This is a genomic window from Burkholderia sp. MSMB1498, assembly GCF_001526245.1.
GTDB classification, from domain to species: Bacteria; Pseudomonadota; Gammaproteobacteria; order Burkholderiales; family Burkholderiaceae; genus Burkholderia; species Burkholderia savannae.
Window position 1 is genome coordinate 229,691 of sequence record NZ_LOYJ01000119.1, and the last position, 57,671, is coordinate 287,361.

Sequence of the window (57,671 nt, forward strand, 5' to 3'; positions counted from 1 at the left end):
GAGCGCGTGCCATTGCGCGATCAGCGCGCGCATGTGATCGGCGTTGTCGCGGAACGCGGCGCTTGTCGTATCGAGACGGGAATCGAAGATCGGCATGTCAGCGCTTGAAGAGTTCGGGCGCGATCGCGCGATGGAAGCCGTCGAACGGCGCGTTCGCGTCGACGGGCTGCATCGCGAAATGGCGGCGCGCGTTCGGCGCGCCGCCGTCTACGCGCAGGCACGCGCCGCTGATGAACGACGCGGCGTCCGACAGCAGGAACGCGATCGCCGCCGACACTTCGGCTTCGTTGCCGATGCGCCCGAGCGGCACCATCTTCGGCAGGCCGCGCAGCATCGGCTTGATCGCGTCGGGATACGTGTCCATTCCGCTCGACGCGATCCAGCCGGGCGCGACGGCGTTCACGCGCACGGGCGCCCATTCGGCGGCGGCCGTCTCGGTGAAGTTCAGCATGCCGGCGCGCGCGGCGCCGCTGTGGCCCATGCCCGTCATGCCGTGCCACATGTCGGCGATGATGTTGACGATCGCGCCCGTCTTGCGCGGCTTCATCGATTGCACGTAGCACTCGCGCGCGACGAGAAAGCCGCCGAGCAGGTTCGTGTTGAGCACGGCCTGCCAGCCTTTCGCGCTGATCTGATCGAGCGGCGCGGGGAACTGGCCGCCCGCGTTGTTGACCAGCAGATCGACGCGGCCGTGCCGCTCGACGATCTGCGCGATCGCGTGCCGCACGCCGTCCTCGTCGCGAATGTCGCATGCGATCGCGTCCGCACGGCCGCCGTCTTCGTGGATTTCGGCCGACACGTTCGCGAGCTTGTCCGCGTTGCGGCCGAGCAGCACGACGAGCGCGCCGAGCGACGCGAGCTCGTGCGCGCAGCAGCGGCCGATGCCGCTGCCGCCGCCCGTGACGAGCGCGACCTTGCCGTCGAAGCTGCCCGCGCGAAGTTGTGAGCGATATGCCATGTGAGGTTTTTCGTCCGTCAGTCGAGAAACAGATCGTTCGGAAACGACGTGGTGCCGGGCACGACCGCGTAGCGCGAGAGATCGGCGACACCCGCGCCGGCGAGCACCTGCTCGTCGATGAAGAAGCGGCCCGTGTGCGTGCGCGCGTCGAGCGACAGCACGTGCGCGGCGGCGTCGGCGACGATCTCCGGCGTGCGGCAGACCTCGGGCGCAATGCCGGGAATCATTTGCAGCGCCGCCGTGCGGATCACCGTGCGCGGCCACAGTGCGTTGACCGCGATGCCGTGCGGACGGAATTCCTCCGCGTGCCCGAGCACGCACAGGCTCATGCCGTATTTCGCGATCGTGTACGCGACGTGCGGCGCGAACCATTTCGGATCGAGATTCGGCGGCGGCGACAGCGTCAGCACGTGCGGGTTGCCGCCGCGCTTCGCGGATTCCCTCAGATACGGCAGCGCCGCCTGCGTGCACGCGAACGTGCCGCGGACGTTGACGTCGAACATCAGGTCGAAGCGTTTCATCGGCGTGTTCGGCGTGTCGGTCAGGCTGATCGCGCTCGCGTTGTTGACGAGCGCGTCCACGCCGCCGAAACGCTCGGCCGCGCGCGCGAGCGCGGCGGCGATCTGCGTTTCGTCGCGTATGTCCACTTGAAGCGGCAGGCATGCGCCGCCCGCCGCTTCGATCTCGGCCGCCGCGCTGTAAATCGTGCCGGGCAGCTTCGGATTCACGTCGGCGGTTTTCGCGGCGACGACGACGTTCGCGCCGAGGCTCGCGGCCTTCTTGCCGATCGCAAGCCCGATGCCGCGCGAAGCGCCGGTGATGAAGACGGTCTTCCCTTGCAGCGTGCTCATCGGGCGCCCCGGATGTCGTCGTGTGCGATGTGCGCATCGTAGCGCCGTGAATCTAATAAATCAACCGGTTGATTTATTTTTGCCGCGTTCCTAGAATCGGCACGAAAGCGGCCGACTCCCGGCGCACCGAAAGGAGGCATCGATGCATCGCGCGATCCCGAACCCGGCCTATTACCGGCCGGAGCACGTCCAATTGCAGGACACGTTGCGCCGATTCGTCGCGAACGAGATCTCGCCGTACGTGAACGATTGGGACGAGGCGGGCGAGTTTCCGCGCGAGCTGTACGAGAAGGCGGCGCGCGTCGGGCTTCTCGGCATCGGCTTTCCCGACGCCTACGGCGGCGTCGAGGACGTCGACATGTTTCATCGGCTGATCTGCTCGATCGAGCTCGCGCGCTGCGGCGCGGGGGGCGTCGTCAGCTCGCTGATGTCGCATACGATCGGCGCGCCGCCGATCGCGCACGCGGGCAGCGACGAACTGAAGGCGCGCGTGCTGCCCGGCATTCTCGCGGGCCGCAAGATCTCGGCGCTCGCGATCACGGAGCCGGGCGGCGGCTCGGACGTCGCCGCGCTGCGCACGAGTGCGGTGCGCGACGGCAGCCGCTACGTCGTGAACGGCGAGAAGGTGTTCATCACTTCGGGCATGCGGGCCGACTACTACACGGTGGCCGTGCGCACCGATGCGCACGCGCAGGGCGCGAAGGGGCTGTCGCTGCTACTCGTCGAAGGCGACGCGCCGGGCTTGTCGAAGACGCCGCTGAAGAAAATGGGCTGGTGGGCGTCGGACACCGCGCATCTGCGCTTCGACGATTGCCCCGTGCCGGCCGCGAACCTGATCGGCCCGGAAGGCGGCGGCTTTGCGCTCGTGATGCAGAATTTCAACCTCGAGCGCTTCAGCCTCGCCGCGTCGGCGCTCGGCTTCGCGCAAGTCTGCTACGAGGACGCGCTCGACTGGGCGCGGCAGCGGCGCACGTTCGGCCGGCGCGTCGCGGATCATCAGGTGATCCGGCACAAGCTCGTCGACATGGCGATGCGCATCGACGCGACGCGCGCATGGCTCGAGCAATGCGCGTGGCAGATCGATCATCTCGACAGGGGCGCGCCGACGCTCGTCGCGACGATCTGCATGCTGAAGAATTTCGCGACGCAGACGATGCAGTTCTGCGCGGACGCCGCCGTGCAGATACTCGGCGGCATGGGCTACATGCGCGGCACGCGGCCCGAGCGCATCTATCGCGAAGTGAAGGTCAACATGATCGGCGGCGGCGCGGAGGAAATCATGAAGGATCTGGCGGCGCGCCAGCTCGAGTATTAGCGCGCGGCGCTCGGGATCGGGCGGCGCGCGCGGGCGGATCGGCTTTCCAAGCGTTTAAAACTCGCCGATAATCGCTCGAATGACGGGCTTCGCCGCAGCAGCGCGGTTGCGCGGCGGCGAGCGCCGGTTCGAAACATCGCATTGTGATTCTATGAGCGCCATACCTCAGGCCACGCGCAAGCGCGGGCGTCCCGTGAAGGGCGAGAGCGCGACGCTGCGCGACGAGCTGATCCTCAAGTCCGCGAAGCTGTTCCGCACGCAGGGATACGAACGAACGACGGTCCGCGACATCGCCGCTGCGGCGGGCGTGCAGGCGGGAAGCTGGTTCTACTATTTCAAGACGAAGCAGGACATTCTCGTCGCGGTGATGGAGCAGGGCATGTCGAACGCGCTCGCGCGGATCGAGGCGCTGGACGTCGAGAACCTGCCCGCGCGCGACGCGTTCCGCGCGCTCGTGCACACGCACTTGAAAACGCTGGTGTCGCCCGATCACGACTTCATTCCGGTGCTGCTGTACGAATGGAAGTCGCTCGATGAAGCGATGCAGGCGAAGGTGCTGAAGCTGAAGGACCGCTACGAGGCGGTGTGGGACGGCGTGATCGAGCGGCTGCAGGCGGCGGGCGAGTGGCCCGCGCCGACGCCGATCGACCGGCTGCTGATGTTCGGCGCGCTGAACTGGGTCGCGCAATGGTACAAGCCGAACGGGCCGCTCGGCCTCGATGCGCTCGCCGATCATGCGGTGCAGTTCCTGTTGCGCACGCAGCCCGGCTGCACGTTCGCCCCCGAGCCCGCGCGCGCGGCGAAGAAGAAATCCGTCAGGAAAACGGGCTGACGCGGTCGAGCCGATTCATTCGTCATCCGGAACGATCCGGCGCGGAGCGACGCGCGGTTCATGTGCGGCGATGCGTTGCGCCGGAAGCGCCGGGTGTGCAGGAGGCAGCGGACGAAGCAGTCGCGGCGGAAACCGCGACGCTTGTCATGCTGCCCGATGCGGCGTCGAGCGGCGTGGCAAGCGTTGCTGGAACGATCAGTACTGCGTGCCGTACGTCGCCGCCATGGCCGCAGTTGCCGTCGCGCGACGAGCGTGTCTCGATGCGCCCGGCGGCCGACAGCGCCGCGATGATGTCCGCGGGATCGCGGGATCGCCGGCGTCGCGAGACGCCGCTCACCGCGTGATGCGAGTGCCGCAAGCGCAGCACGAGCCGGCTCCCCGCGTGCCGCGGGTCGGCATGCGCGAACGCGAGCCGCGCGCTTTCCCCTTCGGAGAATTTCGGCAGGGCCGCTAGCCGATCGGCACGCACTTGCGGCAGCAACGGCAGCAACGGACGCAACGCTGCGCCCGCAGGCGATGCGTGCGGCGTTTGCCAACCCGCCTGCTGCAGGGCGGCGCGCGATCTGCGCGCGGTGCGCCGGCCATTGCGGCGGCAGCGGCTCTTCCTGATCGGCGCCGGCGACCATCGCGTCGCGCGGCGAACCGCCTTTCTTACGCGTCGCCGGATGCCGCGCCGCGCCGCCGTGTCGTCCTCCCGCAAAGGCCGCGATTCGTTCGCCGGCCTGTTCGCCGAACCGTCCTCTTTTTTCATTTGAAGAAAACGCAAGCCGCCTGCATTGACAACCACGCGTCATTGATCAATTGAATATTCATAAGGTGAATTCAACAATTGAAATGAATATTCGATTAAACAGAGCATGGCCGTCGCCATCGTTCTGCAAGCGCGCCGTAAATTCTGCTTGGGCTGCATCGCGTGCGGCGCGGCTTCGCCGTCGGCTCGTTCGCTGCCCATCCGGCGCGCCCCGCCCGCTCGCCGTCACCGGCATGCCTGAGGCACGCCGCACAGAACCATTTCAATTCACTAACCAAAGCCTAACTCGATTAACGCGACCATAACGATAAATTAATTTATTGGTAAATTTCTTGTAAAGATAGATTTGACCTCCTAGCATGGCTTTGCAGTTCACCGTACCTCTCTTGTTTAGTGCTTGCAGTTAATACGTTTCCAATAACCACGCATTCATTATCTGGAGGATTACATGAAGAAACTTTCCTTCCTGCTGTCCGTCACCGCGATTTCGCTCGCCAGTCTCAGCGCGTTTGCGCAAGCCGGCGACCAGCCGGCCGCGGTCGACCGGGCGCTGCAATTGATCCAGCAGAACCCGGCCGCCTTCAACCTGGCCGCCGGCAGCGCCGCGCGCACGCTGAAGTTCGCGGCCGCGCAGCCGGGCGCGCCGGCGGAGGGCGACCAGTTCCAGGTGCGCGACGTGATCGTCGACCCGGACGGCACTGAGCACGTGCGTTTCGACCGCTTCTATGCGGGGCTGCCCGTGATCGGCGGCGACGTCGTCGTGCACTCGAATCAAGGGCAACTGAAGCAGGCGAGCCTGACCCAGCCCGTGCCGATCGATCTTGCCGGCAAGATCGGCAAGGTCGGCGAGCGCTTCGTGGTGCGCAACGCGCCCGATGTGGGTGCGGCCGCGGCCCGGCGCGCCGCGGCCAAGCACTTCGGCGCGGACGTGCGCCGTGTCGACGGCCCGGATCTCGTCGTGTTCGCGCGCGACGCCGCGCCGACGCTCGCCCACGCGGTGCGCGTGTACGGCAAGGCGACCGACGCGCACGGCGAGGCCGTGCTCTACTACGTCGACGCGCGCACGGGCAACGTGCTCGACGCGCAGGATCTGATCAAGACCGCCGCCGCAACCGGCACCGGCCGTTCGCTGTACTACGGAAACCTGTCGCTGACGACCGACCAGACCGGCACGAACGCGTACCGGATGCTCGATCCGACGCGCGGCAGCGGCTCGGTGTACGACGGCCGCGGCCTGACCTCGGACGAAGTCGAGCTGGCGACCGATCTGCCGATCTTCACGAGCAGCACGAACGTGTGGGGCGACAACACGACGAGCAACCGGCAGACTGTCGCGGCCGACATCGACTACGGTCTCGCGCTGACCTGGGATTACTACAAGACCACGCACAACCGCAACGGCATCTTCAACGATGGTCGCGGCGTGAGGAGCTACGCGCACGTGGTGTTCGACACCGGCGGCGGCACGACCGGCGCGAACGCGGCATGGCTGTCGTCGCGCGTGATGGTGTACGGCGACGGCGAGCCGGGCAGCCGCCTGCCGAAGCCCGTCGTATCGGTCGACGTGGCCGGGCACGAGATGAGCCACGGCGTGACCGAAGCCACCGCGAACCTGAACTATTCGGGCGATGCGGGCGGCCTCAATGAGTCGACTTCCGATATCTTCGGCACGCTCGTCAAGTACTACGCGAACAACCCGAACGATCCGGGCAACTACGTGATCGGCGCGCGCATCACGAGCGGCGGCCTGCGCAAGATGTACAAGCAGGATCTCGACGGCCGGTCGTACAGCTGCTATCCGTCCAGTGGCTTCACGTGGACGAATCCGCATTACTCGTCGGGCGTCGGCAACCGCTTCTTCTATCTGCTCGCGGAAGGCCCGGTGGTGCCGGCGACCGACACCGGGCTGTCGAAGAGCCAACTGGTCTGCAACGGCGACACCAGCTTCAGCGGCCTCGGCCGCGACAAGGCGGGCAAGATCTGGTATCGGACGTTGACTGTGTACTTGACCTCCAACTCCAGCTACTCGAGCGCGCGGCGCGCGTCGATCCAGGCGGCGAACGACCTGTACGGCGCGAATTCGGCTGAGAGCGCAACGGTTGCGCGCGCGTGGAGCGCGTCCGGCGTGAACTGACGACGCGGCGTATCGGCGGCGGCGTGCCCGCCGGCCGGGAAGCCCGTTCCTGCGGGCTTCCCGGCGATTCTCGATGCGCATGATTGGATCAAGCCGCTTCACGGCGGCGCATCCGTTTTCCATGGCGACGCTATGTCGTCGTGCGGAGAAGCGAACGAGGCGCACGAAGCGAAGACGCGAACGAAGCGAAACCAGCGCGCATGTCGGTCATCGATGCGGACGTTGGACCATTCAAGCCCATCGTTTCACGCCGTGCCCTCCAGCGACGAAACGCCGAAGGTCAAGCATTTCATCGTACCGCTCGCGCGCCACGCGCAGGGGCCGTCACGATGCCGTCGATGAATGCATGATGCGGCAGAGCATCCGGCGCAACCGGCGCGGCGATACGAATTGACGGAATCACTTCACTGCAGGCGGACGTTGCCATCACGCCTTGCGTGATGGCCGCAGGCGAGAAACGACCGAGAAAGTCGATCGCGGATGCATTGCGGATCGCTGCTTTCCTGTTGCGCGTTCGCCAAATCGATCCGCTCGGCATCGACATCAACCGGTTCGTTCACCTACCCATCGCGATTGAGCGCGGCACGTCGAACATTGCGTCATGTGCGGGCCCGGCGTGCATCGAGCGCCGCGATGTCGCTCGCGTCGTTCGCCTGCGGTTCGCCGATGTGAAAATGCTCGAACCGGCTGCACGCGGCGGCGACGCGCGATATCGCCGAATCCTTCCGTGACGCGATCCGTCGACTATGCTTCAGACGTGTACCGCAACGTCCCGATGAAAGGAGGCGCGATGACGGAGCCTGGCCCCTGCGTGTTGGCGATCGATCTCGGAACGAGCGGCCCGAAGGCCGCCGTCGTCTCGCTCGACGGGCGGGTCGTCGCGGCGGCGCGCGAGGCGGTCGCGACGCTGTCCGTGCCGGGCGGCGGCGTCGAGCAGGACCCGCTCGACATCTGGCGCGCGGTCAAGCATGCGTGCGTCGTCGCGCTGCACGCATCGGGCGTCGCGTCGCGCGACGTGCGCGCGATCGCATGCAGCAGCCAGTATTCGTCGATCGTGCCCGTCGGCGCGGACGGCGCGCCCGTCGCGAACATGATTCTCTGGCTCGACCGGCGCGGCGCGCCGCGCGCGATGCGCGACGTCGCACATTACCCGAAGCGGGCCGATTCGCTGCTGCGGCAGTGGCAATGGCTGCGCGTGCATGGATTGCCGCCCGTCGAAGGCGGGATCTCGCTCACGCACATGCGCTATCTGAAGTATGCGAAGCCCGACGTCTACGCGCGCACCGCGACGTTTCTCGAACCGATGGACTATTTGAATCTGCGCTTCACGGGGCGCGCGTGCGCGAATCAATGCACGGCGTTCATGTCGCTTGCGATCGACAACCGCCGCCTGAACGCGACGCGCTACGATTCGCGGCTCGTACGTTACTCGTGCATCGATGCCGACAAGCTGCCCGAGCTGCTGCCGATCGACGCGATCGTCGGCCGCGTGTTGCCCGACGTCGCCGACGAACTCGGCTTGCCGCGCGATACGCCGGTGGTTGCGGGCCTGAACGACACGCAGGCGGGCGGCATGGGCGCGTGCGCGTTCGCGGGCAAGCACGCGGCGCTGTCGATCGGCAGCTCGAGCGTGATGATCGCGCACGTGCGGTTCAAGCGAACGGATATCCGGCACGCGATTCTCAGCATGCCGAGCCCGGTGCCGGACACGTATTTCGTGATGGCGGAAAACGGCGTCGGCGGCGCGGCGCTCAAGCACTTCATCGAGCAGCAGGTCTATGCGGACGATCCGTTCGGCGCGCTGCCGCGCGACGATTGCTTCGCGCGCCTGCAAACGGCGATCGACGCGACGCCGCCAGGCAGCGGCGGCGTGCTGTTCCTGCCGTGGCTCGCGGGATCGCTCGCGCCGTGCGCGGACGCATCGATGCGCGGCGGCTTCGTCAATCTCGGGCTCGACGCGACGCGCAGCCATCTCGCGCGCGCGGTGCTCGAGGGCGTCGCGATGAATCTGCGCTGGCTGCGCGGCCCTGTCGAAGCGTTCGCGAAGCGGCGCTTCTCGCACTTCGTGCTCTACGGCGGCGGCGCGGAATCCGACGCATGGTCGCAGATCGTCGCGGATGTGCTGAACGCGCCCGTGCATCGCGTCGAGCAGCCGCAATACACGACGTGCGTCGGGGTGGCGCTGCTTGCGTTCCAGCGGCTGGGCTTGCTCGATCTCGACGATTTCGGCGCACGCGTGCGGATTCGCGGTGTCCACGAGCCGAACCGCGCGAACGCGGACGTCTATGCCGAAATGTCCGCGCGATTCGTCGACGCATTCAAGCGTAATCGGCCCGTTTTTCGCGCGATGCAGCGTGTTTAGGCACACGAACGAATCGCTCGTCGGCGCGCTGCGTCGTCAGCCTCGGTTCATACCCGGTGCGTGCGCGCGCGTCGGCGGCCGCGCGCGAGCCGACGCGCAAACCGGGAGCCGCTCAGCCCGGCGCGTAACACGAGAGCCAGTCCTTGACGTAAAAGCACTTCCAGCTCGAGTTGATCGGCAGGTTGAGCGAAGGAGCGGGCGGCGTGGCCGGCGACGGCTTCGGATCGTTCGGCCCGCTCGCGCGGCTCGACTGATCGACGGACACCGGATAGGGGACGTTCGCGAGAATGCCGCCGTACTGCTTGCCGAGCACGAAGCCGACGGGCGTCACCAGCATGTAGGCGCCCGGATTGCCCGATGTCGCAGTCGACCACACGGGCTGCCCCTTGTTGTAGACGACGAGATTGCCGTCGGGCTGCATCGCGACGCTGTCCGACGCGAAGCTCTTGTTCCACAGGTAATAGGTGACGTTGTTGAAGATCTGCAGCGATTGGCGTCCGTTGAGCACCGGGAAGTTCAGCCCGAACGGATAGCCGACGACCGTCGTGAGCGCGCCGCTATTCGGCGTGATCGATGCGAACGGCCAGGTGAACGAAGGATAGCCGCCCTGCGGCGGATAGATCGCGACGACGCCGAAATCCTCGACGACCGCGTACGAGCCCGGAATGGGCGCGGGGCCGTAATACCAGTTGCTCCAGACGACGTCGTTCCCCGAATAGAATGCGAGCCGGCCGTCGGTCTGCATGACGAGCCGATCGCCTTTGCCCACGTAGAGCGCGCCCTCGGGCTTCGTTCCGAAGAATTGCGACATCGAGCTCGCGCCCCATGCCTGCGTCGGGAATTTATAGTGGAAATACAGCTTGCCGCTCGCGGCGTCGATGCCGAATGCGAAATTGCCGTTGTTCGACATCGCGTATTGCCCCGCGACCAATGTGCCGCCCGATGGAATGATCGCCCCCGCCGTTGCCGACATCGATGAGCACAGCATCAACAAGAAAGCCAATGCGTATCTCTTCATGACGTGTTCCGATTTTTATTAGGATGTCATGCTAAGCATAGCGTGAACGAAAGGAACGTACAGGGAATTTTTAATGTGTTAATTAGGCAGCCTTAATGTGAACGGCGAGGTGGAATCATCGGCAGTGCCGTCGGCATCGACGCACGTCCGAAAGCCGATGCCGGTTCCGATCAGGAGGGCGTGATGGATCTCGAAGAAGGCGTCAAGCGGCTTTATCCGTATGCGGCCGAATTCGGCGCGATGCACGGCTTTCCCGAGCGCGGCATGCCGCGCGAGCGCTTGCTCGAAGAGCTGCGATCGATGGCCGCGCGCGAAGACTTCAAATGGGAACACGGCCGCTGCTCGGGCACGATGTACTGCGGCGATCACGAACATTATGCGTTCCTCAACGAAGCGTACGGGCTCTTCAGTCACGTCAACGCGTTGCAGCGCGACCTGTGCCCGAGCATGAACCGGATGGAAAGCGAGATCGTCGCGATGACGGTCGCACTGCTGCACGGCGAGGCCGTGACCGGGCATGACGGCGCGCATCGCGCATGCGGCGCGCTGAGCCTCGGCGGCACGGAGAGCATCCTGAACGCGACGCTCGCGTATCGCGACAAAGCGCGCGCCGAACGCGCAATCGTGCGGCCGCGGATGATCTGGCCCGCGTCGGCGCATCCCGCGTTTCGCAAGGCCGCGCATCTGTTCGGCATCGACGTGATCGTCGCGCCGGTCGATCCGCAAACGATGCGGGTCGACGTCGATTTCGTGCGCGATGCGATCGACGCCGATACCGTGATGATCGTCGGCTCGGCATGCAATTATCCGTACGGGACGATCGATCCGATCGAGGCGCTGTCCGACGTCGCGATCGACAAGCACGTGTGGCTGCATGTCGACGCTTGTCTCGGCGGCTGGATTCTGCCGTGGGGGGAAACGCTCGGCTATCCCGACATTCCGGTTTTCGATTTCCGCTTGCCCGGCGTCACGTCGATCTCGGCCGATACGCACAAATACGGCTACGGACCGAAAGGCGGCTCGGTGCTCGCGTGGCGCGACGCGAGCTTTCGCCGGCACCAGTACTTTTTGATGACCGACTGGGCGGGCGGCGTATACGGGTCGCCCGGTTTGGCCGGCAGCCGTTCGGGCGGCCTGATCGCCGCGACGTGGGCGGCGCTGCGCGGCCTCGGGCGCGAAGGATACCTGGCGCGCGCGAAGGCGATATTCGATACGGCGTTCGACATGCAGGCCGCCGTGCGCGCGATTCCGGAACTGCGCGTGCTCGGCAGGCCGACGTTCTGTTTCGCGTTCGCGTCGGACGCGTTCGACATCTATCACGTGAACGACTGCATGCGTCGGCACGGCTGGCGCTTCAACGGGCTTCAGCGTCCGGACGCGCTGCACATGTGCGTGACGGGGCCGCAGACGCAGCCGGGCGTCGTCGAGCGATTCAGGCGGGATCTCGGCGAGGCGGTCGACTATGCGCGACGCCACGCGGATGCGCGCCCGCAGTCGAGCGGCGTCTATGGCGGCGATTCGGCCGGGCTCGACTTGCGCGACGATGCGCAGGCGAGAGCGTTCTTCACGCAGGTGCTCGATCTGTTTACCGACTGTCCGCTTTAGGCCGCGATGCATGGAGCCGTGCGCGCCGATCGAGCGCGATGGTCGAGCGTCACGAGTTGCCGGTCGGTCCGTCCCAGCCGTCGAGATATTTCGGCAGTTCGTCGCGCACGTCGACGATTCGCTGCCGATAGAACAGATGCATCGTCGGCCGCAGCGCGTCGGGCAGCTCGCCGCCCGTGGCGCGCGCGACGATCGCGTTCGGCACGACGCGCATGCCGAGCCGGTTCGTGCCGAACACGGTTTCGCCGCAGGCTGCGCAGAACGTGCGGGACAGGTGCTTCGCCGGATGCGTGAACGTCGCGGCGTCGCCTTCGGCGACGGCGACTTGCTCGGCCGGCCAAGCGGTTGCCGACAGCATCGGCGCGCCGTAGAAATCGCGGCATGACGCGCAGTGGCAGTTGGCTCGCGCGGCCGGCTCGCCCGTCAGCTTCACGCCGACGGCGCGGCATAGACATCGAATGGAACGCGTTGCGGTCATCTCGTCTCCAGCGGTGAGCCGGCGAGTATATGACAAGCGCCGCGCGCTTCGGCGTGAACAAGATGCGTTGCGCGCGGCCGGCTCGTCGGCGAATCGGATCGTGCCGCGCGCGGGTTCGTCGAGCGACGGACGCTCGCTGGCGCGGGCGTGTCGCCGCGCCGCCGGCATCGATCGCGCCGACGCCCCCCTCAATCGAAATCGAACATGTCGAACAGCGATTTCTTTTTCCGATACCCGCCGTGTTGCGGCCGGTAATGACCGTCGTGCTCGTACCCGTCATGCCGGCGCCGATCGTCGTGCGCGTTGCGCGCGGGCGGCGCTTCGCGGGCGGTATCGCGCGCGGCGTCGCGTCGACGCTCGCCTGCATCGTCGTCGGCACGGGCAATGAGCTTGTCGAGCTCGCCGCGGTCGAGCCATACGCCGCGGCACGCCGGGCAGTAGTCGATCTCGATCGATTGCCGTTCTGTCATCAGCAGCTCGGGCGTCACGCAAACAGGGCATTTCATCGTGCAACGCCTTTCGAGGGCGCGCGGACGCGCCGCGCTTCGTTTCCCGCCGCGCGTCCGGCACGGCCGGGCGGCGCGACGTTTCGCAGCGCACGGCCCGATCGAGCCGGGCCGTGCAAGCAGTTCGCACTGCACTGCACTGCATCGCGTCACGTCACGTCACGTCACGTCACGTCACGTCGCGCGGCGGCGCGTCACTGCGCGGCGATCCGCTTCGCGTGCTTTTCCTTCGCGCGCCGCGCGAGTATGTTCATTCCTTCGACGAAGGCGGAGAACGCCATCGCCGCGTAGATGTAGCCCTTCGGCACGTGCGAGCCGAAGCCTTCCGCGATCAGCGTCATGCCGATCACCATCAGGAAGCTGAGCGCGAGCATCACGATGGTCGGGTTGCGGTCGATGAAGCGCGCGAGCGGGCCGGCTGCGAACAGCATCGCCGTGACGGCGGCGATCACCGCGACGAACATGATCGGGACGTGCGTCGTCATGCCGACCGCGGTGACGATGCTGTCGATCGAGAACACGATGTCGAGCATCAGGATCTGGCTGACCGCAGCCCAAGTCGTCAGGCCGGCGGCGTTCGTCGGGCCGGCTTCGTTCGAGCCGTCGTGCGACACGTGGTGATGCATCTCCTTCGTCGCCTTCCAGACGAGGAACAGGCCGCCCGAGATCAGGATCAGGTCGCGCCACGAGAACGCGTGATCGAACAGCGTGAATACCGGCTCGGTGAGCCGCGCGATCCATGCGACCGTGCCGAGCAGCGCGAGTCGAAAGATCAGCGCGAGCCCGATGCCGAGGCGCCGCGTGCGTTCGCGCTGCGCTTCAGGCAGCTTGTTGCTCAGGATCGAGATGAAGATCAGGTTGTCGATGCCGAGCACGATCTCCATCGCGACGAGCGTCACGAGCGCGGCCCAGACGGCGGGATCGGCGGCGAGGGTCAGCAGGTAGTCCATGTGCGGTGTCGGACGGGGTGTCCGTCGAATGTCGAAGTCGTGATGATCGGCGCTTTCATGTTTCGAAAAAATCAGTTGAAATCTGATCTATCATTCGGTTTTTACGAAGTATCGATGACGATGGGGGCGAGGGCGCGATGCTGAATTTTCGCCATCTGTACTACTTCTGGGTCGTCGTGAAGGAGGGCGGCTTCGCGCGCGCGGCCGGGCGGCTCGACATGGCCGTGCAGACGATCAGCGCGCAGGTGCGCGAGCTGGAAAGATCGATCGGGCATCAGCTGTTGAAGCCGTCGGGGCGGGGCGTGGCGATGACGGACGCGGGGCAGGCCGCGTTCGCGCGCGCCGAGGAGATCTTCCGGATCGGGCAACTGATCGAGGACGAGGTGCGCGAAGCGGCGCGCGGGGAGGGCGCGCGGCTCGCGGTCGGGCTGACGGACGGCATTTCGAAGCTCACCGCGCACGCGGCGCTCGAGCCCGCGCTCGCGGCGCCGTCGCTGCGGCTGCTTTGCCATGACGGCGAATACGAGGAACTGCTCGCCGAGCTCGCATTGCACCGGCTCGATCTGGTGCTCGCGGGCGAGCCCGCGCCGCGCCGCGCGAACCTGCGGCTCGCGAGCGAGCGGATCGTCGCGTCGCCCGTCGACTGGTACGGGCCGACCGGGATGGCATCGGCGGCGCGCGGCCGCTTTCCGCAGTGCCTGGCCGACCTGCCGGTGCTGTTGCCGACCGGGCACGCGGTGCTGCGCATGCGGCTCGATCGCTGGTTCGACGCGCACGGCATCCGGCCGCGGATCGTCGGCGAATTCGAGGACAGCGCGCTGATGGCCGTGTTCGCCGCGCGCGGTCTGGGCGTGTTTCCGCTGAGCGAGCCGGGCGCGGGCGACGTCGCGCTGCTGCGCGGGTTGAGGCGGCTCGGGCGCGCTGACGGCGTGACCGAGGAGATCTACGCGATCCGCTCGCAACGCGGGCAGCATCATCCGCTCGTCGCGCAGGTGCTGGCCGCGGCGGCGCGAGGGTGAGCCGCATGATCGTGCGCGGCCGGCCGTGTGCCGACGCGCACGTCGCGGTCGTTCGCGAGTGTCCCGAGCGCCGTGCTCGCCGTGCTTGCTGTTGCCGCGCTCGCCGGCCTCGACCGGCCTCGCCCGGCCGACGCGAACCGCGTGCATCGGCGACGATGCGCGCTCGGGCGACCGTTGTTGCAGCCTGGTTGAGAAGTTGCCGTTCGATGTCGTCGCGTCTTGTTCCGCGGCGCGTCCTGGCCGACGCGGAAGGCGAACGGCGAACGGGACGCCGGCTTTCGCCGACCGTCGCCCTCGGTTGGCTGAGACGCATTGGCTTGCGAAGCCTTCGTGTGCATTCGTGCAATACGTCCCGCTTGCTGTCGATCGTGAACGTGCGGCCTCTTTCTTCGACCGCCGCGCTTGCCGATCCTTTGCTTGCGATTGCGTTTCCGCCTGCAATGGCGGGCGCTGCGAATCCGTCCATTGCCTGCGACGAAGCTCATCGCCGAGACATCGGCGCGTTCGGATATGTCGCCCAACGCGCCGCATTTGCACGGGTCGTCAAGCGTTCACCCCTGCGGAAGTCCGGCGATGCGGCGCACGCGGGGCGGCGGCAGCTTGCACTTCATCGCGCCCGTCGCCGCCGCCGCTTCCGCCGTTGCATCCGGCACCGATCGGCTCGGACGGGCGGCCCATCGACGCAGTCGATCCGAGAATTTTCCAAAAAGGGCTTGTGCGCGCGTGCGAGGCTCTCTATAATTCGCGCCTCACACAGGCTCGTAGCTCAGTTGGTTAGAGCACCACCTTGACATGGTGGGGGTCGTTGGTTCGAATCCAATCGAGCCTACCAACGCACATCGGACGCGGATGAACAGCGCAGCAAAGCCCTCTTGGGCGAGCGCTTTCATCCGCGTTCTTCTTCATGCAGCGCTCGGCGCTCGTCCTTCGCATCGACGGGGCGGTCCGCGCGGTTTCTCGCATTCTTCAATTTTCAGCATGACGTTCGACGCGCGGCGCGGTGGGTGATCGCACATCGCATAGGCATGTGCGATCGCGTACGTGCGTTGATGTCACGCCGTGCTCCGAGCATCGGAATCGCGGAGTGGCGTGCGTTCGGCGGATGGGCGGGTTGCATCGAACGGCGCGTGAATCGCATCACATCGTGCATTGCCTGCGGAGCATCGCGCGTCATGCCGCGCGCGTGCCTCGCACGCGGTACGCTATTGGCGCACCACGCACCACGCACCACGCACCGCGCGTCACGCACCGCGCGTCACACGTCACACGCGCAGCGTCACCGCTGGCGACAGCGCCGCCCCGTCGGACACTGCGTCGCGCGCGGCCCGTGTTCGCAGCCGCACGCGCCGCACCCGATGCAGCCTCCGCCGATCCGCGCCGGCAGCGACGTGACGCGCCGCCGCCCGATCACCGGATGGCAGCCGCGCGCGCACGCGCACACGTTGCCCGCCCGGGCGCTCGCGCAGACGTCGCGGCCCGCGTGCCGCCAGACGATCACGTTCACGCCGACCTCAGCGCGCGCAAGCCGAGCGCGAGCGCGTTGCATGGCGCTTCGATCGCGGCGAGCGGGAAGTGCGCCGTGTCGGTCGCGTACGGCATGTTCAGCAGCGCATGGACGATCCGCTCGCTCGCGTGGCCGTCGCCGTACGGATTCGACGCGCGCGACATTTCGTCGTACGCATCGTCGTCGTCGAGTAGCCGCGACGCCTCGCCCACGATCCGCTCGGTGTTCGTGCCGACGAGCCGCGCGGTGCCCGCCTGGATCGCCTCCGGCCGTTCGGTCGTGTCGCGCGTGACGAGCACCGGCTTGCCGAGCGCGGGCCCTTCTTCCTGGATGCCGCCCGAATCGGTGATGATGAAATGCGCGCGCGACATCAGGAATACGAACGACAGATATTCCTGCGGCGCGATCAGATGGATGTTCGGCAGCCCGTCGAGCAGCGAGTGCGCCGGCTTCTGCACGTTCGGATTCAGATGCAGCGGATAGATGAAGCGCACGTGCGGATAATGCAGCGCGAGCGTGCGCAGCGCGTCGCAGAAATGCGCGAACGGCTCGCCGAAGCTCTCGCGCCGATGGCCGGTGATCAGCACGACGCGCTCGTCTCGGCCGAGGAACGGAAACTGCGCGGCGATTTCGCGGGAAAGCGGTGCGTCGGCGTCGAGCATGCGCTTCACGTCCTGCAATGCGTCGATCACCGTGTTGCCGGTCAGCACGACGCCCTGCGTCGGCACGCCTTCGCTGAACAGATTGTGCTGCGCGCGCTCGGTCGGCGCGAAGTGCCACGACGACACCGCGTCAGTCACGCGGCGGTTCAGCTCCTCGGGCCACGGCGACCAGATGTCGCCGCTGCGCAGCCCCGCTTCGACGTGGCCGATCGGCAAGTAGCGGTAGAACGCGGCGAGGCTCACCGCGAGCGTCGTCGTCGTGTCGCCGTGCACGAGCACGACGTCCGGATCGAAATCGTCGAACACGGCGCCGATCGTCTGAAGGATTCCTGTCGTCACGTCGGTCAGCGTCTGGCTTTGGCGCATCACGTTCAGATCGTACGCGGGCGCGATGTCGAACAGCGAGAGCACCTGGTCGAGCATCTGGCGATGTTGCGCGGTCACGCACACGCGTGCGTCGACGTCGGCTCGCGCCTGCAGCGCACGCACGAGCGGCGCCATCTTGATGGCCTCGGGACGAGTGCCGAACGCAAGCAGGATTTTCTTCATCTTCATCCCCGATTCACGGTTGTTCCGGTCGATCGGGCACGCGGCGCGGCGGCCGCGTGCCGTGAAGCTCGACGTGCGAGCGAACGGCGCGCGCGAACGGCGTCGCGCGATCGGACGCGCGACGCGGTCCGCCGCGCGTCGCGCGACGGTATTTCGACGTCCGTGCGCAGCGTGTCCGCGACGATTCGTCGTGCGAATCGCATCGCGACCGGCTGGCTCGGCCGTGGCGATTGGGCGGTCACGTCATGTATCGCTCCTCGTGGTCTCGGGATTGGCGCCGCGTCGCGGTGCACGACCGCGTGCGCCGCATGTGGCACACCGTTTCGTCCTTTGAGCAATATTTAAACCAGCATCGTCGCCGCCAAGGCGGACGGCGCCGGCCGCGGGCCCGGCGCGCGGGAACGTCTCGCGGCTGTTACGGCGCATTACCGCTTTGCCCGGCGCGGCATGCAGGGGCCGCTTGCGGCGTCTCGGCGGCACATGGATGCGGCCGCGCAACGCCGGCCGCGCATCCATGACGACGTTCGCCGAAAACCTTTGGGCGCTTGGGTTCCGCGCTCGCGCGCGGCTTTCGGGCACACCGCGCGACGAATGCCGCGCGGCGGAGTTCGTCAGGGATTTCCCGGCCGCGCTCGGCCGAAGGCGGGCTGCCGGCGCCGCCTTCGCGAAACGTTTCGATTCTGAAACGCGGCCGCTTCGCAGGTTTCGCGGACGCGGAAGACATGCCGCGTACGCGCGCCGGAGTCAATCGTTTGCGGCGGGCTCGCATGCCGCGCGCGCCGCGACGACGGAACTGCGTGCGCGTTCCCGTTGCGATGGCGCGCGGGCGCGGCGCGGCCGCTCGGCGTATGCGCGCATGCGATCGCGCGTTGCGCGACGCACGCCGTCTTGCGAGCGACGGCGGCCCCGGCGTTGATTCGCCGATGAATCAAAACGCGTCGCGCGCGTCGTCGCGCGAACCCGCGCTTCGCCTCGAAACCCTTGTCGCGCGGACTTTTCCGGGCGATGGCTCGCCCTTTGCTTTGAACCAGCGCAGATCCGTTCCGACGCGATTCGACGACAACACACCAAAGGAACGGCCGATGTGACGAAGCCGGAAACCGGCGGCGCGGCGCGTGTTCCGCGCGGCGTCGACGCGCGACATGCGACATGCCGCATGCGACGCGCGCGCGGCGCGCAGCGCCGGTTTCCTTTTGCACGTCCGTGCGGGGGCGAGCGCAAGCCGCTGCCGACACGGGCACGGGGACATGAGCATGAAGAACAGGCGGGCGATGTCGTTGTGCGTGGAATGCGTGCTGCTGCTGATCGTGTTCGCATGTTCGCTGGCCGTGCGCGACACCGCGTCGCGCCCGGCATCCGCTTTGCTCCCGTCGATCCCGCTCGTGCGCGCGACGCAGGTGGCCGAGCAGGTCGGCGCGCTCGCCGAGCCGAGCCGGCCGCACGCCGAAGCGATCGCATTCCCGCTCGCGGAATCCGCGCCGCTCGATGCGCCGCCGCTTTTCGCGGCCGTCCGCACGACCGTCGCCCGTGTGCTGGCCGCTTCCGGCAAGGGAATCGTCATCGGCCTGTGCGCGGCGTATCTGTGGTCGTTCGCGCTGCTGACTTTCGTCTACGCGACGCGCCACTACGTATTCAGCCTCGATCGCCTGTTCAAGCCGCAAAGCGCGCCGTATCGCGCGATCACGCGTGCGGACTGGCCGGAGATCACGGTGTTCGTGGCCGCGCACAACGAGGAAGCGGTGGTCGTCGATTGCCTGATGGCGCTCCTCGCGACGACCTATCCGCGCGACCGGCTGACGATCGTGCCCGTCAACGACCGCTCGACCGACAACACGCGCGCGCTGATCGACGAAGTGCAGGCGCTCGCGCCCGATCTCATCAAGCCGTTTCACCGCGAGAGCGGCAAGCCCGGCAAGGCGGCGGCCCTGAAGGACGCGCTGCGCGAGATCCGCGGCGACATCATGGTCGTGTTCGATGCCGACTATCTGCCGCGCCCGGGCTTGCTCGGCGAACTGGTCGCGCCGTTCTTCGATCCGGAAGTGGGCGCGGTGATGGGCCGCGTCGTGCCGCAGAACGCGGATCGCAACCTGCTCGCGCGGCTGCTCGATCTCGAGCGCGCGGGCGGCTATCAGGTGAACCAGCAGGCGCGCAACAATCTCGGCCTCGTGCCGCAATACGGCGGCACGGTAGGCGGCATCCGCAAGAGCGCGCTCGACGCGGTCGGCGGCTGGCGCGACGACACGCTCGCCGAAGACACCGACATGACGTACCGGCTGCTGCTGAGCGACTGGCGCACCGTCTATCTGAACCATGCGGAGTGCTACGAGGAAGTGCCGGAGCGGTGGCCCGTGCGGGCGCGCCAGCTCACCCGCTGGGCGAAGGGGCACAACCAGACGCTGTTCCGCTACCTGATTCCGCTGCTGCGCAGCCCGGTGACGTCGCGGCGTTGCCGCCTCGACGGCGCGCTGCTGCTCGGCGTGTTCACGATGCCCGCGCTCCTCGCGCTCGCGTGGGGCATCGCGCTCGCGCTCTATCTGACGAACGGCATCGATTCGCTCGCGCTCGGCCTGCTCGTTTCGGTGTTCGCGCTGTTCGCGTTCGGCACGTTCGGCAACTTCGGCGTGTTCTTCGAGATCGTCGTCGCCGCGCGCCTCGACGGCCGCGCGACGCGGCTGCGGCTCGTGCCGGTGAACGTCGTCGGATTCTGCGTGACGATCGCGGCCGTCATCGCCGCGCTATGGGGGCTCGCGCTCGACGTGCTGCTGCGTCGCGAGCTGCGTTGGGACAAGACCGAGCGCTTTCGCCGGCCGCTGAAATCGGGACGATGAGCGATGACGACCTTCAACGTGATCATGCCGGTGGCCGGAATGCTCAGCCTGCCGTTTCTGCCGCTTTTGAACGAGCTGGTGAGGCGCAGCGACGTCAGTGCGCTGCCGATCGGCGACGGCCCGTTCGTCGACTATCCGCGTCGCGCCGAGCAGTGGCTCGACGCGTTGCGCGCGAACGCGCGCGGCGAGCCGCTCGCGCAGGGCGACGCGGCACCGTGGCAGGCGCTCGGCCTGCGCGTCGAGCACGTCGACGCGCTCTGCCTCGCGCGCGGCGACCGGCGCGACGGCGTGCTGTATGCGGACCGGATGATCTCGCTCGGCGCGGGCGCGCACGCGGCATACGCGTTCGCCGAGGAGCGCATCGAGATGCGCGCGGGCGCGACGCTCGGCGGGTTCGCGTACGCGCCGAACGTCGACATCGACAACACGCTCGTACACGGCGCGGTGATCGGGCAGACGGTGCGCATGCACGGCTGCGGCGGCTTCGCGAATCTGCACGGCACGCCGATCGTGTTCGGCCGCGTCGCGCGCGCGCTCGGCCGCGACGGCACGCTGGCGCCGCATCGCGCGCTGTCGCTCGCGAACCGCCTGGCCGGCGTTCCGCACCGCGTGCTGGACGGCCGCTATCTGGTGCATCGCGACGTGCGCATGCCGTCGCACACGATCCTGCACGGCACGCTGATCGTCGAGGGCCGGCTGACGCTCGGCGAGGGCTGCGTGCTGATCGGCAGCGTGAAGGCGCACAGCGTCGTGCTCGAATGCGATGCGCTGTTGAACGGCGCGGTGTTCGCTCGCGACGACGTGCTGCTCGACGACGCGAGCTGCATCGACGGCGTCGTGTCCGCGGGCGGCCTGTTGCGGCTGACGGGCGCACGCATCGGCGCGGCCGATCATCCGGTCAGCGCGTGCGCGCGCGACGTGTCGGTGGTCGGCCATGCGTGCGTACACGGCGATCTCGTCGCGTGGCGCAGCGGCTGGTATCACGCGTCGTAACAAGGAGATCGACATGCATGCGCTTCGTTGCCGGCGCGACCCGCCCGTTCCTCTCGCCGCCCTCGCGCTTGCGTGTGCGTGCGCGCTCGGCGCGCCGAACGCACATGCGGCGCCGGCTTCCGGCGACGTGTCGGTCGCGGCCGCCGCCGACGCGCCTATTGCGGTTTCCGTCGCGTCGTCCGCGCCTGTCGCCGTGCCGGCTGCCGCTGCTGTTGCCGTTGCCGTTGCCGTGCCGACCGCGGCGTCGCCCGAGCCGTCCGCGTCGCGCTTGTCGTCCGCGCCGAACGCGATCGCATCGGCGTCCGCGTCCGCATCTGCATCTGCGTCCACGGCGACGTCCGCGTCCGCCCCCCTTTCGGCGCCGCCGGCTGCGCCGCTCGTCATCGTGCCGCGAGAGTTCGACGACATGGCGCTCGTGAAGGTCGATTCGGAAGGCATGCCCGACGGCTATCCGCTCGCCGAGGTCACGCCCGATCAGGAGAACCAACCGACATTGCCGGAAGCGATCGTCACGCACGTCCAGGCGCCGGCGGAGCGGCACACGGAGCTGTCGCTCGCGTATTCGATGGCGCACGTGACGAACGGCTATGGCGACTGGTACGGCGTGCATCTGCGCGGTCTCTATCAGGCGGGCGGCCGCACGTTCATCGGCGAGCTCGCGCAACTGCACCGCTTCCACGAGGGCACGCAGCTCGGCGCGATCACGTACGTACAGGACATGGGGCCGGACTGGTTCGGCGCCGTCGGATTGTCCGGCACGACGTCCGGCACGATTCTGCCGAGCGCGCGCGTCGACCTGTCGCTCAACCGCAAGCTGCTGTCGAACCGGTCACTCGTGTTGTCGGCGGGCGCGGGCTACGCGTGGAACCGCAACGGTCACCGCGATCAGCTTTATCACCTCGGCGCGATCTGGTATGCGGTGCCGAAGTGGATCTTCGAGGCGGGCTGGAACTACACGGTCGACTCCCCGGGTTCCGTGAAGGCGCCTGCGTATTACGGCGCGGTCACGTACGGCGAGGTCGGCAAGAGCGTGATCGTGCTGCGCGGCAGCTTCGGCCGCGAGGCGTATCAGGCGATCAGCAACAACGCGCAGATCACCGATTTCCGCAGCCACGAGGTGTCGCTGAAGTGGCGCTACTGGTTCACGCGCAAGTGGGGCACGCAAGTCGAGTTCGACTACTACCACAACCCGTACTACTCGCGGATCGGCGGGGAGGTCGGGATGTTCTATCGGTGGTGACGGGCGGGCGCATGGATACCGATCCCATCCCGTCGCCCGATGATCGTTCGCTGCGCACGCACGCGCATCCGCGGCGCTGGCTCGCATCGGCCGCGCTACTCACGCCCGCGCTGTACGCGCTGCTATGGTTCGCGCTGCCGTACGCGTGGCGGTACTGGTGCGCGGTGGTCGGCTGGGGTGCGCGACAGATCGATCCGTCGCTGGACGCGGTCGTGCTCGGCTATCCGGCGCACGCGCTGCGCGTGCCGCTGCTGTCGATCAATCTCGCCGCTCGGATGCCGAGCGGCGCGCTGCTGTTCGCGACCGCGGCGGCCTGCGCGGCGGGATTCGCGGCCACGTTCGTTCGTCGGGCGAGATGGCTGCCGGTTGCGTACCTGCTGAGGATCGCGACGTTCGCGCAGCTGATGATCTGCCTGTATTTCTGGACGATGTACGGGCCGCCCGCTGCCGCCGCCTCGCCCGCAGGCGCGGTGGCGGATACGTTCCCGTACGACGCATCGCTTCATCTGCGAGACGTGTTCGTGATGAACGTCGCGGCGATCGCGCTGATTCCGCTCGTGATGGCGGCGCTCTACTACCCGCTCGATTTCTCCCTCGCGCAGAAGGCGTTCGCGTCGCTCCTCGTACTCGGTTATTTCATGGCGGCGCTGCCGTTCGTGCTGCTGCTGCACGCGGTCGTCATCTATCGCGGCTCGCTGCTGTTCGTGCCGTTCTGCTATTTCGTGCTCGGCGCGCCGTTGCTGATCGGATTGCTCATCACGCTCTACAGCTATTGCGCGAGCTGGCACGGCGCGTTGACGCGAGAGCCGCCGTGAGCGGCCGACGAGAGAAACCGCTTCCGTATCAGCGCTGAGACGATTTCGCGAGATTTCGTCGGGAGGGCGCCGCACGATCGGCCGCAGAGCCTGATCGATCGGGCATCCGAAGCAAATGGCACGGAGCTCGCTTTCACCGGGGGGTAGGTCCGATTGCCGTGCCGCGCCGAATGGGCGCGGCGCAGTCGTCGGAAGACGCCGGGCAATGCGCCGGCGTGACAAACGGCCATCACATCCACGAGGCCGGGGCCGGTGTGCCGGGCGGCGCGTCTGACGCGCCGCAGCCGGTCGCGAGCCGCCCTTCCCTGAAGAGAGGAGCGAACCATGTTGGCGAAGTCAGGCAAATTCCTGCGGGTCGTGTTCGCGTTGTTCGCGCTCGCGCTTGCGTTCGGGCCGGGCGTTGCGCGCGCGGTCACCAATCAATTGCTGCTGCTGGTTCCGGACACGCTCACGCTGCCCGATCCGAGAGTGTCCGCGTGGCTCGACAGCGCGCAAGAAGAAGGGCTTCAGATCAAGCTGATCACGGATAGTCAGTTCATGCAGGCGGGCGCGACGCTGTCGCAATATCCGGGGCTCATCCTACCCGACCAGGTGCATACGGTTGCCGACGACACGCTCGTCACCGCAATCCAGAACTATGCGCTGAACGGCGGCAAGGTGATGCTCGTCTATGATTTCGGCGTGCTGAATTCTGCGGGCTTCTATCCGGTTCCGAAGTCGCGCTTCAGCTCGATGGTGGGCGTCGATTACGTGCTCTACAGCCAACTGCTCGGCAACACGATCGGCCTCGGCAACGTGACCGGCATGAGCAGCTGGCTGCGCACGATTCAGGTGCCGCCCGGCAAGTCGATGGCGTGGACGACGACGTCGTCGTCCACGACGACGAGCGCGCTGCTGTCGGCCGCCACCGGCACGACAAGCGCGGCCACGACCGGCACGGCCACGTCGGGCACGCTGATGTACCTGAGCGCGAGCCCGTCGAACCCGGGCGGTCTGCAGGGCTACAACCACAGCGCATGGTTCGGCTATACGCTGCCGAAGGACGGCAAGGGCACGTTCACGTCGACCGCGCCGAAGCTGACGGGGTTCGTCACCGGCAAGCCGGTGAAGTCGGGCACGTACAGCGCGAGCTCTCTGACGACGAGCACGTCCACGACGCTGACCGGAACCGCGAGCACGCTGCTCACGACGGCGGGGACGCTGACCGACACGCTCGAAGGCATCTCGGGCTACGTGTACGGCTTCCTCACGTATCCGAGCTTCGTCACGCAAGGCACGTACACCGGCACGACGATCCTGACCTCGCCGAGCTTCGGCCTCGTATCGGGCTACAACACGTACGGCAACGGCGGCGTGCTGTTCGTGAACCTGCCGCTCGCGTACCTCGACGGCCAGACGGACGGGATGCTGATCCACGGCTTCCTGCATTACTTCGGCACGGGCCTGTTGAGCCTGCCGTCGCTGTCGAATCTGCCGAGGGCGCGGGCCGGGCTCGTGTTCAACTGGCACTTCTGCGCGGAAGACCAGATTCAGCCGGCGCAGACTCTGAAGAACCTCGGCGTGTGGACGAACGGCCCGTTCTCGATCGTGTTCACAGCCGGCCCCGACGAAGCGACGTTCGGTGACGGCGACGGCATCAACCTCGACTACAATTCGACCGCGCTGAATCTCGTCAGGTACTTCCTGTCGAGAGGACATCACGTGGGCAGCCACGGCGGCTGGATTCACGACTACTGGGGCGCGTATGCGAGCGAGACGGACCAGAGCACGTTCCAGCAGTATCTGGTGATGAACCATCAGGCCGTGATGACCGCGACGGGGATGCCCGATGTCGAATACGCGGCGCCTGAAGGCAACACGCCGACCTGGTCCGTGAACTGGCTCGAAGCGAACGGCTTCAACGGCTATTACTTCACGGGCCACACCGGTTCCGAGCCGACCCGCGCGTATCGCAACGGTGCATTGTTGAACCCGGGGCTGTGGGCGTACCCGGTGATGCCGTTCGGCAAGTACGCGACGTTCGAGGAATTCCAGCAGTACGGCGTGTCGACGACCGACATCACGAACTGGTACACGAACCTCATCAACTTCGTGGTCGCGAACCGCACGAGCCGTCTGATCTATGCGCACCCGTACGGCGCGTCGTTCTACCCGACCGTGCTGACGTCGATCTTCACGCAGGCGAACGCGTTGAAGCTGCTCGGCCAGTTCAGGTGGTACACGATGAGCGACATCACGAACTTCGACCGCTCTAGGCTGAACGTGGCGTGGTCGGCGACGGACATGGGGGCGAGCTGGGCATTCCACGCGAGCCACCCGACGAGCCTCGCGAACATGACGTGGCTGTTGCCGAAGGCGAAGTACGGGATGCCCGTCGTGACGCAGGGCTCGGCGAGCGTCGATTATTCCGATCCGACGAACTGGCTCGTGATTGCCGGCGCCGGCACGAGCCTCACGTTCACGAGCGCGAAGATGTAGTGACGCGGCAAACGCGTCGCCGCGCGCGGCTTCGGCCGCGCACGGCGGCGGCGACCTCGAAGCCCAACCGCGCGCAAGCGCACGACATCATGAACCGGCCCGCGCTCGTCGCGGCCGCTCGCGCATGCGGGGCGGCTCGCCTTCTGCTACGCCGCGCATCGCGCGTCGTACTGCTTGCCATGTGCGGCGTCGCGTTGTGCGCGCACGCCGCCGAGCTGCAACTGAGCGGCTATTACCAGCGGCCCGACGGCGCGATCACCGTGCGCCTGAACGGGGCCGGCATCGATCCGTACTTCGCGGCGAAGGCGCTTCTCGCCGCCGCCGACGCGCAGCTCGACGCGCACCGGGCCGCGCGCGCATGGATTGCATGGCTGCTGCCGCGCCAACGCGCGGACGGCGGCTTCGACCGCTTCTGCGTGAAGGACGGCCAATACACCGCATGCGCGGATGCGGATGCGGACGATTCGATGATGGCGACGTGGATGGAACTGCTCGCGCGCTTCGCGCCGCAGAACGGGATGCCGGCGAACTGGGAGCGCAGCCTCGCGCGGGCGAGCGCGCATCTCGATACGTTGCTCGACAAACGCACGGGCGTCTACCAGATTTCGCCGACGCTGCACGTCGCGCTGCTGATGGACAACGTCGAGGTGCACAGCGCGCTGCAGGCGCTCGCCGCGTATTACATCCGCCGCTCCGACTACACGCACGCGGGCCCGTGGAGCCAGCGCGCCGACCGGCTGTCGGCGGCGATCCTGCAGGTGTTCTGGCGCGGCACGCAGTCGGGCTTCCGGGCGAGCACGCAGCAAATCGGCGACACGAGCTTCTACCCGGAGAAGGTCGCGCAGGTGTTCCCGATCCTGTCGGGCATCCGCGTGCCCGATCAATCGAACGCGACGATCTACGCGCAATGGATGCGCCGCTACGGCAAGACGTGGCTGCAACTCGCCGGCACCGATTTTCCGTGGGGCTTGATCGCGCTCGTCGCGTACAAGATGAACGACTGGAACACCGTCGCGTGCTGGCACGCGCGCTCCGGTCCTTACCGGCACGGCCCGCACTGGAACGTGCTCGAGGAGACGCTCTATCTCGCATTCGAAAGCAAGATGGCCGATCCGGTCGCGCCCGCGCGCTGCGGGTTCACGACGGCGTCGGCCGCCGCCGTGCTGCGTTGAAGAAGACGCGCGGGCATCGCTAGTCACTCGAGGTAACGAGTCATGTGTGGCATCGTCGGCGCGGTTGCGCAACGGAACATCGTTCCGATTCTGATCGAAGGCTTACGGCGTCTCGAATATCGCGGCTACGACTCGTGCGGCGTCGCGACCCTGGTCGACGGCGAGGCGCGACGCGAACGCAGCGTGTCGCGCGTCGCCGATCTCGAAGCGCACGTGCGCACGGCCGGCCTCACCGGCAGCACGGGCATCGCGCACACGCGCTGGGCGACGCACGGTGCGCCCGCGACCTGCAACGCGCATCCGATCTTCTCGCGCGATCACATCGCGCTCGTGCACAACGGCATCATCGAGAATCACGAAGCGCTGCGCACGCAGCTGTCCGAACAGCTTTACGAGTTCGACGGACAGACCGATACCGAAGTCGTCGCGCATCTGATCCACAGCAAGTATCGCGGCGACCTGCTGTCCGCGGTTCGCGACGCGACGTCGCAATTGCGTGGCGCGTACGCGATCGCCGTGTTCAGCAAGACCGAGCCGAACCGGCTGATCGGCGCGCGCGTGGGCTCGCCGCTCGTCGTCGGATTGAAGGACGGCGAGTGCTTTCTCGCGTCGGACGCGCTCGCGCTCGCCGGCATCACCGATCAGTTCATCTTTCTCGACGAAGGCGACATCGTCGAGCTGACGCCGGGCGGCGTGCGGATCGTCGATCGCAGCGGCGCGCCGGTCGAGCGCACGGTGCAGACCGTGCCGTCGACGCAGGGCGCGGTCGAGCTCGGCGATTATCGGCACTTCATGCAGAAGGAGATTTTCGAGCAGCCGCACGCGGTGGCCGCGACGATTCCCGACGCGGGGCTCTTCGATCCGGCGGTGTTCGGCCATGACGCGCGGCGCGCGTTCGAGCAGATCGACAACGTGCTGATTCTCGCGTGCGGCACGAGCCACTACGCGGGACTGACCGCGCGCCGCTGGCTCGAGACGATCGCGCGGCTACCCGCGCAGGTCGAGATCGCGAGCGAGTACCGGTACAGCGACGCGGTCGCGATGCCGAATACGCTGATCGTCGTCGTGTCGCAGTCGGGCGAGACGGCCGACACGCTCGCCGCGCTGAAGTACGCGCAGGCGCTCGGCCACATCGACACGCTCGCGATCTGCAACGTCCCGACGAGCGCGATGATGCGGCAGACCGGGCTGCGCTTCCTGACGCGGGCGGGCCCGGAGATCGGCGTCGCGTCGACGAAGGCGTTCACGACGCAGCTCGTCGCGCTCTTCATCCTGGCGGTCACGCTCGGGCGAATGCGCGGCCGCGTCGACGACGCGCAGCTCGCGCGCTACACGCAGCAACTGCGCCGCCTGCCCGGCGCGCTGGAGGACGTGCTCGCGCTCGAGTTGGAGGTGGCGCGCTGGGCGGACGAGTTCGCCCGGCACGAGAACGCGCTTTTTCTCGGGCGCGGGCTGCACTATCCGATCGCGCTTGAAGGCGCGCTGAAGCTGAAGGAGATTTCGTACATTCACGCGGAAGCGTATCCGGCGGGCGAGCTCAAGCATGGGCCGCTCGCGCTCGTGACGAACACGATGCCGGTCGCGACGATCGCGCCGAACGACGCGCTGCTCGAGAAGCTCAAGTCGAACATGCAGGAGGTGCGCGCGCGCGGCGGGCAGCTCTACGTCTTCGCCGACGCGGACACGCGGATCGACAACCGCGACGGAATTTCGGTGATGAGGATGCCGGACTATTACGGGCTGTTGTCGCCGATCCTGCACGTCGTGCCGTTGCAACTGCTCGCGTATCACGCGGCTTGCATCAGGGGGGCGGATATCGACAAGCCGAGGAACCTGGCGAAATCGGTGACGGTCGAGTAGGGAGGGGCGGTGCGGTGCGCATCCTCGAGCGCACGCGATCTCGCCGGATGCACGCCGCAATCGCGGCCCCCTACAGGAAGGCTGGCGCGTCAGCTATACGACTGATACACGCTCGACTGGCCGCCGCGCTTGATGATAAGCACGTCGTACGGCATGTGACGGCCGTTGTACGCCGGTCCGTCCATGCCGGGCGAGCCGATCGGCATCGCCGGCACGGCGAGCCCGATCGCGTTCGGCCGTTCCCGCAGAAGACGCTTGATCTCGCGTGCGGGAACATGCCCCTCGAGCGCATATCCCTGAATGACGCCCGTATGGCACGACGCGAAGCGCTCGGGCATGCCGGCTTTTTGCCGCGCGTCGGCCGTGTCCTCGACATTGTGCACCGCCACGTCGAAGCCGTTGTTCTTCAGATGCGACAGCCAGTCTTCGCAGCATCCGCACGTGGGCGTCTTCCACACCTGCACGACGGGCTTCGCGGCCGCTTTTTGCGAAAACGCGATGACGGGCAGCAGCGCCAATCCGGTGGCGAAGGCGCGTCTTGCGTGAGAAATCGGCTTGTTTTCGAAAGGTCGGGTCATGGGGCTTTCCGTCGGAGTGGAGGGGATATCGGCGATGTTCCGCTTTTAGCCGCGGTCCTTGCTTGCGGCTGCGATCGAACCGATACAAATGGTCGATCGCGATTCCCGGCCATTGTAACGGGCCATCGCACAGCTATCGGTTTTCCCGGCGTCGCGGCAGTTCGCTGATGCCGCGACATCGCGTCGCACTGCGGCGTGCTTTTGCGTCCGGCCGGGCCTTTATCCGTCGGATGGCCTGGCATGCATCGAACGGGTTCCGATTCGCGTCTCTCGTGATCGAATCGAATTCTCCGGTTCGGCCGAAACGCGAAATCAAGCATGAAGTTTTTATCGAACCGCATCGCCGCATTGGGCGATGCATTATCCAATCACTTAATTCGATTATCTAATTATCATGTAAAGGACAAAATTTTGACTTGGAAGTTTCGATGAACTAGCTTTAATCCGTTACGCGGCGCAAAAAACAAGAGTCCCGGTGCAGGTCATCAACAACTGAAATAGCCTGTGGAGACAAGCATGAAACCAACCGAATTCAAAATCACGGTTTCCGGCGCGGCTTTGGACGAGAAACAAATCGCGCATGCGTCCGCGCATATGAACATCGCGCTGCTCACCGCGCTCGTCGGCGAGAATTCCACGCAGATCAGGGGGCCTGCGTGGAATGTCATATTGCCGAACGGCGGAAAGGTCATCGTGGCCGAAGCGGCGGAGCGCTTGCTGAGAGTCTCGGAACAAGAAAGCGGAGAGTGACATGACGCCGGCCGGGGGAATCTCCGCCGGCGCGGTTCGGACGGAGGCGGGCGAGACGTCGCTCGGCACCTGCCCGAGCGCGCCGGCCGAGTCGGCTTCAGCGGTGCTGGGCGCGGTGATGGAGGGCGGTACCGTCGCCTACATCAGCCCGAAGATTCCGATCAGCAGCGAATTGCTCGACGGCCTCCGCGCGAACGGCGTTCCGGTCGAGAACCGCGTTCGCTTTCTCGGCCCGTGTCTGGGCGGAAAGTGTGCGCAGTGGGCCGAACACCGTTGCGGGCTCGTCGATGCGATCGTGAAGGAACCGGCCGTGCTGTCGACGCCGGTAGAAGGGCTGCCGAAGTGCGGCATCCGAAGCACGTGCAGGTGGTATGCGCAGCACGCGAGCGCCGCCTGCATGCAATGCCCCGTCGTCATCTATGAGCCGCGCGCCGAATAGCGCGCGGGTTTTGATGAAGGCGGAGGCATTCGGGCGGCGTTGCCGTTCGCGGCTGGCATCGAGCATGAGGTAGCCGGCATGACGTCCGGTGGAATGGAGGCAGGCCGCGGCGCAGCCCGCGGCAATTCGATTTCATCCGGACGAAGCAAAGCGGTGAATCGTTCCGTTTGCGAAGCGACGGCGCGAGCAAATGGTCGTCGACGTGCGCCGGGACCGAACGTCGACGATCAATCCTACGGATGCCTTTCAATTTCAATGCGGAGCGACCGGGTGCGATCGGCATGCACGCGACCGTGGCCGACCGCCGCCGAAAACTTTCTTCAGACGATGCGGAAAACGACAGGTGCTTTGCCTAATTGACGGCACCGCATGGGGCTTCGAAAGCCCGGCGCATCGTCATCCCGCGATGCATTCGCAAACCGCGCCGCACGAGATGACCACAACAAGAATAAGGATATCGAATTGTCTGAACGAGAATCGCTCCTATTATCGTCCGCATCTCACAACCGCTCGCTTCCATGAACACTCTTCAGACGATTTCCGCGCTTGCGCTGGCCGCGTTCGCGGCTTCGGCGACGCACGCATTCGCAGCCGACGACACGTACGTCCTCACGCTCAAGGATCACAAATTCTCGCCGGCGAATTTCACGATTCCGGCGGGCAAGAAGGTGAAGGTGACGGTCAAGAACCTCGACACGACGCCCGCCGAATTCGAAAGCGACGATTTCAAGGCGGAGAAGGTGGTTCCCGCGGGCAAGCAGGTCGACGTCTTCATCGGGCCGCTCAAGGCCGGCACGTACGAGTTTCACGACGAGTACCACGAAGCCGAATCGAAAACCAAACTGACCGTCAAGTAAGCACCGCGCAACATGCTCTCCACCGCCGTCATCGTCTTTCGCGAAGTGCTCGAAGCAGCGCTCGTCGTGTCCATCGTCCTCGCGGCGACCAAGGGCGTGCCCGGGCGAGGATGGTGGGTGAGCGGCGGCCTGCTCGGCGGCGTGATCGGCGCCGCGCTGATTGCGGCGTTCGCCGACGTCATCTCGGCATGGGCGTCGGGCATGGGGCAGGAGGTGTTCAACGCGGGCGTGATGTTCGTCGCGACGATCATGCTCGCGTGGCACAGCATCTGGATGGGCAAGCATGGCCGCGAGATGGCGCAGCAGTTGTCGACGATCGGTAAGGCGGTCGCCGCCGGCAGCCGGCCGTTGACGGGGCTCGCGGTCGTCGTCGGCGTCGCCGTGCTGCGTGAAGGTTCGGAAGCCGTACTGTTTCTGTACGGCATCGCGGCGAGCGATCCCGGACAAACGCCGCAGATGATCGCCGGCGGCGCGCTCGGCGTGCTCGGCGGCGTCGGGCTCGGCGTAGGCATGTACGCCGGGCTGCTGCAAATTCCGCTGAAGCGCCTCTTTTCCGTGACCAATGCGCTGATCGTCCTGCTCGCGGCGGGCATGGCGAGCCAGGGTGTCGGGTTTCTCGTGTCGGCCGGGTGGCTGCCGTCGTGGGGCGACACCGTGTGGGATACGTCGTGGCTGCTGAAGGAATCGAGCGTCGCCGGCAAGATGCTGCATACGCTCGTCGGCTATACGGCGCGGCCGGCCGGCATTCAGATTGCCGCGTACGTCGGCACGCTGCTCGTCATCGTGCTGCTCGCCCGCAAAGTGGCGCGCACGCAGGCGACGGCCGCGTCGCCGACGCAGGCGGCTTGACGGGGCGTCTGTCCGCGACGCGCGCGAGCGGCGGCGTTGCATTCCGGCGCGCCTGCCCGCAGCGGCCAGCGCGATGATGCGACGGCTGAAGCTCGATGAGCGCGGCGTCGATTCCCGTCGTTTCCGATGCGAACTGCGTGAAGCGTCATGCGCGCGGAATGATGCGGATTGCGTATCGTCACGTTCGGCTTTGAAATGGGCGGCCGTCGCGAACGATGAAGGCGGCGCGACTGCGCTTGCGCGACGCAATGGCCGCGCGGCCATGGCCGTCTGCGAACCCATGCCGCGATGTCGTTCGACTCGCTCCGGCCCCGCCTCGCGGCCGCCGCGTCTTCTCCGGCGCGATTTCTCCATCGCTTCGCGCATCGCCTGTTTTCGGCGCTGTCATCGTCGGGTCACCGCGCACCGTTAGTTTTCCTCTTCATTACCAATCGTTACGACGCTGCCGCTGCCGCGGTATGGCGCCGCGCCTTCTCGAAGAGGTTCGATCGTGCATAGACGTTTCCTGCTCGTTGGGATGACGACGCTCGCGCTTGCCGCGTGCAACAGCGATTCCGTCGACACGCCCGCGCTCGGCGACACCAGCACGGCGCTGCTCGCGACGGGCCAACTGATTTCACCCGCGGCGGCGCCGGGCACGGCGTTCGTCGCGCTGAATCCGGGGCTCGCGGATCTGCCGAACTACGTTGCCGGCCAGCCCGTTTCCGAGGCGCTCAGCCCCGACCGCAAGACGCTGCTCGTGCTGACGAGCGGCTACAACAACGTGCTGGACGCGAACGGCAAGATGGTGAAGGCGGACTCGAACGAGTATGTGTTCGTGTTCGACGTTGCCGGCGGCGCGCCGGTCAAGAAGCAGGTGCTGCAGGTGCCCGACACCTACGTCGGCATCGCGTTCGCGCAGGACGGCCGGCATTTCTACGTGACGGGCGGCGGCGACGACAATCTGCACGGCTTCGCGTTCTCGCAAGGCGCTTGGGGCGAGGCGGGCGCGCCGATCGCGTTGAATCACAAGACGGGCAATGGAATCGGCAGCACGCCGCTCGCGACGGGCGTCGACGTGACGGCGGACGGCAAGCGCGCGGTCGTCGCGAATCGCTACAACGATTCGGTCACGCTCGTCGATCTCGCGGCGGGCGCGGTGCTCGCCGAGCGCGATCTGCGGCCGGGCAAGAGCGGCGGCGCGTCCGGCGTGCCGGGCGGCGAATATCCGAACGCGGTGCGCGTCGTCGGCAACAAGACCGCCTACGTATCGAGCGAACGCGATCGCGAGATCGTCGTCGTCGACATCTCGACGAACGCGCCGCAGGTCGTCGGGCGCATTCCGGTGAACGGCAATCCGAACAAGATGATCCTGAACGCCGCGCAGACGCGTCTCTACGTCGCGTCGGACAACGCGGACGTCGTTTCGGTGATCGACACGGCCGCGAACAAGGTCGTGTCGACGGTGTCGACGGTCGCGCCTGCCGGCCTCGTCACGGAGATGCAGTATCGCGGCGCGTCGCCGAACGGACTCGCGCTGTCGGCCGACGAGCGCACGCTGTACGTGACGAACCGCGGCACGAACGACGTCGCGGTGATTTCGCTCGCGGGCTCGTCGCCTGTCGTCACGGGCTTGATTCCGACCGGCTGGTATCCGTCCGACGTCGCGCTCGGCGCGGCGAACGCGCTGTACGTCGTCTACACGAAGAACATGCCCGGTCCGAATCCGGGCAACTGCAAGGACAGCGGCCGCACCGTGCCGTGCCCTGTGAAGAACACGCCGGTCAAGCTCGTCGAGAATCAGTACATCGAACAACTGAGCAAGGGCGGCCTCATGTGGATGCCGGCGCCGGGCAGCAAGACGCTCGATCAACTGACGACGCAGGTCGCGAACAACAACAGCTTCAACGCTGCGCTCACGGCGAACGATATCGCGACGATGACCGCGCTGCGCAAGAAGATCAAGCACGTGATCTACATCGTGAAGGAGAACCGCACGTACGACCAGATTCTCGGCGACGTCGGCCGCGGCAACAGCGATCCGTCGCTCGCGGAATTCCCCGACGCGACGACGCCGAGCATGCACGCGCTCGCGAGAACGTTCGTCACGCTCGACAACTTCTACGACTCGGGCGACGTGAGCGGCGACGGCTGGCCGTGGAGCACCGGTGCGCGCGAATCGGACGCGGGCGCGAAGATGCTGCCCGTCAACTATGCGAACAGCCCGGCGCGCTCGGGCGCGCGCGGCGGCTCGTACGATTGGGAGGGCGCGAACCGCAACGTCAACGTCGGCCTGGCGGGTGCGCAGCGCGCGGCCGCGAATCCGTCGCTGCCGGCCGATCCGGATCTGCTGCCGGGCAATGCCGACGTGTCGGCGCCCGATGGCCCGTCCGACGCGCTCCAGCAGGGCTACATCTGGAACGCCGCGCTGCGCGCGGGCCTCACGGTGCGCAACTACGGCTTCTTCGCGGATCTCGCGCGCTACAGCGGCCCGAGCGCGATCCCGCCGGACCGCACGCCGTTCGTCGATCACGCGGTGCAGACGTATGCGACGAGCCCGGCGCTCGTCGATCGCACCGATCCGTACTTTCGCGGCTACGACAACGCGTATCCGGATCTCTATCGCGAACTCGAGTGGGAGCGCGAGTTCAACGGCTTCGTCGAGAACGGCCAGATGCCGTCGCTGACGCTGCTGCGCCTGCCGCACGATCATACGGGCTCCTATGCGACGGCGCTCGACGGCGTGAATACGCCGGAGATACAGATGGCCGACAACGACTATGCGGTCGGCCGCGTCGCGCAGGCGGTCGCGAACAGCCCGTATGCGGCCGACACGCTGATCTTCGTCGTCGAGGACGACGCGCAGGACGGCCCGGATCACGTCGACGCGCATCGCAGCACGGCGTTCGTGATCGGGCCGTACGTGAAGCAGAATGCGGTCGTCAGTACGCACTACACGACGGTCAACATGATCCGCACGATCACCGAAGTGCTCGGCCTCGATCACCTCGGGCTCTTCGATGCGACGCAGGGCCCGATGACCGACGTGTTCGATCTGAACCAGTCGAAATGGAACTTCAAGGCGGTCGCGTCGGGCCTGCTCGCGAACACGCAGTTGCCGATTCCGGCCGGCGATATCAAGACGGCCGCGCTGAAGCCGACGCACGGAATGCGCTACTGGGCGCTCGCGACGCGCGGCATGGACTTCTCGGTCGAGGACAAGATCGATGCCGTGGCATACAACAAGGTGCTGTGGAAGGGGTTGATGAGCGGCCGGGCGTACCCGGCGCGCATCGGCGAACGCGTGACGCCCCATCGCCGCGACGACGATGACGACGTGAAGGTGTCGCAAGCGAGGAGCGCGGCGCGAGGATGATGCACCCGCCGCCGGACGATGCGCGGGTGCGCCGCCCGGTCGGAATGCGCGAGACGGCGGTGCGCGCAGGGAAAAACGGATCGGCTTCGCGCCGGTCCGTTTGGTTTTTTGGGGCATCGTTCGCCGCACGGCGGCGATCTCGTGCGTGCGATCGTCGCTTGTCCGGACGCCTTACGTTTGTAATAATTCCTCGCCGAAAGCCGAAGTCCGGCCGCCGTCTTTCACGATCGATCGGCATTTCGGGCATACCGATGCGATCGATGCAAGGACGCCGCGCTGCGCCGCGCCGTATGTGACGCGCCGTCTCGCCGTCGACGGCAAAGCGCCGACGGTCCGGATTCGAACCTCCCGAACGCTCCGAATTTTCCGATTCGCCATGCGCATGAGTACGCAGTTCGTCATCAGGATGTGGCTCGCGCTGAGCTGCTGCATCGCAACCGCCGCGCACGCCGCCCGCGGCATCGAGCCGGCGGACGTCGAACGCATCGTCGACGCCGTTGCGCAACCGCTGCAACAGAAGTACGGCATTCCGGGGCTCGCGATCGCGGTGAGCATCGACGGCCGACATTACTTCTACAACTATGGCGTCGCGTCGAAAGCGACGCGGCGGCCCGTTACCGGCCGGACGTTGTTCGAGATCGGTTCACTCGGCAAGACGTTCACGGCGACGCTCGCCGCGTATGCGCAGGAAGGCGGCGAGCTGTCGTTTGCCGACAGCGTGAGCCGCTACCTGCCGTCGCTGCAAGGCAGCGGCTTCGATCGGATCAGCCTGCTGAACATGGGCACGCAGACATCCGGCCTGCCGTTGTTCGTGCCCGACACGATCACGAATACCGCCGAGCTGCTCGACTACCTGAAGAACTGGCGGCCCGAACATACGCCGGGCACGCACCGCGTCTATTCGAATCTCGGCATCGGCACGCTCGGGATGATCGCGGCGGCGAGCATGAACGAGCGCTTCGAGACGTTGATCGAGAAGAACCTGTTTCCCGAATTTCGCATGACGCACAGCTACATCGACGTGCCCGCCGAGCAGCGAGGCGATTATGCGCAGGGCTACACGAAGCAGGACGCGCCGATTCGGCTGAAGGCGGGCGTGCTCGCGTCCGAGGCGTACGGCGTCAGATCGTGCACGACGGATCTGATCCGCTTCGTCGATGCGAACATGGGGCTTGTGCCGCTGAGCGAAAAATGGGGGCGCGCGATGAAAGCGACGCACGTCGGCTACTACGACGCGGACGGCATGATCCAGAGCCTCATCTGGGAGCAATACCCGTATCCGGCGAGTCTCGACAAGCTGCTCGCGGGCAACGATCTGATCGGCAAGGATGTCGTCGCGAAGCCGTTCAATCCGCCGCTGCCGCCGAAGCAGGACGTGTGGATCAACAAGACCGGATCGACGAACGGGTTCTCGACGTATGTCGCGTTCGTGCCGTCGAAGAAGGTCGGCGTCGTGATTCTCGCGAACAAATCGTATCCGCTGGGCGAACGAGTGACGGCGGGTTATACAATCGTCGACTCGATCGTTCGGGCCGAACGATGACATGCACACCAACTCATCCAGATCAACAATGAAAATCCGATATGCGCTGTCGAGCGCACTTGTTCTGCTTGGCTGCGTCGCCGCCTCGGCGCACGCGAAGCCCGTCTGCACCGCGATCGCCGACGCGGCCACGGGCAGGTTCTTGCTGAAGGACGGCGATTGCGGCCGTCGCGCGACGCCCGCTTCGACGTTCAAGATCGCGATAAGCCTGATGGGCTACGACGCGGGCTTCCTGCGCAACGAGCACGAGCCCGTATTGCCGTATCGCGACGGCTACGTCGACTGGGGCGGCGCGGCGTGGAAGCAGCCGACCGATCCGACTCGGTGGCTCAAGTATTCGGTCGTGTGGTATTCGCAGCAGGTCACGCATCATCTGGGCGCGCAGCGTTTCGCGCAATATGCGAAGGCGTTCGACTACGGCAATGCGGACGTGTCGGGCGACCCCGGCAAGAACAACGGTCTCGAGCGCGCGTGGATCGGCTCGTCGCTGCAGATCTCACCGCTCGAACAGATCGGATTCCTGCGCAGGATGCTGAATCGCGAACTGCCCGTGTCGGCACACGCGATCGACATGACCGAGCGGATCGTCGATACCGCGACGCTTGCCGACGGCACGGTCGTGCACGGCAAGACCGGCATGGCTTATCCGCTTCTGGCCGACGGCACGCGCGACGAAGCGCATGGGTTCGGCTGGTTCGTCGGCTGGATCGCGCGCGGCAAGCAGACGCTGGTGTTCGCGAGCCTCACGCAGGACGAGCGCAAGGAGCCCGTCTCCACCGGCATACGCACGCGCGACGCGTTCATGCGCGAGCTGCCGCAGCGCTTGGCTGTGCGCTGACGCGCGGGCGATCGACGCGGGCGATCGAACGCACCGGCATTCCTCGTATCGGCGACTCCTCGCGCGATACCACACGCGCCGGCGTGCTTTCGGCCGCGCATCTATTCGACCGACGGGAAGCGGCAGGCGTTGCAAGACGGCCTGCCGCATGTTCATCCGCGATCACGCGGGACGCAGCCATGACGTTCAGGACCCGGCATACGGGTTGCAGAACGTGCGCGGGCCGACGCAGCGCTCATCCTGCGCCGCCTCGGACATGCGGCCCGACGAGCCCGCCTTCGCGTCGCCGCGCGTATCGGCGATTGCGTGCGTCGGCTGCTGCGGCTTGGCCTTGTTCGCGAAGCGCGGCGCGTAGAGTGGCGAGATTTCCGGATACGACGCGTCGGTCACGTAGTCGAGCCCGTTGGCCTTGGCCTCGACCAGCTCCTGGTAGACCTGGGCGCGCGTTTTCCCGGCCGGTGCGTCCGCGAATGCCGCAGGCGAAACGAGCGCGGCGGCGAGGGCGACAGTAAGGAATTTGGCTTTCATACGTTCTCCATATCAATATCGAATTCAGAAGGAGAATTCGATGATTGACATTTTGAACAAAGGGCCCTCCGGCAACGTGACTCCCATATGAAGTTTTTGTCATTTTGATGAAAAAGCCGAATTCGAATTTAAAATGATTCACGAAATGACTCAAGTCTGTTCGAGATGCCAACGCGGATCATGACCCGCCGCCATGTAATCGGCGTCCTCTGCCGTATGCTCGCGAGGAAAGCGCAGGAAGAACGTCGTGAAGACGTTCGGCACGCTTTCGACCCAGCAGTCGCCGCCGTGCTCGGTGATGATCGAGCGCACGATCGCGAGCCCGAGGCCCGTGCCCGACGCCGAGTCGTATCGCGAAGGGTCGACGCGATAGAAGCGATCGAAAATTCGCGGCAGATGCACGGCTTCGATTCCGCGTCCGCTGTCGGTCACGGCGATCACGGCATTCCGCCCGGCCTGTTCGCAGCGGACGACGACCATCGAGTGGTCAGGCGCATGGCGAATCGCATTGGACAACAGATTGCTCAGCGCCCGCTGCACGAGGATCAGGTCGCCGTTGAAGCTCGCTTCGCCTTCGACGGCGATCCCGATGCCGCGGTCCTCCGCCACCGTCTCGTAGTAGCGGACGATCCGATCGGCCATCGCATAGGCGTCGATCGGCTCGATGTCGAGCTTGTTCTGATGACCGTCCGCGCGCGCGAGGAACAGCATGTCGTCGACCATTCGCGCGAGCCGTTGATACTCTTCCACGCTCGATTCGATCACCTGACGATATTCGTCGACCGACCGCCGCTGCGACAGCGCCACTTGCGCCTCGGCGAGCAGGTTGGTGAGCGGCGTGCGGATGTCGTGCGCGAGATCGGATGAATACTCCTTCAGCCGTGTGAACGACGCGTTCAGGCGCGCGAGCATCCGGTTGAACGACACCGCGAGTTCCCGCAGCTCTCCCGCCATTTCCGTTTCGGTCAGCGGCTGTGCGAGACGGCTGCTCGAGATCTGATCGGCCTGCGCGGCGAAGCGGCGCAGCGGCCTGAGCGCGTATGCGGCGATCCAGTACGCGAGCGTCGCCGCGACGGCCGTGCCGACGAGGATGATCGCGACGATGCTGATCGCGCACGTGCGCAGCAGCGACTGCTCGCGACGGAAATCGTACTGAACGGCGACGCGCAGCGGCAAGCCCGGATTGCCGGTGAGCCGCGCGTCGGCGACGAGATAGCGCTTTGCATTGCGCTTGTCGTCGACGATCGCGGGATCGAGGCCGGGCTTGGCCCGCTGCACGCCGCCGTACGGCACGTACCAGCCGCTTTGCATGTACGCGGTGCCGCGCGCGTCGTAGATCGCGAAATCGACTTTCTCGTCGCTATGGAACGAGTAGTAGAACCGCGTTCCCTTTTCACGCAACTCGGCGATGCTGCGCGCTTCGCCGACGTGCGCGACGATGCCGGCGAGCGTCGTTTCCATCGCGCGCTCGGACGAATACGCGAACGTGCGCGTGAGCGTTTCGTACAGCAGCAGGCCGCTGATCGCGAGCAGAACCGACGTGGACAGCGCGAACTTGATCGCGAGCCGCCCGCGCATCGTGCGCGGCACGAGCCTCTGCATCATGCGTACGATTCGCACGGCTCGCCTCGCTGCTCCAGAACATATCCCATCCCGCGGACCGTATGGATCAGCTTGGGCTCGTAATCCTGATCGACCTTCGCGCGCACGCGCTTGATCGCGGCGTCGACGACATTCGAATCGCTGTCGAAGTTGATGTCCCAGATCTGCGATGCGATCAGCGAGCGCGGCAGGATCTCGCCTTGCCGGCGCATCAGCAGCCACAGCAGCAGGAATTCCTTCGCGGTGAGCAGGATCGTGTTGCCCTGGCGGCGCGCCTTGCGCTGGATGAGGTCGAGCTCGAGATTCGCGACGCGCAACACCGGCGCATCGGTCGCCTGGCCGCGCCGAAGCAGCGAGCGCACGCGTGCGAGCAACTCGGCGAAATCGAACGGCTTCGCGAGATAGTCGTCGCCGCCGAGCTCGAGGCCCTTCACGCGATCGTCGACATGGTCGCGCGCGGTGAGGAACAGCACCGGCGTGCGATGCGTTCTGCGCAGTTCGCGCACGATCGTCCAGCCGTCGCAGCCGGGCAGCATCACGTCGAGTATCGCGAGGTCATAGTTCTCCGTGCGCAACTGATGCAGGCCGCTGATGCCGTCTTGTGTCCAGTCGCAAACGAAGCCGGCTTCGGTGAGCCCACGCTTCAAATACATGCCCGTCTTCGGCTCGTCTTCTACGATAAGGACCTTCATTTCAAACTCATTAAGATTGCGTTAAATATTCTTTGAGAATGCGTGTCGTTCACAGTTCAACATTTCGGTGTGCGTGATTAAACGTGCGAAGCGAGTATCGTTTTTCGTCGGCGCGTGTCGCGATAAAACGTCGCATTCGAGAACCAATCGGCGAAGCGGGCAGGCGCGCGCGATCGTGACGGTGATCGGCGGGAAGCGAATCGCGGAAGCGTTCGCCGGCGCTTGACGAAGCGTACGAAGCGTACGATGCGTACGAGGCGCGCGGCGTCGTGCGAGCCGTTGCATGATGTTCGGTGCGTCGTTCGCGTGTTCTTCACGGCGATGTCGACGTTCATCGACCGGTCGCGCGACGAGGCCGTCTGATCGTCGGCGACGTCCAGCGTTTTCCTGTGTCAACTGAACGTGACAAGAATGTCATGCGCGCACGCCGGCGAGCGATTGAACTTCTCGGCGCGAACGAATGGAAATTTGTCGGCGAAGCGGATATCGGCACGCAACGACGCACGGATATCGATCACCCGTGATGCTCGCCGATCGTCAAATCGCCGTGCCGAAACACGCCGTCTGCATCCTTTCGGCGTCACGCGACATTGCTGAAAAACGAAAACGCGCGGTTGCGATCTCGAAGTGCGAAGCAACGCGCTGCGGATGCACGCGATGAAAAGTCCGGAATTTGTCGAGCGGCACACGCAAACGCGCCGGAGTATTCCTTATGCGGCGTAGGGATATATGGCATGCGCCGCGTGCTGCACCGCACGAGCAGAGTTGGCCTGCTGCAAAAGCAGCGCCCGTAGCGATTCCTGCTTCGAACGAGCGGGCCGTGACGCACGAAGCCTCACTCGAATCGCCATTTCGTGACGGAATATGCGCCCACCATGGCAACGCGATGTGCCCGAGCGCGAAACCGCCGCCGCAGCGCACGAAACGCGCGGAGGAAGGCCATTCCTGCACACGCGATCCGGGCTCCGCAAATCTCTCTGTTCCGCGCCCGCGACTGGCGCTTTCTTGCTCGTTTGCCATTTTCTTCTACGAGACCGTCGGTACGGAGAAACAACGCGTCGTCGCGCGAGGCGCGCGAGTGGCGCGGCCCGGTAATTGGGCGAAAGCGCGGAAGCCGATTCTCCTCCAAGTGGCGGGAACGAAACTTTTTTTGATATCAGCTAAAAATGTTTGACATGAGGATTTCAGCGAGATAAGTTTTGCGCAAGCTTTTGGAAAGAAAATGGATTGCGCGGCGCAAGCTCGGAATCGCGAATTTGACGGCGATCCGAGCCGGCAGCGGCCGCTGCCGGCAGATCCGGCGGTCCGGCGCTTCTCGCCGCGTGCGATTTCGTGTCGACATTTAGAAATATGAATGTAATCCGAGTTTGCCTTCGTCGAACGACGCGGCAAACGCTTGATGCGGGCCTGACGAGTCGCAAAGACGCACCGATAAATACAAACGCGGCAAAAAGAACCTGAGAGGGTGGGGCAGACGGAACGGGCCACCGTTCCGAGCGGTTCCCATGACGCAGATCTGGCGGAAGACGAATCGCCCGGCCCGCGCGGCGGGCGATTCGATCGGCCGCAACCGGTTTGTCGGCAACACGTCGTCCAGTCGATTCCCATCGTTCGCATCGGCGCGGCGTGTCCTTTCTTGCCGGCAGCGCAGCGAAGCAAGCAGCTACAACACAACATCGTCGACTCATTCCGTTCAATCTCGTTTGGGGGAGTATGGGCATGTCCACGTTAATTCGTACTGCTTCGTTTAAGCTGACCGTCCTTTGTGCCGCGCTGGCCGGGTTCGCCTCGGTCGCGCAGGCGGAAACCTCGGCCGCGCCGCAAGTTCCCGGCCCCGCCGACGCGGTCAATCAGTTGATCGTCAAGTTGCGCGTCGCGAAGACTTCGCCCGATTCGTCGTCCGATTCGTCGATCGCGAAGGCCGCGCACGCCGACGTCCAGGCGGTCATCGACCGCGTGCTCGCCGCACGCAAGGCGCGCGCGGCCGGGCGCGCGTTCGGCGCAGCCGCTGCGTCGGCGCCCGGCAATTTCGCCGATCCCGCCGCGGGCATTCGCATCAAGCGCGACATGTCGGGCGGCGCGACCGTGCTGTCGTTGCAGCGCCGCGTGTCGCTCGCCGAAGCGGAGGGGCTCGCGCGCGACTTCGCGACGGATGGTGCGATCGAGTATGCGGAACCCGACGCGCGGATGCATCCGTTCCTCGTGCCGAACGACACGCGCTATTCCGAGCAGTGGGGCTACTTCAATCCGAAGGGCGGCGCGAATCTGCCGAAGGCATGGGATCGCACGACCGGATCGTCGCGCGTCGTCGTCAGCGTGATCGATACCGGCTATCGGCCGCACGCGGATCTCGCCGCGAATCTCGTGCCCGGATACGACTTCATCTCCGATCCGGCGATCGCGAACGACGGCAACGGCCGCGACAGCGACGCGTCGGACCCGGGGGACTGGGTCACCGCGCAGGAAGACGCCGATCCGAGCGGTCCGTTCTACGGCTGCGGCGCGAGCAACAGCTCGTGGCACGGCACGCACGTCGCGGGCACGATCGGCGCGGTGACGAACAACGGCCTCGGCGTCGCGGGCATCTCGTGGGTCGGCAAGGTGCTGCCGGTGCGCGTGCTCGGCAAATGCGGCGGGATGCTGAGCGACATCGTCGACGGCATGCGCTGGGCGGCGGGCCTGTCGGTGCCGGGCGCGCCTTCGAACCCGAATCCCGCGAAGGTGCTGAACCTGAGCCTCGGCGGATACGGCCGCACATGCAGCACGACATACCAGAGCGCGATCAACGAGATCACGTCGCGCGGCGCGAACGTCGTCGTTGCGGCGGGCAACAACGGCGGCCCGGTATCGACGACGCAGCCGGCGAATTGCCAAGGCGTGATCGCGGTCGGTGCGATCGACAGCAACGGCGTTCGCGCGAGCTTCAGCAATTACGGGGCGGCCGTGAAAATCGCCGCGCCGGGCGTCGGCGTTCTGTCGACGCTCAACGCCGGCAGGACGTCGCCGGGCGCGGACAGCTACGCGAGCTACAGCGGCACGAGCATGGCGACGCCGCACGTCGCGGGCACGGTCGCGCTGATGCTCGCCGTGAATCCGGCGCTGTCGCCATCGCAGGTCTTGCAGCGGCTGCAGTCGAGCGCGCGTCCGTTCGCGAGCGGATCGAACTGCTCGACGAGCACCTGCGGCGCGGGTTTGCTCGACGCCGGCAACGCGGTCGACGCCGCCGCGCAGTGAGCGAACGCGGGCGTTGTTGCGAAAGGGTTTCGCGTTTGCGCGCGCCGATGCCCGTCATGCGGGATGCGGGCACCGGCGCGGCAAGTCGAGGCGCGAAAACGCTGATATGCAACGCCCGCATCGCGTCGCGAACGCCCGGTGTCGTCCGGGCGGCATCGCGCGCGAGATGGCCGGCAGCGTTCGCCGGCATGTTCGACAAGAAGCCATCCCGCACGGGATGACCGTTTCCAGACGATCATCGAAACAAGGACAACAATGAGAATTCATCGAATCGAACCGCGTCGCACATGGATCGCCGCACTCGTGGCCGCTACGACGCTCGCCGCATGCGGCGGCGAAGACGGCGCCGGCGTTCCGGGTGCGTCCGCGCTCGCTCAGGTCCAACAGGAGGGAGCCGCGCCGTCCGCGGCCGGCGCGCAGCAGATCGCCGCGCGCTTCTCGCCGTCCGGCGTGCCGTATGCCGATCTGTCGAGCGGCGGCCGTTATCGGCCCGTGATCGAGAACGGCCAGGCGCAGCCGTCGCTGTCGGGCGGCATGATTTCCGAGGAAGCGTGGGTCGAGACGCCCGTCGATTCGGACGGCGACGGCGCGAAGGACCGCATTCACGTGCGCGTCGTGCGTCCGTCCGAGACTGCAGCGGGCGCCCGCACGCCCGTCATCGTGCTGGCGAGTCCTTACTACAACGGACTTGCCGACAGCCCGAACCACAACGTCGACGTCGAGCTCGACGGCACGCCGCATCCGACTGCTTCGGTCTCCGCACGAATCATGGCCGCCGCGCCGCAGACGCGGATCTGGCAGCAGGTCGACGCGGCCGCCGCGGGGCGTTCGTGGATCGAGGGCTATTTCGTGCCGCGCGGCTTCACGGTCGTGTATGCGGATTCGCTCGGCACCGCAGGCTCGGACGGCTGCCCGACGATCCTGACGCGCGACGAATCGGTGGCGATGGCGTCGGTGATCCGCTGGCTCGGACGCGGCGCGGCCGCGAAGGATGCGAACGGCAAACCGGTCGTCGCGACCTGGTCGACGGGCCATGTGGGCATGTACGGCGTGTCGTACGACGGTACGCTGCCGAAGATGGTCGCGAGCCTGCGCACGCGCGGGCTCGATGCGATCGTGCCGGTTGCCGGGCTGTCGAACATGTACGGCTATTACCGCTCGGGCGGGCTCGTGCGCGCGCCCGACGGCTACCAGGGCGAGGACGTCGACGTCTACATCAAGGCGCTGCTGACGAATCCGCATCCGGAGCGTTGCACGCACCTGATCGACGAGGCGCTGCAGAAGGAGGATCGCAAGACGGGCGACAATTCGCCGTTCTGGGCGGCGCGCGACATTCCGAGCGCGCTTGCGGTCGCGCCCGCGCTCGTTGCGCAGGGGCTTGCCGACGACAACGTGCGAACCGAGCAGTCGACGTCGTGGTATCTCGCGATGAGGCGTCAGGGCGTGGCGGCGCAATTGTGGCTGCACCGCGCGCGTCACACCGATCCGACACGCGTGCCCGCGATGGCCGACGCATGGACCGCTCAGGTGAACCGCTGGTTCACGCGCTATCTGCTCGGTTATGACAACGGCGTCGAGCGCAGCCCGGGTGCCGTGATCGAGCAGGCGGACGGCACGCTGCTGAAGGAGGCGAGCTGGCCCGCGCGCGGCGCTTCGTCGGTCACGTATTTCGCCGGCGGCGACGGCGCGAGCGCCGGCACACTGCTGCGCGAGCCGACGGGCGGTCCGCTCGCGAAATTCACCGACGATGCGCGGATCACGGCGCTTGCGCTGGCGAACGCGAATACGGGCGAGCATCGCAGCCGCTTCGAGACGACGCCGCTCGCGAGCGCGACGCGGATCTCGGGTACCGTGAAGGCGCGCGTTCGGCTGACGTTCTCGGCGGCCGCGAACGTGACCGCGCTGTTGATCGATCGTGCGCCGGACGGCAGCGCGACGATCGTCACTCGTGCGTGGACCGATCCGCGTAACCGCGTGTCGAGCTGGTTCTCGGAGCCGGTGCTGCCCGGCATGCCTTACGATCTGCGCCTCACGTTCATGCCGCGCGACTACAGGCTCGAAGCGGGACACCGGCTCGGGCTCGTCGTGCTGTCGAGCGACAGCGAGGCGACGCTGCGGCCGACGCCCGGCACCGAGCTGACGCTCGATCCGGCCGGAACGTCGGTGACGGTGCCGCAGCTTCCGGCCTGACGGCAGGCGTGCGCCGCTCGAACAAGGCATCGCCGCGAGCGTCTTGCTCGCGGCGATGCCGTTTGGCGAAGCCGATTCGCACGCTGAGCGATGCGCAGAGCGCGGACGATCAGCGCTTCGTTTGCCGATGCCGTTACCCCTGCGGCGACGGCAGCAGTTCGGCCACCTTGTTGCGCAACGCGGGCAGCACTTGCGCGTCGAACCACGAATGCTGCTTGAGCCAGCCCTGATTGCGCGGCGACGGGTGCGGCAGCGGAATGAATTCGGGCGCGTACTCGGCCCACGCTCGCACCGTTTCGGTCAACGAAGATTTGCGGCGTGTGCCGAGGAAGCGGCGCTGCGCGTATTGACCGATCAATTGCGTCAGCCGGACGTCGGGCAGTTCGCGCAGCAGCTTGTCGAGCCAAAGCGGCGCGCATTCCGGCCGTGGCGGGTTGTCGCCGCTCGCGCCGCGTCCCGGATAGCAGAACCCCATCGGCACGATCGCGAACAGCGATTCGTCGTAGAACGTCGCATCGTCCACGTTCAGCCATGCTCTCAACCGCTTGCCGCTCGCATCGTCCCATGGAATGCCGGACGCATGGACGCGCGCGCCGGGCGCCTGCCCGACGATCAGGATGCGCGCATGCGGATGTGCGCGCACGACCGGCCGCGGACCGCAAGGAAGGTGGGGCGCGCAGACGGTGCATGCGCGGATCTCGCGAAGGAGGGCGTCGAGGGACGCATGTCGCGCGGGCATCGAGCGCGAGCCCTTGCGGATCGGCGGCGGGTCGTTTGGTTTCGGTGACATCGCCCGCCATTATGCAACCGTTTCGCTACATGCGATCCGTCCCGTTTCAAACGTTTGAAGCGCGTGTCCGTAGGCGCGAACGCTGGCAATCCCGATGCACATCGGTGCGTGAAACTGGTAGGGTGGCGTGCGAATTCGTCGCGGCGACGCGTCGCGCATGGCGCGCGGATTCGGCGAGCGGCTTTGACGAGCGGATGCGGGCGCGTGATCGGCGTCGCTTCGCCTGCGCGAGACGAGCGCGTCCACAATGCATCGGGAGCGACTGCCCGGCAGTCGACGGCAACGAGAGGAATCCTTCATGAGCACTGCATCCGCCGCCGGCATCGCGCCGGCCGAATGGAAAATCCGCTGCGACCTGGCGGCCTGCTATCGTCTCGTCGCGATGCACGGATGGGACGATCTGATCTTCACGCACATCTCGGCGCGCCTGCCCGGCCCCGATCATCATTTCCTGATCAACCCGTACGGAATGATGTTCGAAGAGATCACCGCGTCGTCGCTCGTGAAGGTCGATCAGGCCGGCAACAAAGTCGATGATTCGCCGTATCCGGTCAATCGCGCGGGCTTCGTGATTCACAGCGCGGTGCACGCCGCGCGCGAAGACGTGCAGTGCGTGCTGCACACGCATACGCGCGCGGGCGTCGCGGTCAGCGCGCAGCGCGGCGGCGTGCTGCCGATCTCGCAGCAATCTACGTTCGTGCTGCCGTCGCTCGCGTATCACGCTTACGAAGGCGTCGCGCTGAAAGACGACGAGAAGCCTCGTCTGCAGGCCGACCTCGGGCGCGCGACGTACCTGATGCTGCGCAATCATGGCTTGCTGACGGTCGGCCCGTCGATCGCGGACGCATTTCTCGCGATGTATCTGTTCGAGACGGCGTGCCAGATCCAGATCGCCGCGCAAAGCGGCGGCGAACTGATCGCGATACCGCCCGAGATCGTCGCGACGAGCGCCGAGGCAGCGTCCGTGCAGACGGGCGGCCTCGGCGGCGCGTTCGTGTGGCCTGCGCTGATCCGCAAGCTAGACCGCCGCGACGACAGTTACCAGACTTGACGGCGAGCGATCACGTGCCGCTTGCGAGCGCGTGCATTCGCGAGCCGGGCATGCATCGCGCTCGCGATGTCGAATACAAAGGAGCGGCGCGCGTGGTGCGCGCCGCCCAACGCCGGTCGTCGTGCCGACAGCTCACGACGCCTGCTTGCCATTCGTGTTGACGAACCTCGGGCCATAGAACACGGGTTTCGACAGATCGGTGTAGGTGCGCAAGTAGCCGATCTCGTCGGGATACAGCTCGCCGAGTTGCGCGAGGGCCGCGGCCGGCACCTGATGGCGCATGATGTTGAAGCATGACAGCACGCGCAGGTCGACCATTCCGTGCACGGCTGCGCCGAGCGTTTTCCACGACGTGGCCGACGGGCCGTTCCATACCGCGTCGAGTGTCGTCAGGATCGTCGAGAAGCTGGTGTCGAACGCGTTCAGATCATTCTCCACCGCGCCGCGGTCGGGATCGAGCGCGAGGATGTCGGCGTAGCCGTCGCGCGGCACGGCGAGCGTGTTGATCACGACGGGCGCGGTGATCGCGGGGCCGCAGAAGAAGAGCGGCTCGTTCTTCGGATTGAAGTCGACAGGCGGCGACGGCGCTTCGTAGCGCGCGCCGTAGTAGAGCTCGGCGAAGCGCGCGTAGTGCGATTCTTCGTTTTCGAACGGATTGCCGGCGAACACGTCGCCCCGGCTGGAACCTTCGCCTTGCCGAAGGATTTCGTCGATGCCTGCATAGAACGATTCGACGGGATCGACGCCGGGCGTATACGTGACCGTCGTGAAGCCGATATCGTCGCCGACCTGGTTGGACGGGCCGCCCGCCTGCACCGCCGCGCGCACCTCGTCCGCGTTGCGCTCGACCGCGTCGCGGATGCTCTCGTAGAACGCGGCGATCGTCGGATAGCTTTCGTCGCGGCCCAACTGGCGCAGCAGGAACGCGGGTGTCTCGATGCGCAGGAAGTTTTTGAGTTGCGGCTTCGAATAGCGCGCGAGGCCGACGTGCAGATCCGGCTCCGCGCCGCCCGGCAGTCCCGCCGTCGGATAGGCGATCCGGATCGTCGCGAATTGCGGCGAGCCGCCTAAAGCCGCGAGCAGATTCGACGCGATCGCCATGTGTACCATCTCTTCCATCGCGACACTGCGGATTGCGTTGTACGCGGTGTAATTCTGGACTTCCAACGAAAACATCGCGGACAGGTACAGAGGCAGCGTCGAGTATTCGAGCTCGATCGCGGTCTGCAGCGCGCGCTTGATCCACGCGAGGTCGCGCGCGGCGGGCGGTACGGTGTTCGGGTTCATCGCATGTTCCTCGCCAAGTCAGCCTTGATAGAAAAGCGCATACGACGTGCCGCCGACGCGATACGGCACGACGTGGGACGCGCCCGCGGCTGTCGTGGCGGCGCCGATGCGCGTCCAGCCGAGACAGTCCGCGTGAATCCGGTAGACGGCCGTCGCGCCGTCGCCGGCGATGTACGTGACGAGCGTCGGTTCGCCGTGCGCCCATGGCACGCACGCCGCATTCGTGATCTTCAGCGCGTCCGGCAGTTGGTTCTGCAGATAACTGCCGACTTCGACGGTGCCGAGCGCCGGATTGTCCTGAATGTGATCGATGTTGACGTTGAGCTTCGCGGTGTTGATCTTGAAGAAGAAGTTCGCGCCGCCCAGCTGAAAGAACGAGAACTGCGTCCAGCCTTTTGCCCATTCGTGATACCAGACGTTCAGCGCGAGAAGGGGCGGCGTGCCGCCCGTCGACGCGGGCGTGACGGCGACGCTGAAATTCGCGACGCGTCCCGTGTTGAAGTCGTAGCCGAGGATGTATTGCTGGCCGAGCGACGTGAACGGCGCGACGTTCGTGAAGCCGCGCGTCGGTGTGTTGCGCGGCAGTGCGAACTTGTACGGCGGCGATGCGCTCAGGTCGGCTGCGATCGCGAAGAAGCCGAACGTGCCGTCGTCCGCGCGATACGTAAGCAGGTACGGCACGTTTCCGAGCACGAACGACGCGACGCTGTCCCACGGGCCGCCCGCAAGATCGATCCTCGAATCGGCAGGAGCGATCCACGGCGGCGCATCGCTGAGCGTGTAGACATCGGTCTTCTGCGTGGCCTTGTTGTAGGCGATCAGATCGAGCTTGCCGGCGTGCGGTAGCGCGACGAAGCTCGTGTAGCCGCGCGCGAGCGGGCCGTCGCCGTCCCACACGCGTTCCAGCATGATTTTTTCGGAGCCCGAATCAGGGCGAATCGAGTAGAGGCTGCTCATGTACGCTCCTTTGCGATAGAACGGTCGAACGGTTGCTCGGCCAGACGGGAACGGCGTCCCGGCAGCGCCGGCGAATCATGAGATCGGTTCGACGAACAGCGGCAGCGGCGTCGGGTCCGCCCCCGCGATCTGGAAATAGCTGAGCCGGGCGGGCTTGCCCGCGCCGGCGAGCTCGAGAATCTGGAAGCCGCGGTTGTACCAGTCGTCGGTCAGGTCGAGCTGCAGGTCCGCTTGCTTCAGCGGAACCGGGTACTTTTGCGCGTAAGGCGCTTCGCTCGCCTGCACGGGTATCGCGCTGTGCCCCGCGCAGCGGCCTTTCGGCAGCGTCTTGAAGATGTGCGCCGCGTCGTCGCCTTCGGTCGGCCAGTCTGCCGGACGGTATGCATCCGCGAAGATGCCGAGGTTGTGCTCGTGGCCCCAGATCCACGCGGCCACGCGATCGCCGAACGTCGGACCGAATTGCCGCCATAGTCCCGTGTTCACCCATTCGCGATTGAAATCGGATGAATCGGGCGTCCCGGACGCTTCGCGACGTTGCGCGATTCCGCACACGTCCAGCGCCGAATACAGCTGATGATGCGACAGCAGGATCGAGCGGCCGGAGAAGTTCGTCAGCTTGTCGAGATGCCAGACGGCTTCGTCGGTGCGAACGGTCACCTGATCGACGGGCGACGTGGTGTCGCGAGGCGGATGATCGGCGAGCGACGCGAGGCGGAAGTACGGATTCCTGTCGGTGGGCCAGTGCGGGCTTGCGCCGGCGGCCGCCGTCTCGATCTTGCCGATGTGCAGCCGCTCGAGCGTCGCTTGCTGCGCCGATGCCGCGACGTTCATGTAGTGCCCGTGGTAGCCCGTGTCGAGGCCGAGGAATTGCCAGCCGTCGTCCTCGGTGCGCAGGCAGAAATAGCTTGCCTGCTGCCGTTGCGCGGGGCCGTCGACGAGTTCGCCCGAATCGAGCGCGTGCAGGAACGATACGGCGCCCGTGAAGTATTCGTGATTGCCCGGCACCGTGAAGAACGGCACGCGTCGTTTGTCGCTGCGCAGCACGTCGCGCACGAGGCCGATCAACCGGTGCTCGGTTTCGAAGCGCGTGCCGGAGAAATAGACGTCGCCGAGATGCAGGATTGCATCCGGCGAGAACTTCAGCGCGGCGACGAGCACGGCTGCCGCGACGTCGGTGCCGGTGCCGATGTCGCCGACGATCGCGATTCGCGCGCGCGCCGGCAGCTTCCATTCGATCACGCCGTAGCGCAGGTCGCCCTTGCCGGCGTCGGCGGCCTGCCACGAGCGGTACTGCGGTTCGCTGCCTTTGTGATACGGATATTGCCAGTAGTACTTGAAATACTGGACGTACATCTGCTGCCATAGCGGATTGCCGAATTTGTACTGCTGCGTCTGATGCTCGACGTCGCGCTCGATCTGCGCATCGCCGGCGATGTTCGCGTGCGCGCGGCGATGATGCAGATACGACAGATAGGTTTGCACCGCCTCTTCGTCGTTGCTGTCGGCGGGAGGCGGATCGAGCGGCCGGTTTTCGAGCATCGCGCGGCAGTAGCGGTCGGTCGCGCGCATCAGCGGATGATCGGCGTCGATGCCGGCTGACGCGCGATGCTCGAGACGGAGCGCATGCGCGAGCACTTCGGCGACGCACGACTTCCACAGCGCCAGATGCGGAACCTCGAAATGTTCGATCGGGACCATTCATGCCTCCGGCGCGCGCGGCGCCGCGCGGGACGTGCGCGGCCGAGGGAATTGCAGATTGATGCACGTGTCGCGCGTGAGATCGAGGCCCGGCCAGTCGTCCCACAAGCCGGCCGGCAATGCGAGCGGGCGCGGCGCCATCCGCAGCACGGGCGTCGTCAGCGCCGCAAGCCGATCGAGCTCCGGACACGGACGCGGATGTGGAGACGCGCTGTGTATCCATGCGGCGACGTAGTCGTCGCCGCAGCACACGAGCGCGCCGTCGACGCCGTCCGGCGGCTCGGCCTGAAAGGAAGTGGCCCACACCTGCACGGCCGCGAGTAAATCGGTTGGCCGCGTATTCGCGCGACGCGCGCCGACGAAATGCTTCGCGCTGCCGAACATCCAGTCAGCGGGCCGATCGATGAGGAAGTAGGGCTGCTCGGCGACGAGCGCATCGGCATGCGGATCGATCGCGACGGGCACTTCGGGCAGCTTGCTGCGCGTCATGTCGTAGGCGTCGCCGTGCAGGTTCTGATAGATGCGCGCTGCGATCGCCTTCGTCGCGCGATCGTGCGACGAAGGCGTCGCCCAGAACATCAGCGCGGTCTGGTCCGGAACGGCGGGCGGCTTGCCGGCTTGCGGAATCATCGTCGGCAGATACGCGCGCAGGCCGACGGGCGGCTGCAGCAGCACGCAGGCCGGTACGAACACGCTGCCGAGAAACTGCGCGAAATGCTCGTAGTCGAGCGCGGGCGACCGGAAGCCGCGCCACACGTAGACGGCGTTCGGCGCGACCGGGAAGGATTCCTGCGGCGTGTTCATCGGTTGCCCTCACGTTCGAATTGCATGTTGAAGCTGCTTCCCGCGCGCACGTCCATGCCGGCCCATTCGTCCCAGAGCCCGATCGGCAGGAATGTGGGCGCGGGCGCGAAGGTTTCCTTCCAGTCGGTCAGCACGGCCTGCAGGCGCGGCACGCCGGTCGGTGCCAGGGCCGCGCCGGCCGCGACGGGGCCGAGCTCCCAGTAGACGACGTAGTCGTTGCCCGTGCACGCGAGCGCGCCGGCAAGCGGTACGTTCTTCTGAATATCGGCGAGCGCTTTGGCGACGGCCGAGCGGAACGACACGGCGTCGACGGTGGACGGCCGCGCCGCGACGAGATGGCGGATCGCGCCGTGCATCCAGTCGGCGGGCTCGTCGTACAGATAGACGGGCTGGTCGACGGCGAGCGTGCCGTCGAAACGGACCGGAAAATCGGCGCGGCTCTGGTTGTCCTGCGTCAGATAAACGCCGTTGTGCGTCAGCGTGTACGTGCGCACCGCGAGCCGCGTGAAGCCGTTCCAGTACGTCGCGGGCGATGCCCAGAACAGGATCGCGGTTTCATCCGGCACCGACGCGGGCTTGCCGGGCAGGCCCGCCGGCACCGTCGGCGCGTACGCGCGCAGGCCCGCGTCGATCTGCATCTTCACGGTGGCCGGCACGAATACGGTGCCGAGCTTGCTCATGAATTGATCGAGGCCGAGCGACGGCAACCGGAAGCCTCGCCATACCCGCACCGAATCGGGGGCGACGCGCATGTCTTGCGGCAAATCGGGCGTGTTCATTGCATGGCTCCGGTTGGGGCGGCCGGCGCGCCGGCTTCCGCGCTCGCGGGCGCGGCGGCCGGCAAGGCGGGCTTGCCGGTGGCGACGAGGTGTTGCGCGACTTTGGCGAGAAATCCGGCGGGCGGCGGAGACTCGCGTGTCTTGTCGTAGCGGCATTCGTTCGGGAACTGCCAGTGGCGATTCACGCAGAACCGGCAGGAACCTTCGGTGCGCGACAGATAGCCGCCGCCGTCGGCGTCGTGCCACGTGAGCGCGCGTTGCGCGTAGAGCTCGTCGAGCACCGACGCCATCGCCGCGTGCGCGTCGACGAAATAGGCGCAGAGCGTGCGATACGCGTCGGGGAACTGGCTCGCGAGCCACGCGCGCGCCGCGTTCGCCGCATCGGCGTCGGCGGGCAGTTGGATCGCGACGTAATCGTCCGGATATTCCTGCGTCGGCAGCACGAGCGTGAAGCCGTTCTGCGGCGTGAGCGCCGCGGCGCATTGCGGTTGCGTCGCGCTGAACGCCTGCCATTCGCCGGCGCTCATCCGGTATTGCTGCAGGAAGAAGCTGTTGTACGAGAAGTGCGGCGTGATGACGAGGCGTGTGCGGCTGAAGTAGCGCGTGCCGTCGATCGTCACGTCGAATTCGACATAGGCCGGGTGCGCGGGGTCGCTGGTTTCCTTCAGCAGCGTGTAATCCTTGTCGGCGGGATGCGTCGACAGCGGCGGATTGCGCCGCACGTGCGCGCCGAACGCCGCATGGAACATGTTCCAGCTCGATTGGCTGACGATGTAGAGCACGGCGGGCCGCGTCTGCACCATCTGCTTGATCGCCCATGCGTTGCGGCTCACGCAGTTGTCGACGATGTTCGCGACGCTGGCGTCGCTGCCGCCGAGAAATCCCGGTTTCCAATGTGGAGACGCACACGCGACCATGTCGAGTTGGCACACGTCCTCGCCGACGCGCAGCGAGGCGGCCGGGTGGCCGTCGCCGTGCAGCGTGCGCTCGAATTTTTCGAGCACGGGCACGAACTGCAGGTAGTAGCTTTGCGGCTGCTGCAACACCTCAATCTGGATGCCTTCCGGCACCGATACGCGGGCGGCGAGCACGTCGCCCGCGGCGAAGCGGTTGTGCGGCTTGTAAGTATCGAAGAGGAGTACGTAGGGGAAATCGCCCGGCTGGCCGGGGATCGCGACCTTCGTGTCGGCGGCGTCGCCGTCGTAGCGCACCGTGATCGACCACGCGGGACTGTCGTCGACGCGCGCCGCGCCCGTTACCTCGCCGCCGCGCGGCGCGATCACGCGTCCTTCCGGCAGCATGAAGCGCCGCACGAAATCGAGATCGAGCTTCTCCTGATAGACGGTGCGATAACGGTAGTACCACGCGTATTTGGCCCACGCATCGGTGTCGCCGTCGGAAGAGAAATCCGGATAGCACCACGCGGCGCCCGTCTGGCCCGGCAGGAAGGCGGTCAGATTCGGATTGATGCCGATCGTCATGATGGGCGCCTTGCGGCAGCCGTCGATCACTTCGCCGTTCGGAAACGCCGGCGGACGCGTGCGGCCGTTGATCCAGCGCGCCGCGCCGCTCTTGCCGTTCGCGCTCGCCGGATAGGGCACGGTGACGTCGAAATCGAATGCCGTGTACGGGCCGTACGCGCGCTTCTTCAGGTCGGCGGGCCAGAAGAACGAGCACGTGCCGCACGAGCGCACCTGGAAGGCGAGCTGCACCTCGAGCGGGTCCTCTTCGTCGACGGGCTTGTAGTCGCGGCTCGGGTTGTAGGTCGCGCTGCCTTCGCCGGCTATCGTCGCCCACGTCGCGAGCGCGCCGTTGTAGCTCGTTTGCAGTCCGAACGTCGAGTAGATGAGACCGGACCAGTCGGCGCGCACGGCGTCGGAGATCGGCGTGCCCCGGTCGGTGCGTCGCCGGACGATCGGGTCCGAAATGTTGCGCACGCACGCGAATCGCACGCCGAGCCGGTTCGCCTGCTGGGCGATGATCGCATCGTCCATTTCGAGGCATGAGTATGCGCGCGCATCGTTGCCTTCCGCGATGTAGTAGAAGTCCGTCGTCAGGAGCGGCGCATCCTTCAACGGCCGAATTGCTGGCGCGTTCAGACATTCCGGCCGGATCGCGTCGTTGACGAGATCCGACAGCGTAAGCTCGCCGAGGCCGGGATCGTCGGGGTGGCGAGCCTTCAGCTCGTCGAAGAGCGCGGCGAGCGACTGCGGCGTCACGACCTCGTTCATCCTGAACAGCAACGTGCGCTCGACTTCGCCGACGAGCGCGGTCGACGGATACCAGGTCGGGCAGCGATACATGTTGCCGCCATCGGGGCTCGTCGTGTTCTGCGGGCGTTGCAGCTCGAGCAGCGCGGCGTTCGCGACGACCGTGTCGCCGAGGCGCTGATCGCGGCGCGCGCCGCCTGCGGTGCCGATCGTGTAGATGCGGTCGGGGCGAGCGTCTTCGACGATGCATCGGATCATCGCGGACAAGCCGTCGAGCCAGGGAGAATGCGCGAGATGCGCATTCGACTTGAACAGCAGCACGTTCCATGGGCGCCCGGAGCGATCGACGACTCGCACCATCTGAAAGAGCCCCCAGAGCGTGCCCGATTTCGAGTCCGCCGCATACGACGATGCCCCTCGCGTATACGGAAGCCATGCCTGCTTCCACGCGTAGTCGTTGTAATCGCCAGTGCGGTCGCTGTTGACGAACACGTGGTCGAGCGCGAACCACTCGGCGCTCGTCCACGTGATCACGACGATGTCGGCGCGCGGCAGCGGATCATCGGGGGCGCGCGTGCCGGGCGCGATGCGCACGGGCTTGGTTTGGCCGATCGTGTCCCATGCGACGGGCGGCAGCGTCGTCGTGCCGCGCAGCGGCGCGGCGGCGGAGATGTCGGTGTGGCGCGTGACGAGCGGCAAGAGCGCGCTTTCGGGTAGTTGCGCATTCATGGCAAGGCTCCAGGGCGATGTGGGGACGCGTGAGCGTCGACGTTTTGTTATGCGAAGGATGCTGCGCTATTCGGCCGATTCATGTGTTTTGCGGATCAGCTCGCGTGCCTGCGCTTCTGTCTTGCCGGGCGGCGGCACGATCAGATCGGTTTCGGACAGCGCTTTCCATAGCTTCGGATCTTGGAATGCGATCGTGCCGCCGCCGCGTTTTTCCTGCGACACCATTCGGTTGATGTCGCCGACGCACACCCAGTTGTCGGTCGTCGTGATGCCCCATTTCGCGTGATCCTGCGTTTCGGGCCATGCCCACGGCGCGCCGAGCTTGCGCAGATCGATGAATTTGATGTCGTAAGTCTTGTGGATGCCGTCGGAATCGAGGACGGGCGGGATCTCGCCTCGAATCCACGTCTCCACGTACATGTCGGCCTTCAGCGTCGGGCCGACGAGGTCGTTCCAGAAATCCTTGTTCCACTTGCGGTTCTTCGCGATCACCTTGAACGGCACGCCGCCGCGGGTCTTGAAATCGAGCGCGTCGGAATCCGCGGGCGCGGACGCGGTGAGCGGCTGCGTCAGCGCATACAGCGGGCTCGAGCGATCGAGTCCGCCGGTGCGTGGCAGATAGACCTGCGGCTGCTGATGCAGCGCCATCTGCGCGGCGATCTTGCCCGCCGTCGCGAGATCGAGGCTCACGCACAGGAAGGTCTGTCCATACAGCGGCGTCGGCACGCCCGGTTCCGACGGGCTGGCATATTTCGGCCACGAATGCAGCAGCCACAATGCGGAGTTCGACGCGACATCGAATGCGATGACGCCCTTCGTATGGCCGAGCGTCGCGTTGTTCGAGCGATCGGCGTCAGCGGGCATTTCGTCGTTGTAGAGTATCCAGCCCGTCGTGCCGCCCGGATCGCCGAAGATCGCATCGAGCGTGTAGAACAGCGCGCCCTTCGAGTCCTTCATCAGATTCGGCGATTTCTGCACCGCGCCGACTTGACGATCGTAGTAGACGTATTCGTAGCCGGTCGCGCTTTCGC

Annotated in this window: 48 protein-coding genes and 1 tRNA gene (2 of these 49 running past the window's edge); 26 read left to right on the plus strand and 23 right to left on the minus strand. The window is 66.3% G+C overall.

Going from position 1 to position 57,671, the window contains the following annotated elements; genetic code table 11:
• The 3 genes in view from WS91_RS27550 to WS91_RS27560 are tightly spaced (at most 17 nt apart) and all read right to left on the minus strand, a layout consistent with a single transcriptional unit that may run on beyond the window.
• A protein-coding gene (locus WS91_RS27550) for an acyl-CoA carboxylase subunit beta (protein ID WP_059576629.1) crosses the window boundary here: on the minus strand, positions 1-96 show its beginning. Its footprint begins 1,521 nt before the window's first position; the window shows 96 of its 1,617 coding nt (coding positions 1-96); the start codon lies at positions 94-96; the stop codon falls past the left edge of the window.
• A 1-nt stretch (position 97) separates the two neighbouring features.
• Positions 98-958, minus strand: coding sequence for an SDR family oxidoreductase (locus WS91_RS27555; RefSeq protein ID WP_059576626.1), 861 nt, complete (start codon positions 956-958; stop codon positions 98-100).
• A 17-nt stretch (positions 959-975) separates the two neighbouring features.
• The gene (locus WS91_RS27560; RefSeq protein ID WP_038746124.1) at positions 976-1,809 is read right to left on the minus strand and encodes an SDR family oxidoreductase; all 834 of its coding nucleotides are present in this window, start codon (positions 1,807-1,809) and stop codon (positions 976-978) included.
• A 142-nt stretch (positions 1,810-1,951) separates the two neighbouring features.
• On the opposite strand from WS91_RS27560, the gene WS91_RS27565 reads away from it, so the two are divergent.
• Both WS91_RS27565 and WS91_RS27570 read left to right on the plus strand, forming a co-directional pair.
• On the plus strand, positions 1,952-3,124 hold the full coding sequence (locus WS91_RS27565; protein ID WP_038746126.1) for an acyl-CoA dehydrogenase family protein: 1,173 nt from the start codon (positions 1,952-1,954) through the stop codon (positions 3,122-3,124).
• 151 nt (positions 3,125-3,275) lie between these two features.
• Entirely contained in the window at positions 3,276-3,956 is a 681-nt protein-coding gene (locus WS91_RS27570; RefSeq protein WP_038746127.1) for a TetR/AcrR family transcriptional regulator, read from the plus strand.
• 58 nt (positions 3,957-4,014) lie between these two features.
• On the opposite strand, the gene WS91_RS27575 is transcribed toward WS91_RS27570, so the two are convergent.
• A complete protein-coding gene (locus WS91_RS27575) occupies positions 4,015-4,743 on the minus strand; it encodes a hypothetical protein (protein ID WP_156432528.1) in 729 nt (242 codons plus the stop codon).
• 412 nt (positions 4,744-5,155) lie between these two features.
• Here WS91_RS27575 and WS91_RS27580 point away from each other — a divergent pair, with 412 nt between their 5' ends.
• From WS91_RS27580 to WS91_RS27590, 3 genes are all read left to right on the plus strand, one after another.
• A complete protein-coding gene (locus WS91_RS27580) occupies positions 5,156-6,841 on the plus strand; it encodes a M4 family metallopeptidase (protein WP_059671406.1) in 1,686 nt (561 codons plus the stop codon).
• A gap of 440 nt (positions 6,842-7,281) precedes the next feature.
• Positions 7,282-7,572, plus strand: coding sequence for a hypothetical protein (locus WS91_RS27585; protein WP_038746135.1), 291 nt, complete (start codon positions 7,282-7,284; stop codon positions 7,570-7,572).
• Between the two features lie 59 nt (positions 7,573-7,631).
• Positions 7,632-9,203 carry a xylulokinase gene (locus WS91_RS27590; RefSeq protein WP_038746323.1) on the plus strand — a complete coding sequence of 524 codons (1,572 nt, stop codon included), beginning with the start codon at positions 7,632-7,634 and terminating at the stop codon, positions 9,201-9,203.
• A 112-nt stretch (positions 9,204-9,315) separates the two neighbouring features.
• Here WS91_RS27590 and WS91_RS27595 read toward each other — a convergent pair whose 3' ends face one another.
• Positions 9,316-10,221 (minus strand): hypothetical protein, encoded by a 906-nt coding sequence (locus WS91_RS27595; protein WP_059671407.1) that lies wholly within the window; start codon positions 10,219-10,221, stop codon positions 9,316-9,318.
• 183 nt (positions 10,222-10,404) lie between these two features.
• Here WS91_RS27595 and WS91_RS27600 point away from each other — a divergent pair, with 183 nt between their 5' ends.
• Entirely contained in the window at positions 10,405-11,826 is a 1,422-nt protein-coding gene (locus WS91_RS27600; RefSeq protein WP_059671408.1) for a pyridoxal phosphate-dependent decarboxylase family protein, read from the plus strand.
• Between the two features lie 49 nt (positions 11,827-11,875).
• On the opposite strand, the gene WS91_RS27605 is transcribed toward WS91_RS27600, so the two are convergent.
• The 3 genes from WS91_RS27605 to WS91_RS27615 form a co-directional block, all read right to left on the minus strand.
• On the minus strand, positions 11,876-12,304 hold the full coding sequence (locus WS91_RS27605) for a GFA family protein (protein WP_059671443.1): 429 nt from the start codon (positions 12,302-12,304) through the stop codon (positions 11,876-11,878).
• Positions 12,305-12,492: 188 nt separating this feature from the next.
• Positions 12,493-12,810 (minus strand): TFIIB-type zinc ribbon-containing protein, encoded by a 318-nt coding sequence (locus tag WS91_RS27610; RefSeq protein ID WP_038746147.1) that lies wholly within the window; start codon positions 12,808-12,810, stop codon positions 12,493-12,495.
• 194 nt (positions 12,811-13,004) lie between these two features.
• Entirely contained in the window at positions 13,005-13,760 is a 756-nt protein-coding gene (locus WS91_RS27615; RefSeq protein ID WP_059671409.1) for a TerC family protein, read from the minus strand.
• 137 nt (positions 13,761-13,897) lie between these two features.
• On the opposite strand from WS91_RS27615, the gene WS91_RS27620 reads away from it, so the two are divergent.
• Together WS91_RS27620 and WS91_RS27625 are read left to right on the plus strand one after the other, a co-directional pair.
• On the plus strand, positions 13,898-14,779 hold the full coding sequence (locus tag WS91_RS27620) for a LysR family transcriptional regulator (RefSeq protein WP_059671410.1): 882 nt from the start codon (positions 13,898-13,900) through the stop codon (positions 14,777-14,779).
• Positions 14,780-15,534: 755 nt separating this feature from the next.
• Positions 15,535-15,611 (plus strand) — tRNA-Val (locus tag WS91_RS27625).
• Between the two features lie 668 nt (positions 15,612-16,279).
• On the opposite strand, the gene wecB is transcribed toward WS91_RS27625, so the two are convergent.
• Together wecB and WS91_RS27645 are read right to left on the minus strand one after the other, a co-directional pair.
• A complete protein-coding gene (wecB, locus tag WS91_RS27635; RefSeq protein WP_038746329.1) occupies positions 16,280-17,494 on the minus strand; it encodes a non-hydrolyzing UDP-N-acetylglucosamine 2-epimerase in 1,215 nt (404 codons plus the stop codon).
• A 928-nt stretch (positions 17,495-18,422) separates the two neighbouring features.
• Positions 18,423-18,638 (minus strand): hypothetical protein, encoded by a 216-nt coding sequence (locus WS91_RS27645; protein ID WP_059576603.1) that lies wholly within the window; start codon positions 18,636-18,638, stop codon positions 18,423-18,425.
• 109 nt (positions 18,639-18,747) lie between these two features.
• Between WS91_RS27645 and WS91_RS27650 the strand changes: the two genes are divergently transcribed.
• The 7 genes from WS91_RS27650 to glmS all read left to right on the plus strand — a co-directional run bounded on the left by WS91_RS27650 (position 18,748) and on the right by glmS (position 28,880).
• Positions 18,748-20,322 (plus strand): glycosyltransferase family 2 protein, encoded by a 1,575-nt coding sequence (locus WS91_RS27650; protein WP_038746332.1) that lies wholly within the window; start codon positions 18,748-18,750, stop codon positions 20,320-20,322.
• A gap of 3 nt (positions 20,323-20,325) precedes the next feature.
• Positions 20,326-21,315, plus strand: coding sequence for a polymer-forming cytoskeletal protein (locus WS91_RS27655; RefSeq protein ID WP_059671411.1), 990 nt, complete (start codon positions 20,326-20,328; stop codon positions 21,313-21,315).
• Between the two features lie 13 nt (positions 21,316-21,328).
• Positions 21,329-22,555, plus strand: a complete 1,227-nt coding sequence (locus tag WS91_RS27660; RefSeq protein ID WP_059671412.1) for a YaiO family outer membrane beta-barrel protein — start codon at positions 21,329-21,331, stop codon at positions 22,553-22,555.
• Between the two features lie 11 nt (positions 22,556-22,566).
• On the plus strand, positions 22,567-23,370 hold the full coding sequence (locus tag WS91_RS27665) for a hypothetical protein (RefSeq protein WP_059671413.1): 804 nt from the start codon (positions 22,567-22,569) through the stop codon (positions 23,368-23,370).
• A 324-nt stretch (positions 23,371-23,694) separates the two neighbouring features.
• Positions 23,695-25,848 (plus strand): hypothetical protein, encoded by a 2,154-nt coding sequence (locus WS91_RS27670; RefSeq protein WP_059671414.1) that lies wholly within the window; start codon positions 23,695-23,697, stop codon positions 25,846-25,848.
• 89 nt (positions 25,849-25,937) lie between these two features.
• Positions 25,938-27,020, plus strand: coding sequence for a hypothetical protein (locus WS91_RS27675; RefSeq protein WP_038746335.1), 1,083 nt, complete (start codon positions 25,938-25,940; stop codon positions 27,018-27,020).
• A gap of 42 nt (positions 27,021-27,062) precedes the next feature.
• Complete coding sequence (glmS, locus tag WS91_RS27680) at positions 27,063-28,880, plus strand: glutamine--fructose-6-phosphate transaminase (isomerizing) (protein WP_059576587.1); 1,818 nt, start codon at positions 27,063-27,065, stop codon at positions 28,878-28,880.
• An 89-nt stretch (positions 28,881-28,969) separates the two neighbouring features.
• Here the strand turns inward: glmS and WS91_RS27685 are convergent, their stop codons facing one another.
• On the minus strand, positions 28,970-29,458 hold the full coding sequence (locus WS91_RS27685) for a DUF411 domain-containing protein (RefSeq protein WP_059671415.1): 489 nt from the start codon (positions 29,456-29,458) through the stop codon (positions 28,970-28,972).
• Between the two features lie 516 nt (positions 29,459-29,974).
• Between WS91_RS27685 and WS91_RS27690 the strand changes: the two genes are divergently transcribed.
• The 7 genes from WS91_RS27690 to blaOXA all read left to right on the plus strand — a co-directional run bounded on the left by WS91_RS27690 (position 29,975) and on the right by blaOXA (position 38,089).
• Positions 29,975-30,208, plus strand: coding sequence for a hypothetical protein (locus WS91_RS27690; RefSeq protein ID WP_038746173.1), 234 nt, complete (start codon positions 29,975-29,977; stop codon positions 30,206-30,208).
• Between the two features lies 1 nt (position 30,209).
• Positions 30,210-30,647: a hypothetical protein gene (locus WS91_RS27695; RefSeq protein ID WP_059671416.1), complete on the plus strand. Its 438-nt coding sequence runs from the start codon at positions 30,210-30,212 to the stop codon at positions 30,645-30,647.
• A 518-nt stretch (positions 30,648-31,165) separates the two neighbouring features.
• Positions 31,166-31,504 (plus strand): cupredoxin domain-containing protein, encoded by a 339-nt coding sequence (locus WS91_RS27700; protein ID WP_038746178.1) that lies wholly within the window; start codon positions 31,166-31,168, stop codon positions 31,502-31,504.
• A 12-nt stretch (positions 31,505-31,516) separates the two neighbouring features.
• A complete protein-coding gene (locus WS91_RS27705) occupies positions 31,517-32,353 on the plus strand; it encodes an FTR1 family iron permease (RefSeq protein ID WP_038746181.1) in 837 nt (278 codons plus the stop codon).
• A 517-nt stretch (positions 32,354-32,870) separates the two neighbouring features.
• Complete coding sequence (locus WS91_RS27710) at positions 32,871-35,708, plus strand: bifunctional YncE family protein/alkaline phosphatase family protein (protein WP_059671417.1); 2,838 nt, start codon at positions 32,871-32,873, stop codon at positions 35,706-35,708.
• Between the two features lie 376 nt (positions 35,709-36,084).
• Positions 36,085-37,251 carry a class C beta-lactamase gene (ampC, locus tag WS91_RS27715; RefSeq protein ID WP_059671418.1) on the plus strand — a complete coding sequence of 389 codons (1,167 nt, stop codon included), beginning with the start codon at positions 36,085-36,087 and terminating at the stop codon, positions 37,249-37,251.
• Between the two features lie 28 nt (positions 37,252-37,279).
• Positions 37,280-38,089: an OXA-42 family class D beta-lactamase gene (blaOXA, locus tag WS91_RS27720; protein WP_059576551.1), complete on the plus strand. Its 810-nt coding sequence runs from the start codon at positions 37,280-37,282 to the stop codon at positions 38,087-38,089.
• Between the two features lie 186 nt (positions 38,090-38,275).
• Here the strand turns inward: blaOXA and WS91_RS27725 are convergent, their stop codons facing one another.
• The 3 genes from WS91_RS27725 to WS91_RS27735 form a co-directional block, all read right to left on the minus strand.
• A complete protein-coding gene (locus WS91_RS27725) occupies positions 38,276-38,617 on the minus strand; it encodes a DUF4148 domain-containing protein (RefSeq protein ID WP_038746192.1) in 342 nt (113 codons plus the stop codon).
• A 150-nt stretch (positions 38,618-38,767) separates the two neighbouring features.
• A complete protein-coding gene (locus tag WS91_RS27730; RefSeq protein WP_059671419.1) occupies positions 38,768-40,222 on the minus strand; it encodes a heavy metal sensor histidine kinase in 1,455 nt (484 codons plus the stop codon).
• Positions 40,219-40,911 carry a heavy metal response regulator transcription factor gene (locus WS91_RS27735; protein WP_038746198.1) on the minus strand — a complete coding sequence of 231 codons (693 nt, stop codon included), beginning with the start codon at positions 40,909-40,911 and terminating at the stop codon, positions 40,219-40,221. The genes WS91_RS27730 and WS91_RS27735 overlap by 4 nt, the downstream gene beginning before the upstream one ends.
• Positions 40,912-41,204: 293 nt before the next feature.
• On the opposite strand from WS91_RS27735, the gene WS91_RS36475 reads away from it, so the two are divergent.
• Positions 41,205-41,435, plus strand: coding sequence for a hypothetical protein (locus WS91_RS36475; RefSeq protein WP_145986849.1), 231 nt, complete (start codon positions 41,205-41,207; stop codon positions 41,433-41,435).
• A gap of 13 nt (positions 41,436-41,448) precedes the next feature.
• On the opposite strand, the gene WS91_RS36480 is transcribed toward WS91_RS36475, so the two are convergent.
• Positions 41,449-41,862: a hypothetical protein gene (locus WS91_RS36480; RefSeq protein ID WP_197422285.1), complete on the minus strand. Its 414-nt coding sequence runs from the start codon at positions 41,860-41,862 to the stop codon at positions 41,449-41,451.
• A gap of 768 nt (positions 41,863-42,630) precedes the next feature.
• Here WS91_RS36480 and WS91_RS27740 point away from each other — a divergent pair.
• Positions 42,631-44,145: a S8 family peptidase gene (locus WS91_RS27740; RefSeq protein WP_082754912.1), complete on the plus strand. Its 1,515-nt coding sequence runs from the start codon at positions 42,631-42,633 to the stop codon at positions 44,143-44,145.
• 255 nt (positions 44,146-44,400) lie between these two features.
• On the plus strand, positions 44,401-46,335 hold the full coding sequence (locus WS91_RS27750) for a Xaa-Pro dipeptidyl-peptidase (protein ID WP_059671422.1): 1,935 nt from the start codon (positions 44,401-44,403) through the stop codon (positions 46,333-46,335).
• 133 nt (positions 46,336-46,468) lie between these two features.
• Here the strand turns inward: WS91_RS27750 and WS91_RS27755 are convergent, their stop codons facing one another.
• Positions 46,469-47,125 (minus strand): uracil-DNA glycosylase family protein, encoded by a 657-nt coding sequence (locus tag WS91_RS27755; protein ID WP_082758394.1) that lies wholly within the window; start codon positions 47,123-47,125, stop codon positions 46,469-46,471.
• Positions 47,126-47,423: 298 nt separating this feature from the next.
• On the opposite strand from WS91_RS27755, the gene WS91_RS27760 reads away from it, so the two are divergent.
• Positions 47,424-48,176: a class II aldolase/adducin family protein gene (locus tag WS91_RS27760; protein ID WP_038746206.1), complete on the plus strand. Its 753-nt coding sequence runs from the start codon at positions 47,424-47,426 to the stop codon at positions 48,174-48,176.
• A gap of 132 nt (positions 48,177-48,308) precedes the next feature.
• On the opposite strand, the gene WS91_RS27765 is transcribed toward WS91_RS27760, so the two are convergent.
• The 7 genes from WS91_RS27765 to WS91_RS27795 all read right to left on the minus strand — a co-directional run.
• Positions 48,309-49,463, minus strand: coding sequence for a ferritin-like domain-containing protein (locus tag WS91_RS27765; protein ID WP_059671423.1), 1,155 nt, complete (start codon positions 49,461-49,463; stop codon positions 48,309-48,311).
• A gap of 18 nt (positions 49,464-49,481) precedes the next feature.
• Entirely contained in the window at positions 49,482-50,420 is a 939-nt protein-coding gene (locus tag WS91_RS27770; protein WP_038746212.1) for a hypothetical protein, read from the minus strand.
• Between the two features lie 75 nt (positions 50,421-50,495).
• Positions 50,496-52,118, minus strand: a complete 1,623-nt coding sequence (locus tag WS91_RS27775) for a metallophosphoesterase family protein (protein WP_059671424.1) — start codon at positions 52,116-52,118, stop codon at positions 50,496-50,498.
• The gene (locus WS91_RS27780) at positions 52,119-52,922 is read right to left on the minus strand and encodes a hypothetical protein (protein WP_038746218.1); all 804 of its coding nucleotides are present in this window, start codon (positions 52,920-52,922) and stop codon (positions 52,119-52,121) included.
• Complete coding sequence (locus WS91_RS27785; RefSeq protein ID WP_059642068.1) at positions 52,919-53,701, minus strand: hypothetical protein; 783 nt, start codon at positions 53,699-53,701, stop codon at positions 52,919-52,921. Before WS91_RS27785 ends, WS91_RS27780 begins: the two co-directional genes overlap by 4 nt.
• On the minus strand, positions 53,698-56,640 hold the full coding sequence (locus tag WS91_RS27790; RefSeq protein WP_059671425.1) for a phosphorylase family protein: 2,943 nt from the start codon (positions 56,638-56,640) through the stop codon (positions 53,698-53,700). The genes WS91_RS27785 and WS91_RS27790 overlap by 4 nt, the downstream gene beginning before the upstream one ends.
• Before the next feature lie 66 nt (positions 56,641-56,706).
• On the minus strand, positions 56,707-57,671 hold the 3' portion of the coding sequence (locus WS91_RS27795) for a deoxyribonuclease II family protein (protein ID WP_038746226.1). The gene runs 88 nt beyond the window's last position; 965 of the gene's 1,053 nt are visible here — the last part of the coding sequence; its start codon lies off the right edge, out of view; the stop codon is at positions 56,707-56,709.

Coding starts and splice junctions, on each gene's coding strand:
- ampC (WP_059671418.1), top strand. CDS start 36,085: ATGCGCATGAGTACGCAGTTCGTCATCAGGATGTGGCTCGCGCTGAGC.
- WS91_RS27565 (WP_038746126.1), top strand. CDS start 1,952: ATGCATCGCGCGATCCCGAACCCGGCCTATTACCGGCCGGAGCACGTC.
- WS91_RS27610 (WP_038746147.1), bottom strand. CDS start 12,810: ATGAAATGCCCTGTTTGCGTGACGCCCGAGCTGCTGATGACAGAACGG.
- WS91_RS27590 (WP_038746323.1), top strand. CDS start 7,632: ATGACGGAGCCTGGCCCCTGCGTGTTGGCGATCGATCTCGGAACGAGC.
- WS91_RS27670 (WP_059671414.1), top strand. CDS start 23,695: ATGTTGGCGAAGTCAGGCAAATTCCTGCGGGTCGTGTTCGCGTTGTTC.
- WS91_RS27740 (WP_082754912.1), top strand. CDS start 42,631: ATGTCCACGTTAATTCGTACTGCTTCGTTTAAGCTGACCGTCCTTTGT.
- WS91_RS27730 (WP_059671419.1), bottom strand. CDS start 40,222: ATGATGCAGAGGCTCGTGCCGCGCACGATGCGCGGGCGGCTCGCGATC.
- WS91_RS27675 (WP_038746335.1), top strand. CDS start 25,938: ATGAACCGGCCCGCGCTCGTCGCGGCCGCTCGCGCATGCGGGGCGGCT.
- WS91_RS27735 (WP_038746198.1), bottom strand. CDS start 40,911: ATGAAGGTCCTTATCGTAGAAGACGAGCCGAAGACGGGCATGTATTTG.
- WS91_RS27750 (WP_059671422.1), top strand. CDS start 44,401: ATGAGAATTCATCGAATCGAACCGCGTCGCACATGGATCGCCGCACTC.
- WS91_RS27605 (WP_059671443.1), bottom strand. CDS start 12,304: ATGACCGCAACGCGTTCCATTCGATGTCTATGCCGCGCCGTCGGCGTG.
- WS91_RS27705 (WP_038746181.1), top strand. CDS start 31,517: ATGCTCTCCACCGCCGTCATCGTCTTTCGCGAAGTGCTCGAAGCAGCG.
- WS91_RS27755 (WP_082758394.1), bottom strand. CDS start 47,125: ATGTCACCGAAACCAAACGACCCGCCGCCGATCCGCAAGGGCTCGCGC.
- WS91_RS27560 (WP_038746124.1), bottom strand. CDS start 1,809: ATGAGCACGCTGCAAGGGAAGACCGTCTTCATCACCGGCGCTTCGCGC.
- WS91_RS27615 (WP_059671409.1), bottom strand. CDS start 13,760: ATGGACTACCTGCTGACCCTCGCCGCCGATCCCGCCGTCTGGGCCGCG.
- WS91_RS27760 (WP_038746206.1), top strand. CDS start 47,424: ATGAGCACTGCATCCGCCGCCGGCATCGCGCCGGCCGAATGGAAAATC.
- WS91_RS27775 (WP_059671424.1), bottom strand. CDS start 52,118: ATGGTCCCGATCGAACATTTCGAGGTTCCGCATCTGGCGCTGTGGAAG.
- WS91_RS27570 (WP_038746127.1), top strand. CDS start 3,276: ATGAGCGCCATACCTCAGGCCACGCGCAAGCGCGGGCGTCCCGTGAAG.
- blaOXA (WP_059576551.1), top strand. CDS start 37,280: ATGAAAATCCGATATGCGCTGTCGAGCGCACTTGTTCTGCTTGGCTGC.
- WS91_RS27785 (WP_059642068.1), bottom strand. CDS start 53,701: ATGAACACGCCCGATTTGCCGCAAGACATGCGCGTCGCCCCCGATTCG.
- WS91_RS27620 (WP_059671410.1), top strand. CDS start 13,898: ATGCTGAATTTTCGCCATCTGTACTACTTCTGGGTCGTCGTGAAGGAG.
- WS91_RS27645 (WP_059576603.1), bottom strand. CDS start 18,638: ATGTCGCGCGTCGACGCCGCGCGGAACACGCGCCGCGCCGCCGGTTTC.
- WS91_RS27695 (WP_059671416.1), top strand. CDS start 30,210: ATGACGCCGGCCGGGGGAATCTCCGCCGGCGCGGTTCGGACGGAGGCG.
- WS91_RS27555 (WP_059576626.1), bottom strand. CDS start 958: ATGGCATATCGCTCACAACTTCGCGCGGGCAGCTTCGACGGCAAGGTC.
- WS91_RS27580 (WP_059671406.1), top strand. CDS start 5,156: ATGAAGAAACTTTCCTTCCTGCTGTCCGTCACCGCGATTTCGCTCGCC.
- WS91_RS27665 (WP_059671413.1), top strand. CDS start 22,567: ATGGATACCGATCCCATCCCGTCGCCCGATGATCGTTCGCTGCGCACG.
- WS91_RS27770 (WP_038746212.1), bottom strand. CDS start 50,420: ATGAGCAGCCTCTACTCGATTCGCCCTGATTCGGGCTCCGAAAAAATC.
- WS91_RS27710 (WP_059671417.1), top strand. CDS start 32,871: ATGACGACGCTCGCGCTTGCCGCGTGCAACAGCGATTCCGTCGACACG.
- WS91_RS27690 (WP_038746173.1), top strand. CDS start 29,975: ATGAAACCAACCGAATTCAAAATCACGGTTTCCGGCGCGGCTTTGGAC.
- glmS (WP_059576587.1), top strand. CDS start 27,063: ATGTGTGGCATCGTCGGCGCGGTTGCGCAACGGAACATCGTTCCGATT.
- WS91_RS27600 (WP_059671408.1), top strand. CDS start 10,405: ATGGATCTCGAAGAAGGCGTCAAGCGGCTTTATCCGTATGCGGCCGAA.
- WS91_RS27765 (WP_059671423.1), bottom strand. CDS start 49,463: ATGAACCCGAACACCGTACCGCCCGCCGCGCGCGACCTCGCGTGGATC.
- WS91_RS27700 (WP_038746178.1), top strand. CDS start 31,166: ATGAACACTCTTCAGACGATTTCCGCGCTTGCGCTGGCCGCGTTCGCG.
- wecB (WP_038746329.1), bottom strand. CDS start 17,494: ATGAAGAAAATCCTGCTTGCGTTCGGCACTCGTCCCGAGGCCATCAAG.
- WS91_RS27790 (WP_059671425.1), bottom strand. CDS start 56,640: ATGAATGCGCAACTACCCGAAAGCGCGCTCTTGCCGCTCGTCACGCGC.
- WS91_RS27655 (WP_059671411.1), top strand. CDS start 20,326: ATGACGACCTTCAACGTGATCATGCCGGTGGCCGGAATGCTCAGCCTG.
- WS91_RS27780 (WP_038746218.1), bottom strand. CDS start 52,922: ATGAACACGCCGCAGGAATCCTTCCCGGTCGCGCCGAACGCCGTCTAC.
- WS91_RS27685 (WP_059671415.1), bottom strand. CDS start 29,458: ATGACCCGACCTTTCGAAAACAAGCCGATTTCTCACGCAAGACGCGCC.
- WS91_RS27585 (WP_038746135.1), top strand. CDS start 7,282: ATGGCCGCAGGCGAGAAACGACCGAGAAAGTCGATCGCGGATGCATTG.
- WS91_RS27725 (WP_038746192.1), bottom strand. CDS start 38,617: ATGAAAGCCAAATTCCTTACTGTCGCCCTCGCCGCCGCGCTCGTTTCG.
- WS91_RS27650 (WP_038746332.1), top strand. CDS start 18,748: ATGAAGAACAGGCGGGCGATGTCGTTGTGCGTGGAATGCGTGCTGCTG.
- WS91_RS27660 (WP_059671412.1), top strand. CDS start 21,329: ATGCATGCGCTTCGTTGCCGGCGCGACCCGCCCGTTCCTCTCGCCGCC.
- WS91_RS27595 (WP_059671407.1), bottom strand. CDS start 10,221: ATGAAGAGATACGCATTGGCTTTCTTGTTGATGCTGTGCTCATCGATG.